The sequence below is a fragment of the Janthinobacterium sp. UMAB-60 genome (genome assembly GCF_900095235.1).
Taxonomy (GTDB): Bacteria; Pseudomonadota; Gammaproteobacteria; order Burkholderiales; family Burkholderiaceae_D; genus Janthinobacterium.
The window spans coordinates 282,049-328,564 of sequence record NZ_LT607486.1; the positions used below are offsets into that span (position 1 = coordinate 282,049).

Genomic DNA, 46,516 nt, shown 5'->3' on the forward strand with positions numbered 1-46,516 from the left:
CGGCTGCGCCAGCAACAGCAGGAACGCCCGCACCAGCGAGGCATGGTCCTTGACGGCGGCCATGCGGCCCACGCTGCCGATGACGAAGGCGCCGTTGCACAGGAAGCCGGGCGGCCCGACGGCGGCCGGCGGCCCCAGGCGCGGATGGAATTGCACGCTGTCGACGCCATTGCCGATGTGCGATACCTGCGCGGGCGCCGCGCCGATGACGTCCACCAGCCATTGTCCCAGGTCGGCGCTGACGGCGATGAAGTGCTGCACCAGCGGCAGCATGCATTTGCGCAGCAGCCGGTATTTGCGGCGGGTGCCGTGCAAGTCGCTCATGTCGCGCCCGTGTTCGCCATGCACGCGCAGGCGCACGCCGGCCAGGCAGGCCAGCAGTTGCGCTTCGAGGCAGCCCAGGTTGCGCGTGTGCACGAGTGCCGGGCGCAGCTGTTTCAGCACGCGGTACAGGCGCAGGTAGTGGCGCCAGTCCTTGCCCTCGCGCTTGTCCAGGCTGATGACATCGACACCGGGCGTGGTCAGGCGCTGACGAAACGCGGTGGCGTTCTTCAGGCAGACGATGGCGTGCCGGTAGCGTTCGGGCGGCAGATGGTTGATCAGGTTCACCAGGCCGTTTTCCAGCCCGCCCACGTCGAGCTGGTGGATCACGTGCACGATCAGCGGGGCGCTGTTGGCCTCCCGTGTGCGGCCAGCATCCGTGTCAAGGGCCATGCGGCAGCTCCTGCAGGCGTTGTTCGATGACGGGCAGCGCCGCCTGCAGGAAGGCGTGCAGGCGCGCGCGCGGCGGCGGCGCCAGCTCGTCGTAGGCGGCAAAGACGAGGATGTCGGCGCCATCCTGGCGCCTGCCCAGCAGCTTGGCTTGCGCCAGCAGCAGCTTGACCAGCACGGGGCGGGCCGTGACGATGCCGCCCTGGCGGTAGATGCGCCACACCAACAGGCGTTCGCCACCGTGCCCCAGCACGCTTTCGCGCACGGCCAGGGCGCCGCCGGCCAGGGTGATGTCTTGCACGCGTTGCGCCAGCGCCATCCAGCGCGCGCCGTATGGCGAGGACTGGTGTGTCAGCAGTTCGGCATCGCGCGCCTGGCGCGCATACCAGTGCAGCTGCAGTCCCACCGGTGCACCGTCGCCGAGTGCATACGTGGCGGCAAACCGCGCGGGCGTGCCCGCATACGGCGCCTGCCAGGCGGGTGCCGCATCGTGCAGGCGCCGCCAGGCGGGCGGATCGGGCAAGGCCAGCACAACTGGGGAACCCGGCGGCACGGCGCCGTCGTCGCGGTGACTGGCCAGCGCCGGCCACAGCGCCGCCAGCAGCAGGCAAGCCACGCTGGCGCGCACGACGGCGTGCCGGCTGGCCGCAGCGGCGCTGGCGCCGGGCCGGGCTGATAGGGTGGGCGCCAAGGCGGCGCGCGCCAGCGGCAATTCGCGCCAGCGCGCGGCCAGCCAGAACAGCAGCAATACCACCAAGCCGAAGAACAGCCAGCCATAGATCAGGTGGTCGACGCCCACGGCCAGGCGCATGCCGCTCAGGTGACCCAGCATCACGATCAGGTAGGCGCGCACGCCATTGGCCAGGATGGGCACCAGCAGCGCGGCGGCCATGACGGCCAGGCGCCGCCCCGTGCTGTGGCAGTGCACATGCGCGTACAGGGCGCCCAGGGCCAGCGCGGCGATCAGGTAGCGCAAGCCGCTGCACGCTTCCACCACCGACCAGTTACCGGTCGGTAGCGAAAAATTGTTGCCATCGCGAAACACAGGTACGCCCGTCCATTGCAGCGCCGTCACCGTGAAGGCCGCCGTGAAGTCGATCAGGGGATCGAGGAAGACTTCGCCAAACGGCACGGCCAGGAACAGATACGCGAGGGGAAAGGCCAGCAGGCGCACGGCCGGCCAGCCGAGGATGGCCAGCACGCAGGCGGGCAGCATGGCCGTGGCCGCATATTGTTCCACCACGGACACGTTGGCGGCGTCGGCCAGCAGCCAGGCCAGGCCCAGCGCGCCCAGCAGCAGCAAGCCATGCCACGACGGCTGGGGCGCCAGCGCGGCCAGGCGGGCGCGCTGGCGCCAGGCCAGCCAGCAGCTGATGGGCACGATCAGGAAGCCGTGTGCGAAGGTCTGCGAGCGCGACCACAGTTCCAGCATCGACCAGAAGGTAGCGTGGTACAGCAGCACGACGGCGGCCAGGGCCAGCAGCAGGATCGCCAGCGCTTGCTGCTGGGCCTGCGGATGCGGCAGGACGGCCACGTCCGGCAAGCGGGCGACCTGGTCGAGCTGCAAGCTCATGTGGATGGCTCCCGCACGGGCAGCGTCGGCATGGCGGCAGTGCTGGCTCCGGCGCCGGCCTCGGCCTCGGCCTCGGCAGGCAGACCCAGCATGGCGCCCAGGCTGCGCAGGTTGCGTTCCCAGTCGTATTCCTGCAAGACCAGCTGGCGCGCCGCCGCGCCGATGGCCGCGCCGCTGCCTTCGGACCCGTCGCCCCGGGCGTTGCGCAGCACGCGCGCCGCATGGTGGATGAATTCGGCGTCGTCGCGCGCCAGCAGCAGTTCCAGGCCCGGCTGGGCGGCGATGCCTTCCAGTGCCTGCGGCGTGGCCAGCACGATCTTGCCCATCGCCATCGCTTCGAGCACCTTGTTTTGCACGCCGCGGGCGATGCGCAGGGGCGCCACGGCCAGCGACGCGCCGGCCAGGTAGGGCCGGATGTCGGGCACCTTGCCCGTCACCACCACGCCGGCCACCCTGCCCAGCGCCGTCACGGCGGGCACGGGCGCGCTGCCGACGATATAGAACTGCAGCTGGGGAAACTGGCGCCGCAGCGCGGGCCAGACGTGGCGCACGAACCATTGCACGGCGTCGATGTTCGGCCAGTAATCCATGGCGCCCGTAAATACCAGCGCCTGCACGCCGGGCGGATAGATTGCGCTCTGGGCCGGCATTGGCGTGAAATATGCCGTGTCGACGCCGTTATTGACATACCCCGTCTTGCGCCGCGCCATTGGCGCGCACTGGCGGAACAGGGCCGCTTCGGCGGGCGAGACGAAGCTGGCGGCCGTGAACTGCTGGGCGATATGGCGCTCGTACTGCAGCAGCAGCTGCGCTTCGCGCCGGTACAGCAGCGACAGGGGCCAGGGCTTGCTGTCGCCGTACTGGCGCCATTTGTCGGAATCGACGTCGACGAAATCGATCACGCGGTGCAGGGCGCGGCCCGCGCTGACGTCGATGTATTGCGCCATGGGCCCGGAAAAGGCCAGCGCGTGGCGCACCTTGCCGCTAGACAGCAAGCCATCGACCCATTGCAGCAGCCATGCATCGCGGTAGTACTGCACGCTCATGGCTTGCCGCGACAGCAGCGCCTGCAGGGCGCGCCAGCGGGCCGTGCCGCGCCGCAATTCAATGAAGCGCGTGCTGGCACACAGGGCGGCCACGGTTTTCGCGTGCTGCCAGTCGTCGTCATCGTCGATGAAACAGCCCAGGTGCACGCGGAAATGCCGGCTCAGGTACTGCAGCATGTGCCACGAGCGTATCTTGTCGCCCTTGTTGGGCGGATACGGCAAGCGGTGGGTGAGGAATAATAGTTCGCGCATGGCGTGTCCCCTTGCTTAGCCCAGTTGCCGCACGATGTGCGGCCCCAGCAGGTTGGCCAGCGGCAGCGGCAGACGGCGCCAGGCGCGGATGAACAGCGCGTATTTGGGATTCAGTGGATTGACTTCCGGCAAGGCCTTGGCGCGCACGAGCTGGTAGGCATACGGCAGCGGCTGCGGCGTAAAACCCCAGTTCTTCTTGAAGTCGTATGCCCCGGTCCCCAGCTTGCTGCGGCCGAAATCGAACAGGCGGTAGCCGCGCGCGCTGGCGCGGCGCATCGCTTCCCAGTACATGAAGTCGTTGGCGCCCGTGCTGCGCGCCAGCGGCGTGCCGCCGCCGTAATACGGCAGCACTTCATCGCGGAAATAGAACAGCAGCACGCTGGCCTGCGCCTGCTGGCCGTGGTACACGGTGAGGATCTCGCAGGCGTCAGCAAACACCGCGCGCAGCAGGGCAAAATGGCGGCGCGCGAAGACGGGCGTGCCGAGCCGGTGCACGCTGGCCGCATAGATCGGGTAGAAGCGCTGCAAGTCATAGTCGATGGCGCTGTGCAGGCCGCCGGCCATGGCCTTGCGCACGACGGCGCGCTGCTTGCGGGGAATCGCCAGCAAGTTCTGTTCGGCATCGGGATGCAGGGGACGGCGGAAGGTCGCGTACAGGGGTTTGTGCAGCCAGCCGCCCTGGGCATTGTCCTCTACCTCGCGCCAGCGGTATTCCAGGTGCCCCACGCCGAGGCGCCGCGCCAGCGCCAGCGCCGCTTCGTCGAGGGCCAGTCGCACGGCCGGGCTGCCGCCGGCGATGCCGCCGTACACGCAAAACGGCAGCGAGACGAGGGACGAGCCGAACAAGCGGCTGCGCACATGCGCCAGCGGCAACACGGCGGCGATGCGCCCGTCCTGTTCCGCGTACAGGAAATGGCTGTCATGGTGAAAACCTTGCTGCATGATGGTGTGCCAGCCGGCGCGGTGAAAGAAGGTGGCTTCGGGACAGGTCTCGACAAAGGCATCCCAGCGCGCATGTTCGTGCGCCTGCAGGAATCGCACGGCAATGGCGGCGCTGGACGGCGCCGGATCGGAAGGAAGGCTGGCCTCGTGCATCATGTGCTTTCCAAAAAAATACGGTCCATGCGGTCCCAAACGAAGTCGCCCGTCAGGCGCGCCAGCCGCGCTTCCATGCGCCCCAGGTTCAGGTAGTGGCGAAAGCGCGTCTTCGCGCTCAGGCCCGGCGGGCGCGGCTGGCCGGGATCGAGTTCCCAAGGATGAAAATAGAATATGCCAGCTTGCCCGTCGCGCGAATTGATGCGTCGCAAAAGCCAGCGCGACAGTGCATACGGCATCAATCTGAAGTAACCGCCGCCGCCGGCCGGCAGGTTGCGCCCGCGCAAGCGCACTGTGCTGACAGGCAATTCCAGCATGCCGTGCGGCCCCCGTGGGCGCCAGGCGAAGCGCGGTGCATCGGGCATGCCGTAATGGTCGTGGCGGATCGGATAGATGCTGGAACTGTAGCGGTAGCCCGCTTCCTGCAGCACGTCGAAGGCCCACAGGTTGGACGCGCCGATGGAAAAGCTGGGCGCCCGATAGCCGTGCACGGGCAGCCCCGTCAATTGCTCGAGGATGCTCTTGCTGCGGCGCACGTCGTCGGCGAACTGGGCGGCCGACTGCTCGCTGGCGCGCAGGTGCGCATAGCCGTGGCTGGCCACTTCGTGCCCCGCGTCGGCCACGCGGCGCAGCATGGCCGGATAGCGCTCGGCAATCCAGCCCAATGTAAAAAAAGTGGCGTGGATGCGCCGGCTTTCCAGCAGCAGTAAGATACGTTCGATATTCGCCTCGACCCGGCATTCCAGGCGGGGCCAGTCGGCGCGCGCGATGTGCGGCGCGAAGGCGGACACCTGGAAATAGTCTTCCACGTCGATGGTCAGCGCGTTGCGTAGTATGGCTGGCGGCGTCATGGCGTGCCCGGGCGCGCCGCCAGCCAGGGGGCGATGACGGCGGCGATGCGCTCGGCTGCGTGGCCATCCCACAGGGGCGGAATGCGGCCCCGCTTGCCGCCCGTCTCGAGGATGCCCCGCGCCAGCGCCAGAATGGTGGCCGGCTGCGTGCCGGCCAGGGTATTCGTGCCGGCGCGGACGGTGACGGGGCGCTCCGTATTGTCGCGCAGGGTCAGGCAAGGCACGCCCAGGGCCGTGCTTTCTTCCTGGATGCCGCCGGAATCGGTCAGCACCAGGCGCGCGCCCTGCATCAGGCCCAGCATTTCCAGGTAGCCCAGCGGCGGCAGGCAGACGATGGCCTGCCGCGCCAGCAATGGTTCCAGGCCCGCCAGGCGCAAGCCGGCCAGGGTGCGCGGGTGGATGGGAAACAGCAGCGGCAGCTGGCGTGACAGTTGTCCCAGCGCCTGCAGCAGCGCTGCGAGCTGCGCCGGATCATCGACGTTCGACGGCCGGTGCAAGGTCAACAGGCCATACGCGGGCGGGCAGGCGTGGCCGTGGGCGCGCAGGGTGGTTTCGGGCTTGACTGCGCGCGGCAGTTGCCGCCGCAGGCTGTCGATCATGACGTTGCCCGTGAAATGGATGCGTTCCGGGGCGATGCCTTCGCGCAGCAGGTTGTCGCGCGCGCTTTCTTCGCTGGTCAGCAGCAGATCAGACAATTGATCCGTCAGCACGCGGTTGATTTCCTCGGGCATGCGCCGGTCGCCGCTGCGCAGGCCCGCCTCGACGTGGATCACGGGGATGTCGCGCTTGGCCGCCACCAGTGCGCACGCCAGGGTGGAATTGACGTCGCCCACCACCAGCACGCCATCGGGCGCCAGCGGCGGATGCGCGTCGAGCACGGCGTCGAAGCGGCGCATGATCTCGGCCGTCTGCTGCGCATGGTTGCCGGAACCGACGTCGAGCGATATGTCGGGTGCGCGCAGGTCCAGATCCGTAAACAGCTGGCTATTCATGGCCGCATCGTAGTGTTGGCCGGTATGCAATAAGGTTACGCGCACGGCGGGCGCCTGGCGCGCCAGGGCGGCCAGGATGGGCGCCATCTTCATCAGGTTGGGGCGCGCGGCCACCACGCACAGCAGGTGCGCGGGCGCGGCGGACGGTAGCGAACGATCGGACATGCTGCGGCCTCCTTAGAATTGCATGGTGAGCGTGGCGCTGACGCCGTTTTCGCGGTAATCGCCGCCGTAGTTGCTGGCGTGCCGCGTATGCCGCACGTCGATGCTGGCCGTCATGTTCGGCTGCAGGATGCGGCTGTAGCCGGCCGTCACGGTGATGTTGTTGTCGCGCCGGGGCACGCTCAGCGAGCGCACGCCGGCGTAGCCGGCATTGACATTCACGCTGGTGCGCGCACTGGCTTGCCAGTTCCAGCCGACGTTGGCGCCGACCTGGCGCGTGCGGTCTTCGCTGCCGAACTCCATGCCGGGCAGCAAGGCGCTGTCGATGCCGCTGGCCGTTTGCGCCGTGCGGTCGACGGCCGTGACGCCGACGACCATCGTGCTTTTGGCCGTGGCGCGCGCCATCGTCAGCTTCAGCTGCTTTTCCAGGAAATAACGGTGGCTGAAGTAATTGATGGCGCCCCGTTCCGGCCCCAGGCTGTTGGCGTAGCGCAGGAAGGCATTGATGCGCAAGCGCCTGTCGCGCGCGTTGGGAAAGATGCCGCGCCATAATTGATCGAGCAGCTGGCCCGCATCGAGGTCGCCCAGGCGCGCAAACTGCGTGGGCATGGTGGTGATGTCTTCGCTGTAGCTCAGTTGCCAGTTGGTATGGCGCTGCAGGAAGTTGGCATCGAGGCTGTAGGTGTGGCCAAAAAAGCGCTTGCCCGTGCTGAAGGCCACGCTGGTGCGCGGCGACGGCGTCCACACGCCGCCCAGCGACCAGAAACGGCCTTCCGGCGCCTTGCCGTTGCTCGAGATATAGCCTTCCTTTTCCATGCCGCCGCTGGCCGTGGCCGCCCATTTTCTGCTGAACGGATAGCGCAGGCCCACGCTGCTGCGCTGCATGCGCACGGGCGCCAGCTTGCTGTCCTGCGTGCGGCGCACATCGTGGCTGGCGTTCCAGGACCAGCCCTGGCCGCGCGGTTCGCCGCTGAGCAGCAATTCCATTTCATCGCTGTGCACGGACAGCAGATCGCCGCCGCTGGCTACCGTATTGCGCGTGTAGCGCAGCTCGGCCGTGGCCAGGCCGCGGAAGCGGTGGCGCAGGTAGGGGCTGATGCTGGTGGTGCGCACCGTGCTGGTATTGTCCGTGTCGGGCAGATCATCGATCAATTGCGGGCCGAACGGCGAGATGTTGCGCCGGCTCACGCTGGCGTTGGCATCGATGAAGAACCAGTCCTGCACCACCTCGGCGTCGGCTGCGGCGTGCAAGTCGTGGTTGTCGCTATTGCCGCGCTGCCCCGAGAGGTATTTGTGCCAGCTGTAATCGAGGTTCACGCGCAGGCGCGGGCCCGTGCCGATGAGGGCGATGGCGGGCGCGATTTCCGTGATGAAGTCCGATTGCGCCTGGCCGGGCGGCGTGCGCGTGGCATTGTCCGTATAGCTTTCGCGCAGGCGCAGCGAGGGCTTGACCAGCCAGTCGACAGCAAAGGCCGGCAGGGGCAGCAGCAGGGACAGCAAGGGCAGCAGCGGCAGCGGAACCCGGCGGCTAGTCGTAATAGCCATAGCCGTAGTAGTCGTTGCCGGGGAACGATTTGGTCTTGTTGTAGATCAGATGTATGTGTTCGCACGCTTCGATCTGGCGCAGCGCTTCCTTGACGGCGTGCTGGGTCGTCGTTTCCGCCTCGACCACCATCACCACTTGGCCCATCTGTCCCACCAGCGCGTGCGCTTCGCTGGTAATCAGCAAGGGCGGCGAATCGAAGACGACGACGCGGTCGCCATAGCGGCTGGCGATCTCGGCCAGCAGGCGGCTCATGGCCCGGCTGGCCAGCAATTCCGTCGCGTGCTTGTTGCTGCGCCCGGCGGGCAGGATGCTCAGGTTGGCCACGTTGGTTTTCAGGATCACGTCCCCCATGGCCAGTTGCGGGTCGAGCAGCACGTCCATCAGCCCCGGCTCCGGCGACAGCCCCAGCACTTTCAGCACGGACGGGCGCGCCACGTCGGCATCGACCAGCAGCACCGTGATATCCATTTCCATGGCGATGCTCATGGCCAGGTTGACGGCGCAATACGTCTTGCCTTCGCCGGGCATGGCGCTGGTGACGACGATCAGGTTGCCGTGGCGGATGGCCTCGTCGCCGCTGGCGCGCGCCTGGCGCAGCAGCGGGCGCTTGATGATGCGGAAATCTTCGGCCACCGAACTGCGTCCGCCTTCCTGCGTGAGCATGCCTTGCTCCGCCAGCCAGGCCAGGTTCAGCGGGCGGTACTGGGGGTTGCCGGCCGCCGCCGCGCCATCCGCAACATCTGGACCATAGGGCACGCCGGCCTCGGCCACGCCCAGGATCGTGGGTTCCTGCTTGCCGCTGTCCTTGCTGCTCATCGTCGCTCCCTTGGTGGCTCTAGAATTTCAGCAGCGCGGCCGTCATGACCCCGCCGTACAGCACGAACAGGCTGCCCAGGCAACCGGCAAACGCATAGCGGGCGCGGCGGCGGCGCACCTGCTGCAGCGGCGTCCAGTTCATCGATACCGTGCCCAGCACATTCAAGCCCGTGGCATCGCGCAGTTCGGCGGGGCTGAGGAAGGTGGGGCGCACCTGGCTGATCAGGAGAGCCGTGGCGATGCCGGCCACCAGGGCCGCGCCCAGCGCCGCGGAAAACAGCAGCGGACGGTTCGGGCCGACGGGCGCATATTGCACCGTGGGCGGGTCGATGATCTTGAAGGCCATCATCTCGGTGGTGGAACTGAGTTCGCCCGACAGCTTGGCCGCTTCGCGCCGGCCGATCAGCTTTTCATAGTTTTCCTTGTTGATGACGTAGTCGCGGTTCAGTTGCGCCAGCTGCGATTCCACCTCGGGCACGGCATTGCTTTGCGCCAGCAGGCGCTCATTGCGCGCGCTGTACTCCTGCACGCGGGCACGGATGGCGGCCACCTTGGCATCCGCATCCGTCAGCGCCACCTTCAGCTGCTGCAGCATGGGGCTGTAGTTCTTGCCCGGGTCGCCGGACGCCGTTTTCAGCTTGCTTTCCTCGATCTTGCGCTCTTCCAGCTGGGCGATGAGGCGCTTCGAGGCGATGATGTCGGGATGCAATTCCGTAAATTGCATGCGCAGGCTGTCCAGATTCTTGTTGAGCGTCGCGATGCGCTCGTCGAGTTCGGGATTCGTGATCAATGCCGCGTTCGGCTCCAGATCGAGCACGGGTTCGTCGCCCTCGATCTGGCTCTGGATGGCCTTGCGCGCCTGTTCCGCCTCGACCAGTTCCAGCTTGGCATTGTTCAGGCTATCGGACGACATCAGCAGTTGGCTGCCATAGTCGATGCCCTGGCGCGGCAGCAGCAGGTTGTTGCGGATCTTGAATTCCTTCACCAGGTTTTCCGCCGCGCTCAGCTTGTCCTCGTAATTCTTGATCTGCTCGTCGATGAATTGCACGGCCTTCTGCGAATCGCCCTTTTTTCCCTGGAAACTGCCTTCGACAAAGATGGTCAGCAGGCTTTGCACCACGTCGCGCACCAGCTTCGGGTCGCGCCCGCTGTAGCTGATGGTGTAGATATCGTAGGCGTTGGTGCCGGTGATCTTGATGCGGCTCATCAGCTCATCGAGCCGGGCTTCGTGTTCGCGCACGGTCTTCGAATCGAGGTCGAGGTCGACCATGCGCATGACGCGCTCCACGTTCGGGCGGCTGAGCAGGGTGCGGCTCATGATGGCCACCTGTTGTTCCGTGTTCGGCACGCTGGTCATGCCGGCCAACAGCGGCTTGAGGATGGTTTGCGTATCGACAAACACGCGCGCCGACGTCTGGAAGTCGTCGGGTAGCGTAATGACCTTGATGAAGCCGACTATCGCCACCAGCCACGCCACCAGCAGCGCATGCCAGCGGTACTTCCAGATGCCTTTCAGGCTGGAAAGCAGTTGCTGTATCAATTGCTCCATGTCGCTTCCTTCAGGTGACGGTGTTGCACGGTCGATGGCTGGGCGGCGCGGACAACGGCGTCTTGCAAGAAATGCTTGCCTGTTGAGTAAGCAAAGTATAGGGCGGCTGTGGAGCAAAATTTCCCAAGATGATTGCTTCTTGATACGCCTCAAGGTTCACTTGCCGGGTTTTAATAATCATAGGAAGTTCGCGGCCCAGGCTGGTTCTGCGGGGCCGGCCATGGATGCGCCATCGACTCGAAGAGGCTCCGCATGAATCCGTTTCGCCGTGCATTTGTATGCCACACGCTGCTCCTGGCCTGTACCAGCAGCTTGCTGGGCGGCTGCCGCACCCGCTATCCGCTGGCGCCCGCCGACGACAGCGCCCCCATGCACGACTACCTGATCGGCCCGGGCGACTCCGTCAACATCATCGTCTGGCGCAATCCGGAAGTGTCGCTGACGGTGGCCGTGCGGCCCGATGGCAAGATCACCACGCCGCTGGTGGAGGATTTGACCGCCAGCGGCAAGACCTCGACCCAGCTGGCGCGCGATATCGAGCAAGCCCTGGGCAAGTTTATCCAGCAACCGGTGGTGACGGTCATCGTCACCAATTTCTCGGGCCCGTATGGCGAGCAGATCCGGGTCATCGGCGAGGCGGCCAAGCCGCAGGCGCTGCCGTACCGCCTGGGCATGTCGCTGATGGACGTGCTCATCGCCGTGGGCGGCATCACTGACTTTGCCGCCGGCAACAAGGCCAGCATCATCCGCATGCGCGACGGCAACCAGCAGCAGCTGGGCGTGCGCCTGGACGACCTGCTCAAGAGTGGCGATATTTCCGCGAACGTCATGATGCGGCCGGGCGACGTGCTGCTGATACCGGAGAGCTTTTTTTAGCAGCGGGCTCGGCAATATCAAAACAGCACTTATATTTGTCAATTTGTACTTGCGGGCAAATTTCAGCATGCAATTTTGCTACTGAATAGCATATTTCTTCTGTTTTTTTTGCCTGACGCGGGAACTTCTCTGCTTTTTATCTTGTCACAAGGCATTGGCTTCAGTCCGTCTTGACGGCTGCCGATGAACGTGAGGACAAGATGAGCTTTGAAGATGAACCTATTATTTCCTTCGACACGCCAGGTACTTTCAGTGACCTGGTGGTGGGCGAGGGCCAGATCGACCCGGCGATGGAGCACGAGCTCGACCTGCAGCGCTTTCATATCCGCATGGCCAATTCGCGTGGCCGGCGCGAGGCGGCCAGTTTGCTGATCCGCAAGATGTACGGCTGGCGCGGCTATGCCGTCGATCCCGGCATCGCGCATGCGCTGAATAAAATCACCCTGTTTGCGGAAACGGCGGGCTCCACCGTCGGCACCATGACCCTGTGCCTNCGAGACGGGCTTGCCCGCCGATGAAAACTTCCGCGACAAGCTCGACGTGCTGCGCGAGCAGGGGCGCCGGCTGTGCGAACCGTCGCGCCTGGCCATCGACAAGGGCGTGAGCAAGCGCGTGTTTGCGGCGCTGATTCATATTTCTTATATTTATGCCCACAATATTCACGGCTTTACGGATTACGTCATCGAAGTCAATCCACGCCATGTGGTGTTTTACAAGCGCATGCTGGGTTTCAAGGATTTTGGCGGCGAGCGAGAGTGCACGCGCGTGGGGGCGCCGGCCGTCTTGCTGCGCCTGGACCTCGACTACATGGGGGCCCAGATACGCAAGTACGGCGGCATGATGGAACAGCATGGGGGTGAACGGTCGTTTTACCCCTTTTTTTTTCCGACATGGGATGAGCCAGGGATTACCGACCGGCTCAGACAGGGGCGCAACTGACTCATTTATTTTTCAGCAAGATCGCCTGCATGTGGCTGCCCGGAATCGCGTAGGTGATACCGCTGGGCGCGGTGATGGCCGCCTCTTTCAGGCCCTTGACATACACCATGTTGACGATGCCGTAGACGAGACCGGTCTCGGGATCGAACAGGGGGCTGCCGCTGCTGCCCGGATACGCCGTCGCGTCCAGCTGGAACACCGTGTACGGCGCTTTTTGCAGTTGCGCCAGGCGCCGGGTGTCGAGGCGCTGCGCGGTGGCGCTGGGCCTGACCACCGGCGTCAGCGACGATACGGTGGCGCGGTGCGTGACGTGGTGCAGACCCAGTAAGGTACCCAGCGGAAACCCGGTAAAGGCCATGGCCTGGCCTTCGCGCACCGTGGCCGCGTCGCCCAGCGCCAGGGCCGGCAGCGGTGCGCCAGCCAGGCGCAGCAAGGCCAGGTCGTGTTCCGTGTCCACCGCCTGGATTCTGGCGGGGCGAAATTGCGCCGCCTCGCCCTGGCCCGTGAGTATGCCGATGGATTCGTCCGGACTGGCGTCGAGCAATTTCTGAACCACATGGGCGCAGGTCAGCACGCTCAAGCCGTCGCCCGCCACGAAACCCGTGCCGAGGAAATTCATGGGCGGCGTGCGCGTCGCCTGCAGGCTGCCCACGCCGACGACGGACGGCTTCACGCGCGCAATGACTTGCGCCAGGGCTTGGTCGGCGCGGCAGGGCGCGCCGGCCACAGCCAGGAGCAAACCGGAGAGCAGGACGGCGGAGAATGTCAACGGCGGGGATTTCATGGCGGCAGGCTTTCAAGGGGAGGAGGTAGCGGGGGCTGCAGCAATGCGCACAGCAGCATCAGATAGCACAGCAGGGCGATGCGCGGCACGTCGAGCAGGCTGTCGAACAGGCCGACGACGAGAAAACCCAGCAGGGCGGCGGCGCAGGCCAGCGCGCACTGGTTGCCTGCCGTGGCCTGGCGCAGCAGGCGCAGGCCGGCCAGGGATAACAGGGCCAGCAGGGACAGTGCGCCGCACCAGCCCGTTTCCACCAGCACATGCAGCGCCAGGCTCTTGATATGCCACGGCAAGTGATGGTGGTCGCTGCTGAAAAACCAGTAATTGTTGGCCTGCGTAAAGCGCCCGTTGGCGATCAATTCCTCGCCGCCGGGCGCGCGCAGGCTCAGATTGTCGACGTCGATCACGGACGAGGTGGCCGTGCCGCTGGCCGCCAGTTCCAGCTGCACGGGCGGGCGCAGCAGCCAGGCGCCCGCGCCCAGCCATTTGCTGTCGAACGGCACTTCATAGTGCTGCCAGGCCGGCACGGGACTGCCAGGCGGCGGCGCCCGCAGGCGCAGGGGGACAGGCACGCAAGCTTGTGCGTACAGCAATTGCCGCTGGCACAGGCGCACCAGCAGCACGGGCATGGGGCCGCTTCGGCGCGCGTCCAGCGCCAGGGTGTAGTGCGTGGCCGGCTGCAGCGGCAGGCGTTGCAGCAGCCGCAGCAGTTCGCCATAGCCGGCGCTGTAGCCGGGGCTGGCCAGGCGCACATAGGTGTTGGGGGAATAGCCAGGCTGGCCATCTTCTTGCGCATACGCGATGCTGGCCGGCACTTCGCGCCCCGGATTGTGCCAGTAGTACGTGGCAGGAAAGCTGCCCATGCCCATGCCGAACAGCTGATCGCCCCAGTCGGACGGCTGCATGGCCAGCACTTGCCGCCAATGGCGCAAGCGCCCTTGCATGTCGAAGGCCGTGGTGGCGAAACGTTCGGTGGCGTAATAGCTGGCCGAGACGGGGATGGCCAGCAGCAGCAGGATGCCGGCCGCGCCCGCGATGCTCAGGCTGGCCCGGTCCAGCCGCCATAGCGGCGCGCGCAAGCGTCCATTGCACAGCATCAGCATGGCCAGCGACACGACCAGCCCGGCCGGCGCCAAGGCGGGCGCACCGGCCCAGTGCCAGCCTATCCAGACGAGATTGCATGCCAGCATGGTCCACGCCATCATCGCCAGGACCAGCCTGGCAGGGCCTTTGCCGGCGGCGCCCGGCCACAGGGGGCCGGGCAGCAGCGCGCCCGCCAGCAGCAGGGCGGCCAGCAGGAACAGGAAATACGGTCCTTTCAGCCAGCCGGCAGCCGGCTGGCCGGCCCCTTCCGGCCACCAGCTGGCAAGCAGCCCCTGCAGGCACAGCGCGCACAGCAGGCTGGCCGGCGCCAGGCGCCACGGCAAGGGCCGCGCCGCCAGCACGAAGCTGGCCGCGAGCAGGACGACGGCGGCGAGCAAGCCCCGGTAGCCGGCCAGGCTGAACATGTATACGAGCAGGACGGTGCCCAGGCCGGCCAGCAGGAGCATCAGCAAGGGTTTGCGCATGGGGCGCCGGCCCCTTGGGCGCCGCGCCGCGCCGGGGCCTGTGCGCAAGGTCTGCCACAAAGCCAGCAGCACGGCCAGCAACACGGCCGCCGCCAGGGCCGCGTACAGACCGCGTGAAAAGGTGGTACATGCCGCGTGCAGGGCCAGTGCCAGCAGCAGCAAGGCCAGCGCCGCCTGCCAGCGGCTGCGCGCGCGCGCCAGCCACAGGCCCGCAAATGGCAGGCTCAGCGCCAGATAGCCATCCAGCGCGGCGCCGCCCGTGTGCATGGCGGAAAACGGCGCCGTGATGCGGTAGTCGCTGGACAGGTTCGTCAAACCGGGAAACACGGCCCGCTCCCACAGCGCGAACAGCGATACCATGGCCAGCCCGGCCAGCATGCCCGGCAGCGCGTAGCGGCGCAGGGCGGACGGCTCCCCATCGCGCAGCAGCGGCAGCAGCAGCATGCTCCAGGCCCAGGCCTTGCCCAGTCGCAAGCTGTTGTAGGGGCTCAGGTAATTATCCCAGGCGTACACGTCGAGGGGCGGCAGCGGCAGCACGCCGCGCAGCAGCGCCGCCAGCCAGGCCAGGCTGCACAGCAGCAGGCAGGCGCGCGCGGCGGGAGAAAGCTGCGCCGCGGCGCTCCGGGCCGGTCCGCCCAGGCGCCAATAGCCGCAAGCTACCGTCAGCAACAGCAGCACGTCGATTTCTTCGAGGAAGAACCAGCCCGTCCACGGCGCCAGGTCGAGCACGGGCAGCAGGGCGGGCACGCAGAACAGCCAGCAGGCGGGACGCCAGCACAGCAGCAGGAAATAGGCGGGCAGCAGGGCGGCGAACAGCAGGCCGGGCCAGCCGTGGCCCAGCGGATAATGGCGCAGAGCCAGCATGCAGGCCGCGCCCGCCAGCAAGGCCAGCAGCCGTGCTGTCAGGCCGCGCAAGGCCGTGTGCGCCGCCATGGCCTAGAGCTGGGTCAGCAAGGCCTGCGCCTCGGCCCGCTGCGGGAACTCCTTGTTGGCGGCAAGCAGCTGTTCCAGTTGCTTGCGCGCCCCCGGCTTGTCGCCCGATTTCGCCAGCGCCGCAGCCAGGTGGTACTGGATCTCGGGCAACTTCGGCGCCAGGCCGGCCGCCTTGCGCAGCAGGGTGGTCGCGCGTTTGACGTCGCCCTGTTCCAGCACGATCCAGCCCAGGGTGTCGAGCACAATGGGGTTGTCCGGCACCAGCTTGAGCGCCTGCTCGGCCGTCGCCTGCGCGCGCGGATCTTTTTCCTGCTGGTACGCCCAGGCCAGGTCGTTCAGCGCCGCCACATTGGCCGTGTCCTTGGTCGCGATGTACTGCAGCTGTTCGATGGCCGCGCCGTATTGCTTTGCCGCCAGCTTGACGCCGGCCAGGTAGGTGCGCACGCCCAGGTCATCGGGCTTGTCCTTCAGCCAGGCCGCCATGCGCGCATCGGCCTCGCGCATCTGGCCCGCGGCCAGCATGGCGCGGTGCAGCTGCACCTGCATGGGGCCAATATTGCTGAGCTGGATGGCGTGTTGGTACAGCTTGACGGCTTCCTGCGGCAGTTTCTGCGCCATCAGCACGTCGCCTTCGAGCTTGTAGCCGGCCGCCAGCTTCGGCTGGTGTTCCTGCACCTGGCGCGCCACGGCCAGCGCATCGCGCTGGCGATTCAGGCTCAGCAGCATGGCCACTTCGACCACGCGCGCTTCGAGCAGGGTCGGGTCAAGCGCTTGCGCGCGCTTGACGGCTTGCAGCGCATTGTGGCCGTCGCCCAGTGCCAGGTGCAAGCTGGCGATGCGCATCTGCAGCGGTGCCGACGTCGTCTGTATGCTGGCCAGCTTGCTGTAGCTGTCGAGCGCCGCCTGCGTCTGGCCGGCGCCGTATTCGACCTGCGCCCGCAGAGCCAGCGCATCGGCGTCGCCCGGGTGGCCCGACTGCAGGGTACGTGCCAGTTCCAGCGCCTTGTCGGGCGCGCCTGTCCGCAGGTAAAAGTTACTCAGCAGCAGGGCCGGCGCGACGGCGTCGGGATTGTCGCGATGGGCCCGCTCCAGCCAGCGTCGCGCCTCGTCCGTCTTGCCCTGCGAGGCGGCCAGCTTGGCCAGCGCCGCGCACAGGTCGGCATTTTTCGGCGCTTTCGCCAGCGCCCGCTCGAAGCGCTGTTTCGCTTGTTCCGGCTTTTTCCCGGCCAGGTCGAGTTGCGCCAGGTTGTTCAGCGCGGGGAGATAGACAGGGTCCATCCCCAGCGCCTGCTCGAAACTGGCGCGCGCGGCGGGGACGTCGCGCAAGGCCATGTAGACGCCGCCTTTCAGGTTCAGCAGCAGGGGATTCGTGCCTTTCTGCTGCTGTTCCAGCATCTTGACGGTGGCCAGGGCCTTGTCGTTCTGTTTGTTGCGCAGCAAGGTCAGCACCAGCATGGTGCCCACCTGCGGCGTGCTCTTGTCGAGCATGCTGGCGCGTTCCAGTTCGTCGATGGCCCGGCTGTTCTCGCCCATGCCCAGGCGGCTGATGCCCAGCGCCGCATGCAGCCTGGCCGTGTCCGGCGCCAGGGTATTGGCCTTTTCGAAATACGCCGCGGCCTTGTCGTAGCGGCGCGCGCGCAAATGCGCCTCGCCCGCCAGCGACAGCAGTTCCACGTCGTCGGGAAAGGTGGACAGCACGGGCAGCAGCAGGTCGAGGGCGGCATCCGTGTTGCCGCGCATCAGTTCGATCGACGCCATCATCTTGAGTGCGTACAGATGTTGGGGATACACGGCCAGGAAGCGCTGCAGATAACTTTCCGCCAGTTGCGGCGAGCCCAGCTTCAGCTGCACGGCGCCGGCCAGCAGGATGGACGGCATGTGCTCGGGCGCCGCCTTGAGCACCAGTTGCAACGATTGCAGGGCCGCCTTGTTCTTGCCCTGGCGGAAATCGAGCAGCGCCTGGGTCTGCAGCAAGCCCAGGCTGTTGGGTGCCGTCTTGCGCGCCGTGGCCAGCTGGGCCGCCGCTTCCAGGTAGCGGTTTTCCAGCAGATCGAGGTTGGCCAGGTCGATATGCGCCTGGGTATTGTCCGGCTTGTGCTTGAGGATCTGCAGGTAGGCGAGGCGCGCCGCGTCGTTCTTGCCTTGCAGGCGCTGCAGGTCGCCCTGCAGGCGCAAGGCGTCGAGGTTGGCGGGCGCGCTTTTCAACGCCTGGGCCAGCAGCAGCTCGGCCGCCGTCACCTGCTGCTCCAGCGCCGCCAGGCGCGCCAGGCCCAGCAAGGCTTCGACCTGGTCGGGATGGGCTTCGAGCAGGCGCGAGTACAGGGCGCGCGCCTCGTCCCGGCGGCCCAGAGCCAGCAAGGCATCGCCGCGCAGGGCCAGCACGCTGGCGGGCTGCGCCGCATCATCGGCGATCTCGGCCAGTACTTTGTCGAACTGGCCCAGCATCAGCAAGGCCTTGCCCAGCAGCGGCATCACTTGCTGCGCCGACAGGCCCAGCGACTTTGCCTTGCGCAATTCTTTCTCGGCCGATAGCGCTTCGCCCGTATCGATATAGATGCTGCCCAGCAGCAAGCGCGCCGCCGCATTGTCCGGCTCCTTTTGCAGCAGGTTCTTCAACTGGATGATGGCGGCGCGCGCCTCGCCCTTCTGGCGGTACTGCTGCGCGTCGGCCAGCAGCGATGCGCTGCTCTGCGTACCGTGGCACCCCGTCAGCAAGGGCAGCAGCAGGGTGCAGCACAGCGCGGCGGCCGGCAAGCCGGGGAAAGGGCGGGGCAGGGTACGGGCCATGGAAGTCTCCGGTAGCGGCGTGCGTGAAGGATGGGCATGGCCTAGCTTAAAAAGATGGGCGCCGCTCTCCTTGATTGCGCTCAACAAGCCGCCGTTTGTCCGCGCGCCGGCTGGCCGCCGCCCCGTGTTTCTTGTTCCCGCTCAAGAATGGCCGGATCGGCAACCGTAGAATTTCCCGGACGGCGATGCTCAGGCCGCAACCATTGGGAGCACATGCATATGGACAGCAAGGTGGATGGCACTGCGAATAACAAGGCGGGCGTGGTGGCGGTGGTGGGGCTCGGTTATGTCGGCTTGCAGCTGGCCGTGGCGTTCGGCATGCGCCAGCGCACCATCGGCGTTGACTTGTCGGCACGCAAGGTAGAAAGTTACCGCAACCATGTCGACCCCACGGGCGAAGTGAGCACGGAACAGCTGCGCGCGGCGCAGTGGCTGAGCGTGGGCTGCGATCCGGCCGAGTTGCAACTGGCCGATTTCATCGTCGTGGCCGTCCCCACGCCCGTCGACAGCGCGCACAATCCCGATTTCTCCGCCCTGGCCGGCGCCAGCGCGGCCGTCGGCCGCCATATGCGGCGCGGCGCCACCGTCATCTACGAATCCACCGTGTATCCGGGCGCCACCGAGGAAATCTGCATCCCCATCCTCGAGCGGCATTCGGGCTTGCGCTGGAAGGAAGATTTTCATGTGGGGTTTTCGCCCGAGCGCATCAACCCCGGCGACAAGGACCACACCCTGCACAGCATCCGCAAGGTGGTTTCGGGCGACGATGCCGCCACGCTGGACAAGGTGGCCGCCCTGTACGAAGGCGTGGTCGCGGCCGGCGTGCACCGGGCCTCGAGCATCCGCGTGGCCGAAGCGGCCAAGGTCATCGAAAACACGCAGCGCGACCTGAACATCGCGCTGATGAACGAGCTGGCCATCATCTTCGACCGCATCGGCATCGATACCCTGGAAGTGCTGCAGGCGGCGGGCACCAAATGGAATTTCCTGCCGTTCCGGCCCGGCCTGGTGGGCGGCCACTGCATCGGCGTCGACCCGTATTATTTGACGCACAAGGCGGAAATGCTGGGCTACCATCCGCATGTGATCCTGGCCGGGCGCCGCATCAACGACGGCATGGCCAAATTCGTGGCGGAAAAGACCATCAAGGAAATGGTGCGCGCCGGTTTCAAATTGAAAGGGTCGCACGTCAACGTGCTGGGCCTGACCTTCAAAGAAAATTGTCCGGACTTGCGCAACTCGAAAGTGGTCGACATGATCCACGAACTGCAATCATACGGCGTGCAGGTGCATGTGCATGACCCCGTCGCCGATGGCCGCGAAGCGCTGGAAGAGTATGGTTTGAGCCTGGAAAGCTGGGAACAGCTGCCGCGGGCCGAGGCCATCATCAGCGCCGTCTCGCACCAGGCCTTGCTGGCCCGTCCGCTGGCTGACTTCCAGGCCAAGGTGCTGGAAAACGGCTGCTTCATCGACATCAAGTCGCATTTCGACCCCCGCCCGCTGGAAGACGGCGGCCTGCACGTGTGGCGGCTGTGATGGCGGCCGATACCCTCGATCCGGCCGGCGGCGATAGCGCGTATGCCCAGGCCTGCGCGCAGCTGGCGCAAACGCCGCGCCGCTGGCTGGTGACGGGCGTGGCCGGCTTCATCGGCTCGCACCTGCTGGAAACCTTGCTGCGGCTGGGCCAGGAAGTGCGCGGCCTGGACAATTTCATGACGGGCCACCGCCATAATCTGGAGCAAGTACGCGCCAGCGTGGGCGAAGCGGCGTGGCGGCGCTTCACCTTCATCGAAGGCGATATCCGCGACCCGCAGGCGTGCGCGCGCGCATGCGGCGCGCCGGCGCTGGCCGCCGGCAGTGGCGACGGCAAGGCAGATGGGCGCGACGGCGGCGGCTTGGGCGAGCACGGCCGTGCCGATCCGGACGGCTCCGTCGCCGTCGATTTTGTGCTGCACCAGGCGGCGCTCGGTTCCGTCTCGCGTTCGCTGGAAGACCCGCTGCTGTGCCACGCCGTCAATGTCAGCGGCTTCCTGAACATGCTGGCCGCCGCGCGCGACGCGGGCGTGCGGCGCTTCGTGTATGCCGCGTCCAGCGCCACCTATGGCGACCATCCGGCCTTGCCGAAAGTGGAACAGCATATCGGCGCGCCCCTGTCGCCGTATGCCTTGAGTAAATATGTCAATGAACTGTACGCGCAGGTGTACGCGCGCTGCTACGCCATGCAGACGGTGGGGCTGCGCTATTTCAATGTCTTCGGCCCCAGGCAAGACCCGCTGGGCGCCTACGCGGCCGTCATTCCCCGCTGGATCGCCGCCATGCTGGACGGCCAGGCCGTGCACATCCATGGCGACGGCGCCACCAGCCGCGACTTCTGCTTTGTGCACAATGCCGTGCAAGCGAATATCCTCGCCGCCACGCGCGCCGACCCGGCAGCCGTCAACCAGGTCTACAACGTGGCTGTCAACGCCCGCACCAGCCTGACCCAATTGCATGCCACGATGCAGCAGATGTTGCTGGCCGCCCGCCCGCGGCACGTGCCGCTGGCACCCGAATATGGCGAATTTCGCGCCGGCGACGTGCGCCATTCGCAGGCGGACATCACCAAGGCGGCCCGCTTGCTCGGTTATGTGCCCACGCACGACCTGGCGCAAGGCTTGCGGCACACCATCGCCTGGTATGTGGAGCAAACGGGCCTGGCGTGAGTGGGCGGATCAGATACAAATCAGACACACATCAAAATGCGTATCAAATGCGTATCAAATGCGTATTCAGTGCGTATTCAGTGCGTATTCAGTGCACATCAAGTGCACCTCAAGTACGCATCAGCTGCGCATGATGTCCGCATGAGGAGCCTGCCAGGTGCCCGCACTGGCGGCCGGCGTCGATGCTGCGCAATGCCTGCATCGATACCGCACAGGGCTGCGCCAGGTGTGCCGTTTAACGCTGCATGGGCGCCGCTGTCGGTGCTGGCGATGCTGGTGGCTTGGGCGGTTCGGGCACGCCGTCGCTCTTGCTGTGCAGGGCACGGGGCGTGCCGCGGAAATCGGCCGTATGCAGGGTGACGGGGCGGCGCCAGATGCGGGCGATATACGCCAGCACCTGTTCCGCCCGCTCAAGGTCGAGGCCGCGCCCATCGCGCTGGTGATCGTGGCGCAGCACCAGGCTGCCGTCGTCGTTGAGCAGGGTGACGGCGATGCACGGCGCGCCATAGTTGTATTTGGGTGCCAAGATGGCTTCGCGGATGGCCCGCAAGTCGCGGCTGGCCAGGCGCGTTTCGCCGTCGCGGCGGCTTTCATGCACGAACAGGCCCAGGCGGTCAGCCAGTTCCCCGTCCAGATAGTTGCGGATGAAACTGCAGTCATCGTCGTCGCGGCAAATCTGGCGCGCCCGCGCCAGTCCTTCGCGCTCGATGATGTGCTCCCACATGCAAAAGCCCAGGTGATAGGGATTGACGGCCAGCGCCTGCTGGTGCTCGCCCGCGTAAGGGCGCACCACGTCCGAATGCGACTTGATGGCGGCCAGATACAGGGCCGGCGGCAGGAAGTCGGCTTCGCGCAGCAGCCGCGCATGCCAGTACGAGGCCCAGCCTTCGTTCATGATCTGGCAGGCGTACACGGGATAGAAGTAAAACGATTCTTCGCGCACGGCCAAAAATATGTCGCGCTCCCAGTCGGCCAGTTCCGGCCCATGTTGCGCGATAAACCATAATAAATCGTATTCGGCTTGCGGCGGCACGAGCGGGCGCTGCGTCACGCGTGCCCGTGCCGCTTCGCGCGCCGCCAGCGTGGCTGCCTCACCGGGCAAGCGCCGGTAACGCCGGTCAAACGCGTCGTCTGCGTCGGCTTGGTCTGGCGTGCCCGCGACGCCGGCTGGCCCCGATGCCGCGGCATAGGGCGGGCGGTGCAGCTCGGCATGGATGTCCACATGCTGTTCCAGCGCCAGTGCCGCGTCGAGCACGGCTTCCACCTGCTCTTGCCCGTGGCGTTGCAGCGCTATTTCCAGACGCTGCGCCCGCGCCGCGCTTTGTTGCAGGATGTGCTGGCCCGCCATGGCGCCGAAGCGCAGGAACACGGCATTGCGGCTGGCAAAATCGGCGTGACCGAGCACATGCGCCGTGACGAGGGTGTTTTCGGCCACGGAATTGTGTTCCGCCATGTAGGCATGGCAAGGGTCGCCGGGAAACATGACTTCGAAAATGTGCGAATTGCCCATCTTCTGATGGACGAGCTGGTGGATGTAGCGCACGCCAAACGACCAGTGACGCATGCGCACGGGCAAGCCATAGATGGCGATCTCATTCATGAAGTTGTCCGGCACCAGCTCGAACTCGACGGGCGCAAATGCCAGGCCCAGCTCGCGCGCCAGCGCTTCGATGCGCGCAGCGTAGCCGTCCAGACCCATGGCAGCGGCCTGGTCGGCCTGGTCTGGCGCACCGCTTTGGTTCCGGGCGTCAGGCCGCGTCATGACGCTTCCTCCGTGTCAGCCGCCTCGTGCTGGAAAAAGGTGCGGATGGCTTCCCACACATCGTCAGGCTTGCTGAGGATGCTGCTGTGCAAGGGCAAGCCCCGCCGTTCCTGCTCGGCGCACAGGCTGTGCATTTCCGTTTCCAGGCTGCGTGGCACGCCGGGCAAGGTTTCCACATAGCCCATATAGTTGAGCAAGGCGGCCAGTTCGCCCAAGGCCAGGCTGGCGGCCGCCCGGTCTTCGCTGAAATTTTCGCCATCGGAGGCATAGAACAGATAGGCGTTGTAGCGCCCCGGCGCATAATGTTCCTGCAGCAGTTCGCGGCTCAGGCGAAAGGCGGTGGACGCCATGGTGCCGCCCATGCCATTGACCTGGAAGAATTCGGCTTCGGAAAATTCCCAGGCGCGCGTCGTATGGGCGATGAAGCGCGTTTCCACGCGCGCATACCTGCGCCGCAAGCCCTGCAAGGCAAAGAAAAAGAAGGACTTGGCCAATTTGCGCTCGGCTTGCGCCATGCTGGCCGACACGTCTAGCACGAAAAACACGACGGCATTCGTGCTGGGCCGGGGCTGGGCCAGCACCTGGCGGTAACGCAAGTCATCATTGGTGAAGGGCACGGGCTGCGCTTGCAGGGCACGCCGCTTGATCGCTTCCTTGACGGTGCGGCGCCGGTCCAGGCGCGAGCGGGCGCCATGCCGGTCCAGGCCGCTGCGGACCAGCCGCACGTCGTCGATCGCGCCCAGGTGGCGCGGCTTCAGGTGCGGCAACTCGAAGGCGTCCCACAGCCAGTCGAGGATGTCGTCGATGGGAAACTCCAGCAGCAGGCGCACCGTCCCCTCGCCATCGCCGCCTTCGCCTGGCGTTCCGGCACCGCCCGTGGCGGCGGGATGGGCCGCGCGCAGGATATCGCCGGGCTGGCCGTCACCCTGGCCCGCGCCCACGCTGTTGCGCGCGGGCGCCAGGCGGAAACGCGCGTGTTCGAGCAGGCGCATGGGCACTTGCACCGTGCGCTGCTGCGGTCCGCCGATCAGGTCAGGCGTGGCGATCAGCTCGGGCAAGTGCGCCTGCACGGCGTCGCGTACTTTCTGGTTGTGGCGCAGCCAGTCGCGCGCGCCGCGCGAGAACAAGCCGTACCAGGGCCGGGCCAGGGCCGGCGCGGTGGACACTGGCGAAGTCGTGGCGGCCATGGTTATTCCTGCGCCAGCAAGGTGGTCACGTAGTTGAGCGCTTCGCGCGCGCTATGGGCGTCATAGCCGTATTCGTCCACCAGGCGCTGCTCGACGGCGGAGATCCTGGCCCGCACGTCATCGTCGGGGCGCTTGGCCGAACCGACCAGGCGCAGCACGTCGCGCCGCTGCTCGAACAGATATTGCTGGATGGCATCGTGCAATTGCGCGTGGCTACCCAGGCCAAAGGGCTCGCCCCGCTTGAAGGCGCTCATGGCCTTGCGCACCACTTCCTGGCGGAACGACTGCTTGCCCGCGTCGCTGATATGGATTTTTTCTTCCACGGCGCGCAGGAAGCGCTCGTCGGGACGGCGCTCTTCGCTGGTGATGGGGTCGCGGATCTGGCGGTTGTCGAGCATGGCTTCGACTTCATCGAGATATTTGTTCAGCAAGTCCTGCGCTTCTTGCTCGAACGACACGAACAAGGCCTTGTGCACGTCGGCCTTGACCCAGCGGTTATAGAAGTCCTTGCGCGTGAGCACCAGGTAATCGACCCACTGGCGCTTGCGCCGCGGTTCGATGCGCGCATCGCTTTCGATGCCATCCTTCAGGGCCAGCAGCACGTCCATGGTGGAGAGACTGTTGCGCTGGGCGGAAATGATGGCGTGCGACAGGGCATTGATGACGAAACGGGGCGACACGCCCGACAAGCCTTCGTCGGGTGCCTTGTCGCGCTCGCGCAAGCGGCGGATGTCGGCATGCTGCAAGTCGTCGACGTCTTCGTCCGCATACACGCGCAGCTTCTTGATCAGCTCGGCTTCCTTGGCCTCGCCTTCGGGCAGGCGGCTGAGGATGGCGAACACGGCCGCAGCATGCAGCACGTGCGGATCGAGGTGCACGTCGCGGAAGGCGGGCGTGGCCGCCAGGATCAGCTTGCGGTAAATGCGCGCTTCTTCGCGGTAATTGAGTGTGTACGGCACTTGCACGATGACCATGCGGTCGAGCAGTGCCTCGTTTTCACTTTCTTGCAGGAATTTGCGAAACTCGGCCAGATTCGTGTGCGCGAGGATGGTTTCGTCGAGGTAAATCAGGGGAAAGCGCGACACCTTGACATTTTTTTCCTGCGTCAGGGTGAGTAGTAAATACAGGAATTCGCGCTTGACCTTGAGGATTTCGATCATTTCCAGCATGCCGCGGCTGGCCGCATACACGGCGCCGGACCAGGACCAGGCGCGCGGATCGCCTTCGTCGCCGTACTGCGCCACTTTCGACAGGTCGACGGAACCGACCAGGTCGGCCAGGTCGGCCGTGGTGGGGTCGTGCGGCGCATACGTGCCGATGCCGCAGCGGCCCGCCTCGGACAGGTGGATGCGTTCGACGGGCATGCGCAGGAAATCGCCCGCGTACTGTTCTTCCAGGCGGGCGCGGCAATGGGGACACAGTTCGCCATGCAGCTCGGCGTCATAGCTGGCGCGAAAGTCGGCGCGCATGCTGTGCGGCACCAGGTGCAGCGGCGATTCGTGCACGGGACAGCCGGCGATGCCGTACAAGGCGCCTTCGCTGCTATGGCTGTATTCTTCCAGCCCCCGCTTGAGCAGGATCACCAGGGTCGACTTGCCGCCCGATGGCGGGCCCAGCAGCAGAAGCATGCGCCGGCCCACCTCGGAGCCGGCGGCCGCCGCCTTGAAGTAGGCGGCGACCCGGTCGATCGCCTCGTCGATGCCGAACAGCTCGTCGTCGAACAGGCGGCAGCGGAAGCGCCCGCTGTCATCGGTCTGGCCGTTCCAGCGCATCATGTCCCACAGGTACTGGTGCGCGCTGCGCGTCAGCAGGGCCGCGCGGCCGGGCAGGATTTGCTCGATAAACTCGGCAAAACTGCCGCGCCAGGGACTGATGCGGTGTTTTTCCGCCCAAGCCGCCATGCCGTGGACAAAACCGGCATGCTGGCCTGCTTGCTCGCCCGCAGGCGCGTCGTCGTGGCGTGTCATACCAGGGCTCGTCATTGTTTTCCCATTCATACCGTTGCTGCCGTTGCTAGCGTTGCTGCCGTGGCGCAGGCCCGGTTCCAGCCTGTCGATCCAGTATACGGCGGCGCCTCTGCCCGCACGCCTGATCTCGCTCAACCTTGGCGAGGGAACTATTTTTGCCCTCCTTTGGCCCCTTTGGCGCAGCGCAGCCACACGCCTGCACAGTTCAATCCAGATCAATACCGGCCGGCGCGGCCCGTCCACACTGGATATTCAGAGCGACCCACGAGGAGAACATGATGATCGGCAATGAGAACGGTTTCAGCACCCCGCCCGGCAGCAGCGGCAGGGGGCAAAGCGCGGACGATGAAGAGGCCATCGGCCAATTCGCCGCCCCCGGCGCAGACGACAATATGATCGAGAGCGCGTCCGTCGCGGACGTGCCCGACGCCTTGAGCGGCGTCAGCATGGAATTGCTGGAAATCAAGCGCAGCATCGAAGACGGCATGCGCCAGGGCCTGGCTCAGGCGGCCGGCGTGCGCGCCGCCGATGCCTTCAGCGACGGCGGCAATATCCAGGGCGTGTCCATCGGCCTGGGCGAGGGCGCCAGCGACAGCTCGTCCGGCGAACCGGGCTTGCCGGCCCTGACCCTGTACGTGGCCGAACCGACGTCCGTCGATCGCGCCAAGGCCGCCATCGTGGGGGCCATGGGCGTGCGCGCCGTGGCCAGCGACCGGGTGCCCGTGAATATCGTCGTCACGGGCGTGATCGACGCGCAACCGCACCGTTTCCGCTTGCGTCCGGCGCCGGGCGGCGTGTCGGTCGGGCATTTCCGCATCACGGCCGGCACCATCGGCTGCCTGGCCGTGGGGCGCAGCGCGCCGCGCAACAGCCGTTTGATGATTCTTAGCAATAATCATGTGCTGGCCAATTCCAACGGCGGCGTGTTCAACGACTGCATCGTGCAGCCTGGCCCCATCGATGGCGGGCGCTGTCCGCAAGACCAGGTGGCCGTGCTCGAGCGCTTCGTGCCCATCAATTTCGGCGGCGGCGTCAACTTCGTCGATTGCGCCACCGGCTGGGCCTGGCCAGACCGCGTGCGTCCCGAACTGGTCTACCTGAGCGGCGGCGTGCCAGCGTACTTCCGCATCAGCAATGCGCTGGTGGCGCCCGCGCTGGGCATGCTGGTCGGCAAATCCGGGCGCACGACGCAATTGACGCAGGGCCGCATCACGGGCCTGGGCGCCACCATCAACGTCAATTACGGCGGCGGCAGGATCGCGCTGTTCCAGGACCAGATCGCCATCACGGGCGTCAGTGGAGCATTCAGCGCGGGCGGCGATTCCGGCTCGTCCATCTGGACCTGGAACCAGCAGCGCAATCCCGTCGGCCTGCTGTTTGCCGGCGGCGGCAATATCACGTTTGCCAACCAGATGCGCAGGGTGGTGGTGGCGCTCGACATCAATTTGTACACTTGAGCACGGTCACAGAAAACGGCGCGGCGGCGTGATGCTTGCTTGCACTGCGCCACTTTTTGCACGATGATGATAGGGTCAGGTGTGGCTGCCATGCATGGCCTGGCGGGCAAGAGGCGCTGCCGTGCCTCCTTGTTCCACGCGTGCCATGGGCAGCATCAGGAGGATGTGTCATGTCAAACAGTAAATTTGTAACAGCGCCTTATGCCGTCTTCGAGGATGCGGCCATGCCGTATGTGCCGGACGAGGCCAGTGGCCACGCGGTGGCGGGCTTCGCGCATGCCGCGCCGCCGCCCGGCCGGCTGGAAGCGGCAAAGCGGCGCAACGAGCGGGCCCTGATGGCGATCGATGGCGTCGAAGGCGTCAGCCTGGGGCAGACCGCCATCGGCGGCGAAGCCCTCGTCGTGTATTTGCGCGATGCGTCCGTCAAGCGGCGCGTGCCGTCGCAGGTCGATGGCTATCCGGTGGAAACGAGCATCACGGGCCAGATCGATATCCAGCGCTGGTAGGGCGTGGTGGTGTATATGAAAGGCAAGAAAAGCCCGCATGCGGGCCTTCCTTGCCAGGCTTGCACTTACGCTATTTGCTCAGGCGGGCTATCGCTTCGGCCACGCCCGCGCCATACGCGGGGTCGCACAGGGTGCAGTTGCCGATGTGGCGTTGCTTGACTTGCTCCGAGGCACCCGAGATGGCGCGCGCCGTATTGTCGAACAAGGCTTGCTGCTGTGCCTCAGTCATCAGGAGGAACAGGGCGCGCGGCTGCGAATAGTAATCCTCGTCGACCCTGTGGTTCCAGTGGTCGGCCGCGCCCTCGATGCTCAGTGGAGGTTCGCGGAAATCGGGCTGCTCGGCCCATTCCTGCTCGCTGTTCGGTTCATAGCCCAGGGTCCCGCCCTGGTTGCCGTCGACGCGCATCTGGCCGTCGCGGTGATAGCTGTGGAACGGGCACTTCGGCGCGTTGACGGGGATATGGCTGTGGTTGACGCCGAGGCGGTAGCGCTGCGCGTCGCCATACGAAAACAAGCGGCCTTGCAGCATCTTGTCCGGCGAAAAACTGATGCCGGGCACCACGTTGGCCGGGTTGAAGGCCGCCTGTTCCACTTCGGCAAAGTGGTTGTCGGCATTGCGGTTCAGTTCCAGCACGCCCACCTCGATCAGCGGATAGTCGCCGTGCGGCCACACTTTCGACAGGTCGAACGGGTTCAGGTGATACGTGCCTGCCTCTTTTTCCGGCATGATCTGCACGTACAGCGTCCAGCGGGGGAAATCCTTGTTTTCGATGCTGTCGTACAGGTCGCGGTGCGAGCTTTCGCGGTCCTTGCCCACCAGCGCCTCGGCTTCGGCGTCCGTCAGGTTTTCAATCCCTTGCTGGGTTTTAAAGGTGAACTTGACCCAGAAACGCTCGTTTTGCGCATTCAGGAAGCTGAAGGTATGGCTGCCGAAGCCGTGCATGTGGCGGAAGCTGCGCGGCAAGCCCCGGTCGCTCATCACCACCGTCACCTGGTGCAGCGCTTCCGGCAGCGAGGTCCAGAAGTCCCAGTTGCTGTTGGCGCTGCGCAAGCCCGTGCGCGGGTCGCGCTTGATGGCGTGGTTCAGATCGGGGAATTTCAGCGGGTCGCGCATGAAGAACACGGGCGTATTGTTGCCGACCAGGTCCCAGTTGCCTTCTTCCGTGTAGAACTTCAGGGCGAAGCCGCGGATATCGCGTTCCGCGTCCGCCGCGCCCCGTTCGCCGGCCACCGTGGAAAAGCGCGCGAACATCGGTGTTTGCTTGCCCACTGCGCCAAAGATTTTCGCCCGCGTGTAGCGCGTGATGTCGTGCGTGACGGTAAACGTGCCGTGCGCGCCGGAACCCTTGGCATGCATGCGGCGCTCGGGGATGACTTCGCGGTCGAAGTGGGCCAGCTTTTCCAGGAACCATACATCTTGCAGCAGGGCAGGGCCGCGGGGGCCGGCCGTCTGGATGTTCTGGTTGTCGACGACAGGCGCGCCAAAGGCGGTGGTCAGCTTTTTCATTGGACTCTTTCTTTATAGGGAGGTCGACGGACGAGCCAGGGCCTACCCAAACACTGGCTGGGCTGAGCATTGCGACACGCTCACTGAGGCTGGTCCAGAGTAACAAATTTCTAAAAAGCAAATTCAGTGTGCGATTTCGAGGCTGGCGACAGCCCCGCCGCGTCCGGGGATGCAGCGGGTCCATCATAGCCTCTCGGCAATGTCTAGTCCAACACGATTGACCGAGCGCAAAGCGCAACGTGATTTTCTGGCGCGCTGGCGACTTGGCTTAAAACTTGTTCCAGTTATTATGCCGGTGCTCCGTCGCTTCCTTCATCAGGTGGCCCGCGCGCAGGGCGTCGTCGGCCTGCACCGTCATGGCCAGTTCCTGGAGGGCGGGCGGGTACTCATGGTGGGCCGCTTCTTCCAGCAGTGCATGGCCCTTGACCGGGTCGCGCGGCACGCCGCGGCCTTCACGGTAGGCGTTGTACAGCAGGAACATGGCATGTGGATTGCCCAGTTCGCTCGACTTGTCCAGCCAGCGCGCCGCTATGACGGGGTCTTGCGGCACGCCTTCGCCGTTGGCTGCCAGCAGGCCCAGCATCAATGCCGCCTTGGCATGCCCTTGCAGCGCCGCTTGCCGGTACCACAGCCAGGCTTGGGCCGGCGTGGCCGCGCGCCGCATCTGGCCCAGTTCGAAGGCCGCTTCCGTATCGCCGGCGCGGGCCGCCTGTTCGAACAGACTCAGCGCCTCGGCGCGGCGTTCCGGCCGGGCCTGGTAAATCAGCGCCAGTTCGCGCTCGGCGACGGGCATGTCCTTGCCGGCCCAGCTGCGTACCTTGCGCTCGGCCTGCTGGTCGCCCGCCTGGCGCGCGTGCATGGCGACCGCTTCGATTTCGGCCGGCGTAGGCGGCGGCGATGCCTGGCAGGCGGCCAGGACGGCGGCCAGCACGACGGCGGGGAGGGAGAGTGCGTGTTTCATCTGGATCACCTTTCATCAAAACAGGCCGGCACATCGTTTGTGCCGGCCCATGGACCTTATTTGCTCAGGTCGATGCGGTACTTGGCGAAACCGCTGGCGTCGAGCCCGCCTTCAGCCGCCACGTTGGCGATGCCGCTGCCTTGCGCCAGCGCCAGGTGACCGGGTGCCGAGCGCAGGATCACGGGACCGGCCGTGGCCGTCTTGACGAAGCTCCAGCTGCGCGCGCTGCCATTCGCCGCCAGGGTCACCTTGCCGCCCTTGGTGCTCAGCGACGCCAGGTAGTTGCTGACCACGGCCTGGTTCGCATCGGGCGACTTGATGATGGTCTTGCTGCCATCGATGCCCGGCACGGCGCCGCCGCCACCGGCGCGGTAGTCGTTGGTGGCGACGATGAAATCATCGCCATCGGCGACCGCCGCGCCCTTGTACGTGAGGTTGACGATGCGGCTGCCCGGCTTTTTCGTCACGTCGATCTGGTACGTGAGCGCATTGTTTTCCGCATAGAACACGTCGTAGTTATAAATCGTGCCATACGACGGCACCAGGTCTTGCTCGGCAGTACTGGCCGGGTTGATCTGGTTGAATTGCTTGGCCGACGTTTCCAGCCACGCCTTCAAGTCCGCGCCCTTGATTTTCACGGCTTGCAGGTTGTTGTTGCTATATAAATACAAGTCGCCCGGATTGCGCACTTGCAAGCCGATCGGTGCGGTTGGCGAGGCGCCGGACGCCACGTCCGTGAAATCGGACGGCCCGTTGCGGCCCGCCTTGAATGGCGCGCTGCACGAGATGACGGGGATGTTCTTGTAGCTGGACAAGGTGGCATCCGTGCTGGTGGCGATGAAATTCTTCACGTAGTCGAGCTGCGCTTGGTTGACCAGCTGGATGGCGCTGACGTCGCCCACCAGCGCAAAGTACGCCGACATTTCGAAATCCGTGCTGATGCCCAGCGGCTGCCTGGCGTAGGCGATGGTGGCCGCGTGCTCGGTGGCCACCAGCGGTGCGATGGCCGGGTCGGCTTTCACGAGGGTCTTGCCATCCGTGTACTTGAAGCCACGCGATTCCACCGTGGTCTTGGCCGGCTGCACCACCCATTTACCGCCCTGATAGACCATCGTCAGCTTGATGATGCCCAAGCGGCGGCCCCAGCTTTGCGCCATGACGGTCGGCACGCCGTTCACGAAGCCGTTGACGGCGTCGATCTTCGCACTGGCGGGGAAGGCGGCAAACGAGGCGTCCAGCGCGGCCGCGCCTTCTTCCTTGCCTTTCGGGAAGATCAAGTGCGAATGGCCGATCATCAGGGCATCGATGCCCGTGCTGGTCAGGTGATAGCTGCCGTTTTCCATCTTCGGGCTGTAGGTGCTCGCGTCCAGGCCGCCATGCGACAGGGCCACGACGAGGTCGGCGCCCTTGTTGCGCAATTCCGGCACATATTGCTTGGCCGCTTCCTGCACGCCCGTCACGCTGACCTTGCCAGCGAGCACTTTTTGATCCCATTCGAGGATTTGCGGCGGCACAAAGCTCAGCACGCCCACATTGATTTTTACCGTCAGCTTGCTGCCATCGGGCGCCGTGGCGGCGAAATCGCGGGGCAGCACGGTGTAGGGCTGGAAGATGGGCTTGCCGCTGGACACGCCGACGACATTGCTCAGCACGGAAGGGAAGGCGGGCGCGCCGCACGTACCCGTCGGCTTGGCCACGCCGGGAATGCCGAAATCCGTGTTGGTGATCTGGCTCAGGTAAGGCAAGCCATAGTTGAATTCATGGTTGCCCATGCCGCCCGCATCGTATTTCAGCGCGTTCATGGCCTTGTGCACGGCCAGCGTGCCGGAGCAGGGCACGGGCGCGGCCACGGCTTGTAAATCGGCGAGCAGGGTGCCCTGGATGACGTCGCCATCGTCGAGCAACACATTGTTCGGGTTTTCCGTGCGCGCCGCCTGGATCAGGGTGGAGGTGCGCTCCAGGCCCAGGCTGGTGTCTTCCGCCAGCGCGTAATAGTTATAGCTCAGCACGTTCGAGTGGATATCGGTGGTTTCCAGCAAGGCCACCGTGACCGTCGTGCCTTCGGGAATGACTTGCGCCGTGTTTGAACTGCCGTTGCAACCGACGAGACCCGCACTTGCCAGCGCCGCCAGCATGACCCAATTTGTTTTCATTACCGCCCTCGGAAAGATTCAAAGGACGCGACTGTAACGCCGCCATATGACGCGGCGATGACAGCCGTGCAGGGCGCATGGATGCACGCTGCCGCGCGATGGCGCGACTGCCTGTCAATGCGCCGGCAGTTTTTTCAGCACTTCATTGCTGAAGTAAGGCTCGTCTTCTACCCAGAAAATATAGTCCAGGCCCAGGTAATTGCGGGCAAAATCGAGCAAATCTTCCACTGAATTTTTTTTCTTGGTACGGGGATTGATCTGGCGCAGGTTGCCGTCCTGTACGGCCATGCCCTTGACCAAATTCGCAGGGTAGTCTTTGATAAAACCGTAACTCTGGCCCATATGGCTTTTCCGATACGGCATCAGGTCGGGACCGCCCACGCCCATCTGCAGCGTTTGCGCTTGCGCAAACACGCTGCGCATATAGCCCTTGTCGTTCCACGGCAGCCATTCACCGGGCAGAAAGTTTAAATACACCATGGTAGTGGTGTGGGGAAAAGCAGCGGCCAGTACCTGCATGTTTTCCTTGATGGCATCGACATAGTGTTGCGGCTTGAAATCATCGGGGAACGTTGTATTTCCCTTGCTGTCCTCCACGCCAATGTCGATCGAGCTTTCGCTGAAATTGATGCCCTCGATTTTCCCGTCAAATTCCTTGCCCAGCGCCTGGATCAAGCGTTGATAACGCTCGCGTACCGGTACTTCCCACATTTTCGGCGACCAGCCGTATTCATCATCCGTCACCGCTTTATGCGGGTCGCGTTCTGGTGCGGAAAGCATGCTTTGCTTGATGATGCCGCCCTGGTAGCGAGGATCACTGAGTAAATAGGCCGGCACATTATGGCGCGGCGTGAAGGATTTTTCCTGCAGTTGTATCCACAGTTTTTTCCCGATTGAATCGAGATAGGCGATGTCGTGGCGGATCGCCGCAAAATCGTAACGGTCCTGTTCCGGCTCCAGGCTGCGCCATGTGTACACGATTTGCGCGCCGCTGAAGCGGGGATCGCTTAACGCTTTATCCGAGGTGATGTTTTCCCCGTTCAGTTCACGGTGATTAAAGTAAAGATAGTGCTGGATCGGCTTTTTTATGTCTGCCGCAATGGCACTGCCCATCATCAAAACAAGTAAGGCAAGCAGCCTTGTGGAGTTACGTAAGAACATCGATTCCTTGGTGATTGTGAAAATTGAACTGTGGCAAGATGGAGTATCTTCACGCGCCATGCAAGCACAATTGATTAGGCGCGCCAACAATCTAATTTTGTATCAAATCTATATTTTCTGATGAGTTTCTGGCTAATTCAGGATTGTTGCTATTATTTAAAACCCAGAGAACAAGCTTGCCATTTTCAATAATTTCTTTTTTGGAATAGATTCCACTAAAATAATCCTGTAGTTTGTTATTATCTGTCGGTAACGGCAAATTTTTCATGTCTTCAGGGATGTCTTCGAAGTAATACCTTGATTTTTTCAATGCAGGATACTTCTTTAGTAAATAATCATTCACGGTATATAGCTCATAATCTCCCGCGAATAAGTTTTTTGTCAATATTCCTGTAATTGTAATTTCATTGATATGTTTTTTTAAATACTCAAAATTCTCTTTTGTGGTCGAGAAGTCGGATTGTGAAATTGTGTTATTTTCCGACAATTGCCTGATAACAGAAAGCCGGACATGATCGCCATTGATCTCTATTACTTTGAAAATGTAATAATCCGTTTGAATGCTTTGGCTTCCACCATTAACCCCTGTTCTTTTGTTGAAAATAAAACTTCCAATTTTCAATTTATGCTCAGGGCTGTTGATGGTTTGTTTCCATATATGCGGGTTGTAAATCATTTGCTTAAAAGCATATATGGAGGCGAGAGCGAGCAGGCTTATTATCAGTATTTTTTTCATTGGGCCAGGCGAGAATAAAATATTTAAGAGCGGCTTGCTAAGGGCTAATAAAATCGCAGCCAGCCGATGTGATGCTCGCGCGGCCGCGCGGCTGAGAAGCACGGCTGTCTGTCTGCACGAGGGGCAGAACCAGTCTTCATCGCATCATCCAGGGGCTGTCGACAACAGTTCAGCCGCCATGCGCTTACTTCAATGGCATCACCGACGAGCTCGCACTCTAGCACGTCGAGGGCCGGGATCCTGATCCTGCTGGTAGCGCATGGATTCCTCTTTTTCACGGTGGCAGGCAAAGATCGCCACACAAATGCAAGTCAGTTGCATTATAATTCGAAAACGCAATTCGCTTGCAGTAATGCCACCATCGCTAACTCAGCAACTCAGCCAGTCCAAGGAATCCCCATGCCCCAACGCAAACTCCCCGTCACCGTCCTGTCCGGCTTTCTCGGCGCCGGCAAGACCACCTTGCTCAACCACATACTGCGCAACCGCGAAGGCAAGCGCGTGGCCGTCATCGTCAACGACATGAGCGAAGTCAATATCGACGCCTCGCTCGTCAAGGACAGCGCCGAGGCAGCTGGCGCGGCCCTGTCGCGCACGGAAGAAAAACTCGTGGAAATGTCGAACGGCTGCATCTGCTGCACCTTGCGCGACGATTTGCTGCTGGAAGTGCGGCGCCTGGCGGCGGAGGACCGCTTCGATTACTTATTGATCGAATCGACGGGCGTGGGCGAGCCGATGCCCGTGGCCGCCACCTTCGACTTCGAGGACGAGCACGGCGACAGCCTGAATAACGTGGCGCGCATCGACTGCATGGTCACCGTCGTCGACTGCGCCAACCTGCTGGCGGACTTTCATAGCGAAGACAGCCTGGAGCAGCGGGGCGAAACGGCGGGCGAGGGCGACGAGCGCCAACTGGCCAATTTGCTGACGGAACAGATCGAATTTGCCAATGTCATCGTCCTCAACAAGGTCGACATGGTGGGGGCCGATGAGCGCCTGCGCGTGCTGGCCATTTTAAAAGCCTTGAATCCCGGCGCGCGCATCATCGAAACCAACCAGTCCGTCGTACCGCTCGATGCCATTTTAGGGACGAATATGTTCGACCTGGAGCAGGCGGCCGCCATGCCGGGCTGGGCCCAGGAGCTGGCCGGCATCCATACACCGGAGACGGAAACGTATGGCATCAGCAGCTTCGTCTACCGGGCCAGGGAACCGTTCCACGCGCAGCGCCTGCATGACTATATTTCGCAGCCGATTCCCGGCGTGGTGCGCAGCAAGGGATACTTTTGGCTGGCCAGCCGCCCCGAATGGGTAGCCAGCCTGTCCGGCGCTGGCAAGCTGATGAATATCGAACCCGTGGGTCTGTGGTGGGCGTCCGTGCCGAAGGACCGCTGGCCCACGGATGCCGCCTCGCTGGCGGAAGTCAAGGCGGGCTGGAGCGAAACGTATGGCGACCGCTACCAGGAACTCGTCTTCATCGGCCAGGACATGAACCAGGCCGCCATCGAGGCGGACTTGAAAAAATGTCAACTCAACTACACGGAAACGCGCCAGGGCATGGCCGCCTGGCGCCAGCTGCCCGACCCGTTTCCCGAATGGCAGCGCATGGAAGAACTCGAAGACTAACCTTGAACAGGAATACGCCATGACAGAACTGATCCCCGTCACCATCATCACGGGTTTTCTCGGCAGCGGGAAAACCACCTTGCTCAAGCGCATATTGCAGGGCGACCACGGCGTGCGCATCGCCGTGATCGAAAATGAATTCGCCGCCGAAAGCATCGATCATGGCTTGCTGGTGCAGGACAGCGACGAGCAGATCGTGGAAATGAACAATGGCTGCATCTGCTGCAGCGTGCGCGTCGACTTGATCCGCATCCTGGGCGAGCTGCACGCGAAACGCGCGGCGGGGACGATCGCGTTTGACCACGTGATCATCGAAACGACGGGCCTGGCCGCGCCGGGGCCCGTGGCGCAAACCTTTTTTGCGGAACCGTCCGTCAGCGAGTGCTACCTGCTCGACGCGATATTAACCGTGGTCGATGCGCGCCATGCGCAGCAGCAATTGACGGCGCACCGGGAAGCGCAGGAGCAGGTGGGCTTTGCCGACCGCATCCTGCTGTCGAAGACGGACCTGGTCGGCAAGGACGCGCTGGCCGCGCTGCGCCAGCGGCTGGTCGCCATCAATGGCCGCGCCGGCATACAGAAAGTGCGCTTCGGCAATGTGCCGCTGCGCGACATCCTGAACATTCGCGGTTTCAATGTGAACGCCATCGTCGAACTGGAGCCGGATTTCCTGGGGGAACTGGGCCACCGCCATGGCGACGGCGTGCAATCGTTCGTCTACCACCAGTCCCGGCCCCTCGATTTGCTGCAGGTGGAAAACTTTCTTGATGCCGTGGTGCAGCTGTTCGGCAGCCAGCTGATGCGCTACAAGGGCATTTTGTACGTGGCCGACTTGCCATGCCGCGCCGTCTTCCAGGGCGTGCACATGCTGATGGGCTCGGAACTGGGCGCGCCGTGGCGCGACGATGAGCCGCGCGCCAGCAAGATGATCTTCATCGGCCGCGACTTGCCGCAGGAGATGCTGATCCGGGGCCTGGACCGCTGCGCGACTGCTGTGTTGGCGTGAGCGTGGATGCGGGCTTGCCCATTCTCGCCATCCGCGTGCGTGCATGGAGAAGGGGCGTGGGTATAATGGGAAAAAACTCCCGAGTCCTCCCATGCCCGCACCCGATATCGTCATCCGCCTGTTGACGCCAGCCGACACCGCCGCCTTTTGCGCGCTGCGCCTGCGCGCCATCCTTGACTCGCCCAGCGCGTTTTCCTCGTCGCGCGAGGATGAACTGGCGCGCACGCCGGAAGAACACGCGCAGCGCATCGCCGGCGCCCTGCAACGGGGCTTTGGCGCCTTCGATGGCGCGCGCCTGGTCGGCTTTGCCGGCTTGCGGCGCGAGCCGTTGCGCCAGCTGTGGCACAAGGCCTTGCTGTGGGGCGTCTTCGTCGATGCGCCTCAGCGGGGGAAAGGCGTGGCGCGGCGTCTCGTCAACGCCTGCATCGAACAGGCCGAGACGGACCCCGCCATCATGCAAGTGCATTTGAGCGTGAATGCGGAAAACAATGCCGCCTTGGGCCTGTATGAATCCTTGGGTTTTATCGCGTATGGCACGGAACCGCGCTCGATGCGCGTGGGCGACTTGTTTTACGACGAGCATCACCTGGCCTTGCTTCTCAAGTGATACCTTCAGGTGATGTCTTTTTGAAAATTACTTGCAGCGCGGGCACAGGCCCTTGATCAAATAATCGACTTCGCCGCCGCTGAAACCTTCCGGCAAGAGCACGGGCGGCGGCAGCTTGACTTCATTGAAGCAGGTGACGTTGGCGCACTTGGTGCACTGGAAATGCGCGTGTTCGTGCGCCTGGTGGCCGGCGCCCGCGCTGAAGCGCCACACCTGGTCGGTGCCGGCGATGCGGTGCACGAGTTCATTTTCCGTCAGCCATTCCAGCACCCGGTACAGGGTGACGGAATCGATATCGCTGTCCTGCGACAACGCTTGCTGGATTTCATGGTGCGTCAGCGAACGGCTTTGCGCCATTAAAAAGTCGAGCACCTTCACGCGCGTCTTGGTGACGCGGGCGTTGGTGTTGCGGATCAGCGATTCGGCGTGCGGTGTAGAAGATGATGTCAACATGATAAGCCTGCTTGCGGGGGATCGGCTGGCGGCGTCATCGCCGTGCCCGTTGCCACCCTATGGGCCGTATCTTAGCATGCGTGCCGCACCGGATGAAACGCTGTCATGGTTTGAACGTCCAATAGCGGCCGGCGGCCGTATCGATGGGGTCGAGAAAGCGCTGGTCGGCGCGCGCCTGGTTACGTATCAGATAAAACATGTCGGACAGGGCCGAGCGCTTTTCCGCAAAGTACGAGTGCTTCATGAAGCTGGTGTCGACCCCGGTGGCGTCGATGGTTTCCACGCCCGCCACGATCAGCATGCCGGCGCCGCTGTCGCCCGCGCGCGGGTAGCCGTGCACGGCTTTCGAGGCGGCCAGCGCCAGGTCTTGCGACGAGGCATACAAAGTGACGGGGTTGCGCGCGTGGGCCAGTTTCGGCGCGATCTCGTGCTTGAAGATGGCGGCGTCGATATCGGGCGCGGAGAGGATGAGCTCCGTGATCTTTTGCGCCAGCTGCGGCTGCGCGGCCAGCAAGTCGGCCACGGCCCGCGCCAGCCCGCGGCTGCCCATGCTGTGGCCCACCAGATACACTTGCGCCGCTTCCGTGCTGGCGAGAAAGTCGGCCAGAAAGGCCGTGATGTGGGGCGTGCTCCATTCGATATTGTTTTCATCGATGGTGTAGCCGGCCAGGTCGCCATGCGACGGCCAGCTGTAGAACACGGGCGCGCCATCGAAACCGAGGTCGTAGGCCATCTGTCCCGTGCGCCGCGCCGCATCCTCGAAGCTCACGTTGTAGCCGTGCACAAAGACAAACGCGCTCTTGCCGGCCGAGGCGCGGATCTGCGTTTTGAGTGCTGCAAAGAAGTTGTCGCGGTCCTGCACCTCGGCCGACAGCAGCACCACGTGCTTGGCCGGGTCGTCGCGAAATTCCAGGCGCCACAGCGATGGCGATTCCAGCTGGCCCATGCGGTGGTCGCGGGGGATGCTGATGTCGCAGCTGCCATAGCTGAGCGGCCCATTGCCTCCCATGATGTTGCGTTCGCCGCTGAAGCGCTGCGCCGGCGGCTTGCCCACGTCGCGCTGGCGGTCCGTGGCGAAATACACTTTGACCACCGCATAGTTCGACACGACGGCGCTCTTGTCGGCCGGGGCGGGCGCCGTTGCCACTTCAGGCAGCGGTGAAGGCGGGCGCTGCAGCGCATCGAGCAAGCCTTGCGCGGCAAACAGGGTTTCCATGTCGTCCGGCACGTTTACCGTGGACAGGGCGGCCGACAGGGCCAGTTGCAGCTGAGTATTGCCAGGCTCGGCCTCCAGCGCGGCGATGGCGGCCAGGATGGCGGCGGCGCTGTCGAACTTGGCGATGGCCAGCTTGAGCCGTTCATAGTGGCTGGCGACGGCTTCAGGTGCGTGGCCGGGCGCGCCATGTTCGATGGCCGCCACGACGGCGGAAGTGATCAAGTCCATGCGCCACCTGCCTTTCAGGTCAATCTGGATTGAATGTCAACTCATATTGCCATAAAAGCACGCGCAAGGCGATTTGTCCAGCGCCTTGCGCAGCGGTGGCGTCACCGGTCAATGCTGCTTGTCGTCGCTGAACTGCTGCGCCAAGGATTGCAGGGGCGCCACGGTCAGGCCGCCCCGGCTCACGTGCTCGGGGATGGCCACGCGCACGGGCTTGCTGTGCATGTTGGCCGACGACAACACGTTCGTCGTGGTTTCCGGCGCCGCATTCCACACGGGATCGACGATGCCTTCAAACACATGTTTCAATTGTTCGCCCCAGGTGTCGCGGATCATGCGGAAATACTGGTTCTTTTCATCGATGGTGACGAAGCGCGTGACGGCCAGGCTGCCCGTCTCGTAGACGAGCAGATCGAGCGGCAAGCCGACGGAAATGTTCGAGCGCAAGGTGGAATCCATGGAGATCAGCGCGCACTTGGCCGCTTCATCGAGGCGCGTATGCGGGTTGATGACCCTGTCGATGATGGGCTTGCCATACTTCGCTTCGCCGATCTGGAAGTACGTGTTTTCATCGTGCGATTCGATGAAATTGCCGGCCGAATACACCTGGAACAATCGGCAGCGCTCGGCGCCTATCTGGCCGCCCAGGATAATGCTGACATTGAAATCGATGCCGCAGTCGGCCAGGGCCTTCGCTTCGCGCAGGTGCACGGTGCGCACGGCGTCACCCACGATGCGCGCCGCGTCGTACATGCTGGCCACGTTCCAGATGCTGCGTCCATCCGCATCCACGTGTTCCGAGACGATCTGGCGGATCGCTTGCGAGATCGACAAGTTGCCGGCCGTCATCAGGACCAGCATGCGGTCGCCCGGGTTCTCGAACACGCTCATCTTGCGGAAGGTGCCCACCTGGTCCACGCCGGCATTGGTGCGGGAGTCGGACAGGAAGACCAGGCCTTCGTTGAGGCGCATGCCTATGCAATAAGTCATCGTCGTAAATCAAGTCAAAAGGGGGAGCATTCTACACCAGCCGGGCCGGGCCACCTGCTGGCAAGGCCCGGCCAGCCTCATTCTTGCCACTACACGGGCACGATCTGCACATCGACTCTTAACGTTTCCGTGCCGCCACCCTGGCGCACGCCGCGCACGGGGGCGGCCGAATCGTAGTCGCGCCCGATGGCCAGGCGGCAATATGCATCCGTCATCAGCCGTGCATGTGTGACGTCGATGCTGACCCAGCCCGCGAAATCCGGGTCTTCCGTCCAAGCATCGACCCAGGCATGGCTGGCCGCATGGCCCGTCGTGCCTGGATCGATGTAGCCGGACACATAGCGGGCCGGGATGCCCCAGGCGTGGCAGCAGGCCAAAAACAGGTGCGCGTGGTCCTGGCACACGCCGCGCCCCAGCGCCAGGGCGTCGCCGGCCGTGGTGGTGACCATGGTGGCGCCGCTTTCATACGCCACCTTGCCGACGATGTGCTCGGCCAGGCGCAGCAGATGGCCCGTGCCGGCCGTGACGCGGCGATCCGGCAGGCTGGCGGCCGCCAGGTCCACAATGGCGGGGTTCGCCTGCGTCAGGGCCGTCGGCATGGTAAACAACAGTGGCGACAGGGTATCGATCAGGTTCAGCCGTCCCTTGTGCGGATAGATGGTGTCCACCACGCCGTGCGCCACCAGGCTCAGCGACTGATGGCTGCCATTGATCGTCAGCATGTGCGACAGATTGCCGTAGGCATCCGTGTAGGCATGGCAGCGCCCCGGCGTGGTGATTTGCCAGGAGAGTGCCCGCTGCTGCGGCTCGATACGCGGCGTCAGGTGCAGCTGCTGTATCGTGTAGGCCAGCGGCGCGCTATAGGCGTAATGGGTTTCGTGGCGGATGGTGAGCTGCATCAGGCCGCCAGGGGAACGAGGAAGTCGCGGCTGACGCGGTTGCCCAGCTCATAGATGTTTTCCAGAAACTCCGTCAGGGTATGGTGCAAACCGGCCTTCATGATGTCGTCGATATGGCCGAATTTCAGCTCCGCATGCAATTTCCCGGCAAAACGCTCCGTATCGGCCGACACATCGTTGCGGATATGTTTCAAATTTTCCACCACGTCATCCATGCAGGCCAGCAGGGAACGCGGCATGTCGCCGCGCAGCATCAGCAATTGCGCCACCCGTTCCGGGGTAATCACGTCGCGGTACACCTTGCGGTAGATTTCGAAGCCGGACACCGAGCGCAGCAGGGCCGCCCAGTAGTAAAAGTCGCGCTGGGTGATGTCTTTCGACGTGTCGCGCGCGCCGTGGAACTTCACGTCGAGGATGCGCGCCGTGTTGTCGGCTCGTTCAAGAAAAGTGCCGAGGCGGATGAAGTGGATCGCTTCGTCCTTGAGCATGGTGCCCAAAGTCACGCCGCGCGACAGGTGCGAGCGGTACTTGACCCATTCGAAGAAGGCGCTGGGGTCCGTTTCCAGCAGATTACTTTTCAAACGTTTCTGCATGTCGAGCCAGGTGGCGTTCTGGATTTCCCACACTTCCGTCGTCAACGTCCCCCGCACGGCGCGGGCGTTTTCACGCGCGCCCGTCAGGCAGGCGAGGATCGAGGACGGGTTGTTCGGGTCGCGCACCATGAAGTCGAGCACGTCGCGCGTGTGGAAGCGGCCATATTTGTGGTCGTACGCGCTTTGCAGCTCGGAAATACCCAGGGTGGCGCGCCAGCCCTGTTCCGCATCGTGCTCGGACTGCGGCAGCATGGACGTTTGCATGTTGACGTCGAGCATGCGCGCCGTGTTTTCCGCCCGCTCCGTGTAGCGGGCCATCCAGAATAAATGATCGGCAGTGCGGCTCAGCATGTTTTTTCTCCTGCAAAAGCGGATGTCTCTTCCAGTACCCAGGTATCCTTGGTGCCGCCCCCTTGCGAGGAGTTGACCACCAGCGAGCCTTCGCCCAGCGCCACGCGGGTCAGGCCACCCGGTACCATGGAAATCGTCTTGCCAGACAGCACGAACGGACGCAAATCGATGTGGCGCGGCGCGATGCCGGCATCCACATACGTGGGACAGGCGGACAGGGCGAGTGTCGGCTGGGCGATGTAGCCGCCCGGATTGGCCAGCAGGCGCTGGCGGAAATCCTCGATCTGCGCGGCGCTCGACGCCAGCCCCACCAGCATGCCGTAGCCGCCCGCGCCATGCACTTCCTTGACGACGAGTTTCGCCAGGTTCGCCAGCACGTAGGACAGGTCGGCGCTCTTGCGGCACTGGTAGGTTGGCACGTTGTTCAATATCGGCTCCTGCGACAGGTAGAATTTGATCATGTCGGGCACGAAAGGGTAGATCGACTTGTCGTCGGCCACGCCCGTGCCGATGGCGTTCGCCAGGGTCACCCTGCCGGCGCGGTACACGGACAGCAGGCCCGGCACGCCCAGCGAGGAATCGGAGCGGAAGGCCAGCGGGTCGAGGAAATCGTCGTCGACCCTGCGATAAATCACGTCGACTCTCTTCGGCCCGCGCGTGGTGCGCATGTAAACAGAGTTGTCGTTGACAAACAGATCCTTGCCCTCGACCAGTTCCACGCCCATTTGCTGGGCCAGGAACGCGTGCTCGAAATAGGCGGAGTTGTACATGCCCGGCGTCATGACGACGACCGTGGGGTCATCGACGCCCATCGGTGCGACGGAGCGCAGGTTGTCGAGCAGCATGTCCGGGTAATGGTCGACGGGGGCGATGCGGTTGCGGGCGAACAATTCCGGGAACAGCCGCATCATCATCTTGCGGTCTTCCAGCATGTAGGACACGCCGGACGGGACCCGCAGATTGTCTTCCAGTACATAAAATTCGCCCTGGCCGGCGCGCACGATGTCGACGCCGGCGATGTGCGCATAAATGTCGGAGGCGACGGCGATGCCCTGCATTTCCGGGCGGTACTGGGCATTCTTGTAGATTTGCTCGGCGGGAATGATGCCCGCCTTGATGATGTTTTGCTCATGATAAATATCATGAATGAACATGTTCAAGGCTCGCACGCGTTGCACCAGGCCCGTCTGCATCTGCGCCCATTCGGCGGCGGGGATGATGCGGGGGATGGTGTCGAACGGAATCAGGCGTTCCGTGCCGGCATCGTCGCCATACACGGCGAACGTGATGCCCACGCGGCGGAAGGTCAGGTCGGCTTCGGCCCGCTTGCGGGCGATGGTCTCGGGCGATTGCTGTGCCAGCCAGTTGTCGAATTCACGATAGTGTTCACGTACCTTGCTGTCCGTCCCCACCTCATCCGCAGTCATTTCATTGAAAAAATTTGCCATGTTGTGATTTCCCTTGAGCCGTGTTTGTGTATAGCTCAGCAGGAAACGTGCCAACAGGGCGGGCGCGAACAGGTGTAAAGATGACCACTTTTGTGGCACCTTCGCACCGCTTTGGTGCGTCAGGTATCACTGTTGGGGGCGCCGGCGGGCGGGACGAAGGGGCGGCAATCGACGGGCACGTCGAAGATGAAGCTGGTGCCCGTTTCCGGCGCGCTGTCGACGGCGATGCTGCCGCCGTGGCTTTCGGCCACGTTTTGCACGAAGGGCAGGCCGATGCCCCAGCCCGGTGCTGCATTGTCGTTCTCGCGGCGCAGGTAGTCGAAGATGCGTTCCGCCTGGGCCGGCGCGATGGCGTGGCCGCCGTTGTGGACGGTGAGGATCAGGCGTTCGTGCACGGCTTCCACGTGCACATTGACGGGCGCGTCGTCGCCGTACTTGAGGGCATTGCTGAGCAGGTTTTCCAGCGCGCGCCGCAGCGAGTTCTCGCACCACCAGCCGGTGACGGATTGCCCGCTGACCTGGCATTTGCCGGGCCGCTGCAGGTTGACCTGGCCGGCCACGGCGTGCACCAGGGGCAGCACGTCGAACTGGCTCAGCGCCAGCGGCAGCTGCTGGCCCCGGTGATAGCTGAGGCTATCGAGCAATTCTTCGATCATGCTGTCGAGCCGTTTGCTGTGCTCGGCAATCTTGTGCGCCAGCAAGACCACCCGTTCCGGGTCCGCTGGCCGCAGCAGCAACTGGGCGCTGGTGCTGATCACGGCCAGCGGGTTGCGCATGTCGTGCGACAGGCCGGCCGCGATGCGGCGCCGGAAGCCTTCGTGCATGCTGGTAAATTCGCGTATCGATTCGCGGATGCCCACGTCGATCGATGCATTGATCACCTGCCAATCCTTGCGGCGCAGGGTGATGCCGGACGCATGCGCGACGGCGGCGAAGCAGTCGCGGAAGATCTGGTATTCCTGGATCACCTGTTCCGGCCCGTAATTGGTCATGCGCGCCCGTTCATTGCCATGCACGGCGGGCACGTTGCTGTTGCTGGCCGCGTTCTCGCGCGGGTGGCCCGGCGTGAGGGCTTCGGCCAGGTTGTCGAAAAAGGCGGGCAAGGTATTGATGAGTATGGGCGTGAGCAACTGGTCGGCGCCGCGCACGCTGGCGCGCACGCGCAGTTCCCACGCGTTGAGGACGGCGTCGCGCATGGCAAAGAGGCGCTGCGCGCGCGCCAGTGGATGGCGCGCGCTGGCCTGGCGACCCGCATGATGATCCGTGGCAATATTCACCTGAACTCCCTGACAGCAATGGCTATGCTCATCATAGTATGCGCCTAATCCGCCGTCAGGAAAATGCCTTATTGACCAGTGTCGGCCTGCCGCAAGGCCGCATACAGGCGGGAAAGCGAGGCTGACCATTCGGCCAGCGAAAAGTTCTGTGGGTCGTCATGACCGTTCGCAAAGCCCGTATCGAGCACGGCGTGGAAGGCGGGGATCAGCCACGTGCCCTTGCGCACGCTGGCGGCGATATACAGCAGGGCCAGCCTGTCGTACTGCGCGGGCGTAAAGCCGGGATCGGGCGCCAGCCCATCGTTGCCCTTGCCGCCGCCGGGCACGGAATGGCGCGGCTGCACCAGTTCCACGTGCAGGAACAGGCCCGTCAGCGACGGCTTGTCCTTTTCCAGCTTGCTGGCGTAGCCGGGCGTGCCAAAGTCGCGCACGGCCAAGGAATCGCCGAGTCGGTTCACGTAGACATGGCCTTTCGGCCCGCCACCGAGCGCCGGATTGCGCAAGCTGAAATCGTTGAAATCCCAGCTGGCGTCGTTGATGTGGTCGGGAATGGATTCCGCCAGGAAATTCGGGTAGCTGGTGTCGTGGATGACGAAATAGCGGGCCATGGGCGCCGCCAGCCGGCCCACGGCGCGCGACAATGGCGCGTCGATTGGGCCGCCCACGTCCGCTTCGCTGATCGATTGCTGCGCCAGCCAGGCGCGCAGGCGGGCCGGGGCGAGGTCCGTGCGCTGGCCGATGCGGGCGTCGAGAAAGTCCGGCAGCGGGGCGCTGTCGCCCAGGCGCGCATACAGTTTCACGGGGCGCAGCAGACACGTGGCTTGCGCCCGCGCATCGCCCTTGAAGCCGCTTTTCCAGGCGGCGTAGGGGCAGGCCGCCTGTTTTTGGGCGGCGACGGGCAGGGACGTGCAGAGCAATAACAGGAGGGCAGGGAGTTTCATGCGGGCATTGTCGCCCAAGCGCAGGCGATTGCACAGGGGCGCACGCGGCGCGGCGCCCCTGCCGGGCATGGAATGACCGTTTAGAAGTCGACCGAGGCGGAGACGACGACGGTGCGCGGCGCGCCCAGCACCAGGTAGCCGGCGCCGGAAGCGCCGCCTGCCGAGGCCCAATAGTTCTTGTCCGTCACATTGTCCAGGCGCGCGCGCAAGGTCACGGCGCGTTCGGCGATGCTGGCCGTATAGCGGGCGCCCAGGTCCAGGCGCGTCCACGACGGCAGCTGTTGCTTGTTGGCCGCATCGAGATACTG

General features: G+C 64.3%; 37 protein-coding genes and 1 pseudogene. 9 read left to right on the forward strand and 29 right to left on the reverse strand.

Going from position 1 to position 46,516, the window contains the following annotated elements:
* From K0F86_RS27480 to K0F86_RS11290, 9 genes are all read right to left on the reverse strand, one after another.
* Positions 1–714 (reverse strand): glycosyltransferase (locus K0F86_RS27480; RefSeq protein WP_257572100.1); only part of this gene is annotated, 714 nt, incomplete at its 3' end.
* Entirely contained in the window at positions 704–2,284 is a 1,581-nt protein-coding gene (xrtA, locus tag K0F86_RS11255; protein WP_219134461.1) for an exosortase A, read from the reverse strand. The genes K0F86_RS27480 and xrtA, both read right to left, overlap by 11 nt.
* A complete protein-coding gene (locus K0F86_RS11260) occupies positions 2,281–3,582 on the reverse strand; it encodes a TIGR03087 family PEP-CTERM/XrtA system glycosyltransferase (protein WP_219134462.1) in 1,302 nt (433 codons plus the stop codon). Before K0F86_RS11260 ends, xrtA begins: the two co-directional genes overlap by 4 nt.
* Before the next feature lie 15 nt (positions 3,583–3,597).
* Positions 3,598–4,677 (reverse strand): FemAB family XrtA/PEP-CTERM system-associated protein, encoded by a 1,080-nt coding sequence (locus K0F86_RS11265; protein ID WP_219134516.1) that lies wholly within the window; start codon positions 4,675–4,677, stop codon positions 3,598–3,600.
* The gene (locus K0F86_RS11270; RefSeq protein WP_219134463.1) at positions 4,677–5,528 is read right to left on the reverse strand and encodes an XrtA system polysaccharide deacetylase; all 852 of its coding nucleotides are present in this window, start codon (positions 5,526–5,528) and stop codon (positions 4,677–4,679) included. The genes K0F86_RS11265 and K0F86_RS11270 overlap by 1 nt, the downstream gene beginning before the upstream one ends.
* The gene (wecB, locus tag K0F86_RS11275) at positions 5,525–6,685 is read right to left on the reverse strand and encodes a non-hydrolyzing UDP-N-acetylglucosamine 2-epimerase (protein WP_219134464.1); all 1,161 of its coding nucleotides are present in this window, start codon (positions 6,683–6,685) and stop codon (positions 5,525–5,527) included. The genes K0F86_RS11270 and wecB overlap by 4 nt, the downstream gene beginning before the upstream one ends.
* Positions 6,686–6,697: 12 nt before the next feature.
* On the reverse strand, positions 6,698–8,227 hold the full coding sequence (locus K0F86_RS11280; RefSeq protein WP_219134465.1) for a TIGR03016 family PEP-CTERM system-associated outer membrane protein: 1,530 nt from the start codon (positions 8,225–8,227) through the stop codon (positions 6,698–6,700).
* Positions 8,211–9,044: an XrtA-associated tyrosine autokinase gene (locus tag K0F86_RS11285; RefSeq protein ID WP_219134466.1), complete on the reverse strand. Its 834-nt coding sequence runs from the start codon at positions 9,042–9,044 to the stop codon at positions 8,211–8,213. Before K0F86_RS11285 ends, K0F86_RS11280 begins: the two co-directional genes overlap by 17 nt.
* 19 nt (positions 9,045–9,063) lie before the next feature.
* The gene (locus tag K0F86_RS11290; RefSeq protein ID WP_219134467.1) at positions 9,064–10,593 is read right to left on the reverse strand and encodes an XrtA system polysaccharide chain length determinant; all 1,530 of its coding nucleotides are present in this window, start codon (positions 10,591–10,593) and stop codon (positions 9,064–9,066) included.
* A gap of 252 nt (positions 10,594–10,845) precedes the next feature.
* On the opposite strand from K0F86_RS11290, the gene K0F86_RS11295 reads away from it, so the two are divergent.
* Together K0F86_RS11295 and K0F86_RS27485 are read left to right on the forward strand one after the other, a co-directional pair.
* Complete coding sequence (locus K0F86_RS11295) at positions 10,846–11,469, forward strand: XrtA/PEP-CTERM system exopolysaccharide export protein (protein WP_219134468.1); 624 nt, start codon at positions 10,846–10,848, stop codon at positions 11,467–11,469.
* Positions 11,470–11,973: 504 nt separating this feature from the next.
* The gene (locus tag K0F86_RS27485; RefSeq protein ID WP_257572101.1) at positions 11,974–12,408 is read left to right on the forward strand and encodes a hypothetical protein; all 435 of its coding nucleotides are present in this window, start codon (positions 11,974–11,976) and stop codon (positions 12,406–12,408) included.
* 1 nt (position 12,409) lies between these two features.
* Here K0F86_RS27485 and K0F86_RS11305 read toward each other — a convergent pair whose 3' ends face one another.
* The 3 genes from K0F86_RS11305 to prsT are packed head-to-tail and all read right to left on the reverse strand — an operon-like array spanning position 12,410 to position 18,477.
* Entirely contained in the window at positions 12,410–13,192 is a 783-nt protein-coding gene (locus K0F86_RS11305) for a serine protease (RefSeq protein ID WP_219134469.1), read from the reverse strand.
* Positions 13,189–15,690: a hypothetical protein gene (locus tag K0F86_RS11310; RefSeq protein ID WP_219134470.1), complete on the reverse strand. Its 2,502-nt coding sequence runs from the start codon at positions 15,688–15,690 to the stop codon at positions 13,189–13,191. Before K0F86_RS11310 ends, K0F86_RS11305 begins: the two co-directional genes overlap by 4 nt.
* A 3-nt stretch (positions 15,691–15,693) precedes the next feature.
* Positions 15,694–18,477 carry an XrtA/PEP-CTERM system TPR-repeat protein PrsT gene (gene prsT / locus K0F86_RS11315; RefSeq protein WP_219134471.1) on the reverse strand — a complete coding sequence of 928 codons (2,784 nt, stop codon included), beginning with the start codon at positions 18,475–18,477 and terminating at the stop codon, positions 15,694–15,696.
* Between the two features lie 213 nt (positions 18,478–18,690).
* On the opposite strand from prsT, the gene K0F86_RS11320 reads away from it, so the two are divergent.
* Together K0F86_RS11320 and K0F86_RS11325 are read left to right on the forward strand one after the other, a co-directional pair.
* The gene (locus K0F86_RS11320; protein WP_374197277.1) at positions 18,691–20,013 is read left to right on the forward strand and encodes a nucleotide sugar dehydrogenase; all 1,323 of its coding nucleotides are present in this window, start codon (positions 18,691–18,693) and stop codon (positions 20,011–20,013) included.
* Positions 20,013–21,179 carry an SDR family oxidoreductase gene (locus tag K0F86_RS11325; protein ID WP_219134472.1) on the forward strand — a complete coding sequence of 389 codons (1,167 nt, stop codon included), beginning with the start codon at positions 20,013–20,015 and terminating at the stop codon, positions 21,177–21,179. Before K0F86_RS11320 ends, K0F86_RS11325 begins: the two co-directional genes overlap by 1 nt.
* A gap of 235 nt (positions 21,180–21,414) precedes the next feature.
* Here the strand turns inward: K0F86_RS11325 and K0F86_RS11330 are convergent, their stop codons facing one another.
* Genes K0F86_RS11330 through K0F86_RS11340 form a run of 3 tightly spaced genes read right to left on the reverse strand, consistent with a single transcriptional unit; the run spans position 21,415 to position 26,095 of the window.
* Complete coding sequence (locus tag K0F86_RS11330; RefSeq protein WP_257572102.1) at positions 21,415–22,941, reverse strand: SpoVR family protein; 1,527 nt, start codon at positions 22,939–22,941, stop codon at positions 21,415–21,417.
* Positions 22,938–24,128 carry a DUF444 family protein gene (locus K0F86_RS11335; RefSeq protein ID WP_219134473.1) on the reverse strand — a complete coding sequence of 397 codons (1,191 nt, stop codon included), beginning with the start codon at positions 24,126–24,128 and terminating at the stop codon, positions 22,938–22,940. The genes K0F86_RS11330 and K0F86_RS11335 overlap by 4 nt, the downstream gene beginning before the upstream one ends.
* A 2-nt stretch (positions 24,129–24,130) precedes the next feature.
* The gene (locus tag K0F86_RS11340) at positions 24,131–26,095 is read right to left on the reverse strand and encodes a serine protein kinase (RefSeq protein ID WP_219134474.1); all 1,965 of its coding nucleotides are present in this window, start codon (positions 26,093–26,095) and stop codon (positions 24,131–24,133) included.
* 275 nt (positions 26,096–26,370) lie between these two features.
* Here K0F86_RS11340 and K0F86_RS11345 point away from each other — a divergent pair, with 275 nt between their 5' ends.
* Both K0F86_RS11345 and K0F86_RS11350 read left to right on the forward strand, forming a co-directional pair.
* Positions 26,371–27,552, forward strand: coding sequence for a S1 family peptidase (locus tag K0F86_RS11345; RefSeq protein WP_257572103.1), 1,182 nt, complete (start codon positions 26,371–26,373; stop codon positions 27,550–27,552).
* A gap of 170 nt (positions 27,553–27,722) precedes the next feature.
* Positions 27,723–28,058, forward strand: a complete 336-nt coding sequence (locus K0F86_RS11350; protein WP_219134475.1) for a hypothetical protein — start codon at positions 27,723–27,725, stop codon at positions 28,056–28,058.
* Positions 28,059–28,128: 70 nt separating this feature from the next.
* Here K0F86_RS11350 and K0F86_RS11355 read toward each other — a convergent pair whose 3' ends face one another.
* From K0F86_RS11355 to K0F86_RS11375, 5 genes are all read right to left on the reverse strand, one after another.
* A complete protein-coding gene (locus K0F86_RS11355; protein ID WP_219134476.1) occupies positions 28,129–29,565 on the reverse strand; it encodes a catalase in 1,437 nt (478 codons plus the stop codon).
* A gap of 268 nt (positions 29,566–29,833) precedes the next feature.
* Positions 29,834–30,526 (reverse strand): tetratricopeptide repeat protein, encoded by a 693-nt coding sequence (locus K0F86_RS11360; protein WP_219134477.1) that lies wholly within the window; start codon positions 30,524–30,526, stop codon positions 29,834–29,836.
* Between the two features lie 56 nt (positions 30,527–30,582).
* Positions 30,583–32,679, reverse strand: a complete 2,097-nt coding sequence (locus K0F86_RS11365; protein ID WP_219134478.1) for a bifunctional 2',3'-cyclic-nucleotide 2'-phosphodiesterase/3'-nucleotidase — start codon at positions 32,677–32,679, stop codon at positions 30,583–30,585.
* 114 nt (positions 32,680–32,793) lie between these two features.
* Positions 32,794–33,900, reverse strand: coding sequence for a hypothetical protein (locus K0F86_RS11370; RefSeq protein ID WP_219134479.1), 1,107 nt, complete (start codon positions 33,898–33,900; stop codon positions 32,794–32,796).
* Positions 33,901–33,931: 31 nt separating this feature from the next.
* Entirely contained in the window at positions 33,932–34,678 is a 747-nt protein-coding gene (locus tag K0F86_RS11375) for a hypothetical protein (RefSeq protein WP_219134480.1), read from the reverse strand.
* Positions 34,679–34,975: 297 nt separating this feature from the next.
* Between K0F86_RS11375 and zigA the strand changes: the two genes are divergently transcribed.
* From zigA to K0F86_RS11390, 3 genes are all read left to right on the forward strand, one after another.
* On the forward strand, positions 34,976–36,202 hold the full coding sequence (zigA, locus tag K0F86_RS11380; protein WP_219134481.1) for a zinc metallochaperone GTPase ZigA: 1,227 nt from the start codon (positions 34,976–34,978) through the stop codon (positions 36,200–36,202).
* 19 nt (positions 36,203–36,221) lie between these two features.
* On the forward strand, positions 36,222–37,208 hold the full coding sequence (locus K0F86_RS11385; RefSeq protein WP_219134482.1) for a GTP-binding protein: 987 nt from the start codon (positions 36,222–36,224) through the stop codon (positions 37,206–37,208).
* A gap of 91 nt (positions 37,209–37,299) precedes the next feature.
* On the forward strand, positions 37,300–37,815 hold the full coding sequence (locus tag K0F86_RS11390; RefSeq protein WP_219134483.1) for a GNAT family N-acetyltransferase: 516 nt from the start codon (positions 37,300–37,302) through the stop codon (positions 37,813–37,815).
* 27 nt (positions 37,816–37,842) lie between these two features.
* Here the strand turns inward: K0F86_RS11390 and K0F86_RS11395 are convergent, their stop codons facing one another.
* The 9 genes and pseudogenes from K0F86_RS11395 to K0F86_RS11435 form a co-directional block, all read right to left on the reverse strand.
* Complete coding sequence (locus K0F86_RS11395; RefSeq protein ID WP_219134484.1) at positions 37,843–38,268, reverse strand: Fur family transcriptional regulator; 426 nt, start codon at positions 38,266–38,268, stop codon at positions 37,843–37,845.
* 103 nt (positions 38,269–38,371) lie between these two features.
* Positions 38,372–39,712: an alpha/beta hydrolase gene (locus tag K0F86_RS11400; protein WP_219134485.1), complete on the reverse strand. Its 1,341-nt coding sequence runs from the start codon at positions 39,710–39,712 to the stop codon at positions 38,372–38,374.
* A 108-nt stretch (positions 39,713–39,820) separates the two neighbouring features.
* The gene (locus K0F86_RS11405) at positions 39,821–40,699 is read right to left on the reverse strand and encodes a peptidase (protein ID WP_219134486.1); all 879 of its coding nucleotides are present in this window, start codon (positions 40,697–40,699) and stop codon (positions 39,821–39,823) included.
* An 89-nt stretch (positions 40,700–40,788) separates the two neighbouring features.
* Positions 40,789–41,598 carry a transglutaminase family protein gene (locus K0F86_RS11410; RefSeq protein WP_219134487.1) on the reverse strand — a complete coding sequence of 270 codons (810 nt, stop codon included), beginning with the start codon at positions 41,596–41,598 and terminating at the stop codon, positions 40,789–40,791.
* Positions 41,598–42,542: an alpha-E domain-containing protein gene (locus K0F86_RS11415; protein ID WP_219134488.1), complete on the reverse strand. Its 945-nt coding sequence runs from the start codon at positions 42,540–42,542 to the stop codon at positions 41,598–41,600. Before K0F86_RS11415 ends, K0F86_RS11410 begins: the two co-directional genes overlap by 1 nt.
* Positions 42,536–43,990, reverse strand: coding sequence for a circularly permuted type 2 ATP-grasp protein (locus tag K0F86_RS11420; protein ID WP_219134489.1), 1,455 nt, complete (start codon positions 43,988–43,990; stop codon positions 42,536–42,538). Before K0F86_RS11420 ends, K0F86_RS11415 begins: the two co-directional genes overlap by 7 nt.
* Positions 43,991–44,109: 119 nt before the next feature.
* Entirely contained in the window at positions 44,110–45,267 is a 1,158-nt protein-coding gene (locus tag K0F86_RS11425; protein ID WP_219134490.1) for a sensor histidine kinase KdpD, read from the reverse strand.
* Positions 45,268–45,335: 68 nt separating this feature from the next.
* Positions 45,336–46,208 (reverse strand): hypothetical protein, encoded by an 873-nt coding sequence (locus tag K0F86_RS11430; RefSeq protein ID WP_219134491.1) that lies wholly within the window; start codon positions 46,206–46,208, stop codon positions 45,336–45,338.
* An 80-nt stretch (positions 46,209–46,288) separates the two neighbouring features.
* Positions 46,289–46,516, reverse strand: a pseudogene (locus tag K0F86_RS11435) (TonB-dependent receptor); the annotation flags it as partial.

Bases quoted from the DNA above. Each gene is read 5' to 3' on its own strand.
- xrtA (WP_219134461.1), bottom strand. From the start codon at position 2,284: ATGAGCTTGCAGCTCGACCAGGTCGCCCGCTTGCCGGACGTGGCCGTC.
- K0F86_RS11260 (WP_219134462.1), bottom strand. From the start codon at position 3,582: ATGCGCGAACTATTATTCCTCACCCACCGCTTGCCGTATCCGCCCAAC.
- K0F86_RS11265 (WP_219134516.1), bottom strand. From the start codon at position 4,677: ATGCACGAGGCCAGCCTTCCTTCCGATCCGGCGCCGTCCAGCGCCGCC.
- K0F86_RS11270 (WP_219134463.1), bottom strand. From the start codon at position 5,528: ATGACGCCGCCAGCCATACTACGCAACGCGCTGACCATCGACGTGGAA.
- wecB (WP_219134464.1), bottom strand. From the start codon at position 6,685: ATGTCCGATCGTTCGCTACCGTCCGCCGCGCCCGCGCACCTGCTGTGC.
- K0F86_RS11280 (WP_219134465.1), bottom strand. From the start codon at position 8,227: ATGGCTATTACGACTAGCCGCCGGGTTCCGCTGCCGCTGCTGCCCTTG.
- K0F86_RS11285 (WP_219134466.1), bottom strand. From the start codon at position 9,044: ATGAGCAGCAAGGACAGCGGCAAGCAGGAACCCACGATCCTGGGCGTG.
- K0F86_RS11290 (WP_219134467.1), bottom strand. From the start codon at position 10,593: ATGGAGCAATTGATACAGCAACTGCTTTCCAGCCTGAAAGGCATCTGG.
- K0F86_RS11295 (WP_219134468.1), top strand. From the start codon at position 10,846: ATGAATCCGTTTCGCCGTGCATTTGTATGCCACACGCTGCTCCTGGCC.
- K0F86_RS11305 (WP_219134469.1), bottom strand. From the start codon at position 13,192: ATGAAATCCCCGCCGTTGACATTCTCCGCCGTCCTGCTCTCCGGTTTG.
- K0F86_RS11310 (WP_219134470.1), bottom strand. From the start codon at position 15,690: ATGGCGGCGCACACGGCCTTGCGCGGCCTGACAGCACGGCTGCTGGCC.
- prsT (WP_219134471.1), bottom strand. From the start codon at position 18,477: ATGGCCCGTACCCTGCCCCGCCCTTTCCCCGGCTTGCCGGCCGCCGCG.
- K0F86_RS11320 (WP_374197277.1), top strand. From the start codon at position 18,691: ATGCATATGGACAGCAAGGTGGATGGCACTGCGAATAACAAGGCGGGC.
- K0F86_RS11325 (WP_219134472.1), top strand. From the start codon at position 20,013: ATGGCGGCCGATACCCTCGATCCGGCCGGCGGCGATAGCGCGTATGCC.
- K0F86_RS11330 (WP_257572102.1), bottom strand. From the start codon at position 22,941: ATGACGCGGCCTGACGCCCGGAACCAAAGCGGTGCGCCAGACCAGGCC.
- K0F86_RS11335 (WP_219134473.1), bottom strand. From the start codon at position 24,128: ATGGCCGCCACGACTTCGCCAGTGTCCACCGCGCCGGCCCTGGCCCGG.
- K0F86_RS11340 (WP_219134474.1), bottom strand. From the start codon at position 26,095: ATGACACGCCACGACGACGCGCCTGCGGGCGAGCAAGCAGGCCAGCAT.
- K0F86_RS11345 (WP_257572103.1), top strand. From the start codon at position 26,371: ATGATGATCGGCAATGAGAACGGTTTCAGCACCCCGCCCGGCAGCAGC.
- K0F86_RS11350 (WP_219134475.1), top strand. From the start codon at position 27,723: ATGTCAAACAGTAAATTTGTAACAGCGCCTTATGCCGTCTTCGAGGAT.
- K0F86_RS11355 (WP_219134476.1), bottom strand. From the start codon at position 29,565: ATGAAAAAGCTGACCACCGCCTTTGGCGCGCCTGTCGTCGACAACCAG.
- K0F86_RS11360 (WP_219134477.1), bottom strand. From the start codon at position 30,526: ATGAAACACGCACTCTCCCTCCCCGCCGTCGTGCTGGCCGCCGTCCTG.
- K0F86_RS11365 (WP_219134478.1), bottom strand. From the start codon at position 32,679: ATGAAAACAAATTGGGTCATGCTGGCGGCGCTGGCAAGTGCGGGTCTC.
- K0F86_RS11370 (WP_219134479.1), bottom strand. From the start codon at position 33,900: ATGGCGCGTGAAGATACTCCATCTTGCCACAGTTCAATTTTCACAATC.
- zigA (WP_219134481.1), top strand. From the start codon at position 34,976: ATGCCCCAACGCAAACTCCCCGTCACCGTCCTGTCCGGCTTTCTCGGC.
- K0F86_RS11385 (WP_219134482.1), top strand. From the start codon at position 36,222: ATGACAGAACTGATCCCCGTCACCATCATCACGGGTTTTCTCGGCAGC.
- K0F86_RS11390 (WP_219134483.1), top strand. From the start codon at position 37,300: ATGCCCGCACCCGATATCGTCATCCGCCTGTTGACGCCAGCCGACACC.
- K0F86_RS11395 (WP_219134484.1), bottom strand. From the start codon at position 38,268: ATGTTGACATCATCTTCTACACCGCACGCCGAATCGCTGATCCGCAAC.
- K0F86_RS11400 (WP_219134485.1), bottom strand. From the start codon at position 39,712: ATGGACTTGATCACTTCCGCCGTCGTGGCGGCCATCGAACATGGCGCG.
- K0F86_RS11405 (WP_219134486.1), bottom strand. From the start codon at position 40,699: ATGACTTATTGCATAGGCATGCGCCTCAACGAAGGCCTGGTCTTCCTG.
- K0F86_RS11410 (WP_219134487.1), bottom strand. From the start codon at position 41,598: ATGCAGCTCACCATCCGCCACGAAACCCATTACGCCTATAGCGCGCCG.
- K0F86_RS11415 (WP_219134488.1), bottom strand. From the start codon at position 42,542: ATGCTGAGCCGCACTGCCGATCATTTATTCTGGATGGCCCGCTACACG.
- K0F86_RS11420 (WP_219134489.1), bottom strand. From the start codon at position 43,990: ATGGCAAATTTTTTCAATGAAATGACTGCGGATGAGGTGGGGACGGAC.
- K0F86_RS11430 (WP_219134491.1), bottom strand. From the start codon at position 46,208: ATGAAACTCCCTGCCCTCCTGTTATTGCTCTGCACGTCCCTGCCCGTC.